General features: G+C 64.4%; 50 protein-coding genes and 1 pseudogene (1 of these 51 cut by a window edge). 34 read left to right on the top strand and 17 right to left on the bottom strand.

Features of this window, described 5'->3' with window-relative positions; all coding sequences use genetic code 11:
* Positions 1 to 667, top strand: partial view of a tRNA dihydrouridine synthase gene (locus EV669_RS12960; protein ID WP_132098908.1) — the 3' portion only. It extends 290 nt beyond the left edge of the window; 667 of the gene's 957 nt are visible here — the last part of the coding sequence; its start codon lies off the left edge, out of view; the stop codon is at positions 665 to 667.
* A 280-nt stretch (positions 668 to 947) separates the two neighbouring features.
* Here the strand turns inward: EV669_RS12960 and EV669_RS14085 are convergent, their stop codons facing one another.
* The 4 genes from EV669_RS14085 to EV669_RS12945 all read right to left on the bottom strand — a co-directional run bounded on the left by EV669_RS14085 (position 948) and on the right by EV669_RS12945 (position 5,015).
* Positions 948 to 1,091 carry a hypothetical protein gene (locus EV669_RS14085; protein WP_162838299.1) on the bottom strand — a complete coding sequence of 48 codons (144 nt, stop codon included), beginning with the start codon at positions 1,089 to 1,091 and terminating at the stop codon, positions 948 to 950.
* 12 nt (positions 1,092 to 1,103) lie between these two features.
* Positions 1,104 to 1,682, bottom strand: coding sequence for a LexA family protein (locus EV669_RS12955; protein WP_054285976.1), 579 nt, complete (start codon positions 1,680 to 1,682; stop codon positions 1,104 to 1,106).
* Positions 1,683 to 1,980: 298 nt separating this feature from the next.
* A complete protein-coding gene (locus tag EV669_RS12950) occupies positions 1,981 to 3,168 on the bottom strand; it encodes an acetyl-CoA C-acetyltransferase (RefSeq protein ID WP_055433651.1) in 1,188 nt (395 codons plus the stop codon).
* 74 nt (positions 3,169 to 3,242) lie between these two features.
* Positions 3,243 to 5,015 (bottom strand): PHA/PHB synthase family protein, encoded by a 1,773-nt coding sequence (locus EV669_RS12945; protein ID WP_132098907.1) that lies wholly within the window; start codon positions 5,013 to 5,015, stop codon positions 3,243 to 3,245.
* Positions 5,016 to 5,251: 236 nt separating this feature from the next.
* On the opposite strand from EV669_RS12945, the gene EV669_RS12940 reads away from it, so the two are divergent.
* From EV669_RS12940 to accD, 18 genes are all read left to right on the top strand, one after another.
* Positions 5,252 to 5,905: a fumarylacetoacetate hydrolase family protein gene (locus EV669_RS12940; protein WP_054285978.1), complete on the top strand. Its 654-nt coding sequence runs from the start codon at positions 5,252 to 5,254 to the stop codon at positions 5,903 to 5,905.
* Positions 5,902 to 6,315 (top strand): RNA-binding S4 domain-containing protein, encoded by a 414-nt coding sequence (locus EV669_RS12935; protein ID WP_132098906.1) that lies wholly within the window; start codon positions 5,902 to 5,904, stop codon positions 6,313 to 6,315. Before EV669_RS12940 ends, EV669_RS12935 begins: the two co-directional genes overlap by 4 nt.
* Positions 6,316 to 6,373: 58 nt before the next feature.
* The gene (locus EV669_RS12930) at positions 6,374 to 7,534 is read left to right on the top strand and encodes an MFS transporter (protein WP_055433652.1); all 1,161 of its coding nucleotides are present in this window, start codon (positions 6,374 to 6,376) and stop codon (positions 7,532 to 7,534) included.
* A 185-nt stretch (positions 7,535 to 7,719) separates the two neighbouring features.
* Complete coding sequence (gene leuC, locus EV669_RS12925) at positions 7,720 to 9,126, top strand: 3-isopropylmalate dehydratase large subunit (protein ID WP_054285981.1); 1,407 nt, start codon at positions 7,720 to 7,722, stop codon at positions 9,124 to 9,126.
* A 9-nt stretch (positions 9,127 to 9,135) separates the two neighbouring features.
* Positions 9,136 to 9,258, top strand: a complete 123-nt coding sequence (locus tag EV669_RS12920; RefSeq protein WP_132098905.1) for an entericidin A/B family lipoprotein — start codon at positions 9,136 to 9,138, stop codon at positions 9,256 to 9,258.
* Complete coding sequence (leuD, locus tag EV669_RS12915) at positions 9,255 to 9,893, top strand: 3-isopropylmalate dehydratase small subunit (protein ID WP_055433653.1); 639 nt, start codon at positions 9,255 to 9,257, stop codon at positions 9,891 to 9,893. The genes EV669_RS12920 and leuD overlap by 4 nt, the downstream gene beginning before the upstream one ends.
* A 55-nt stretch (positions 9,894 to 9,948) precedes the next feature.
* On the top strand, positions 9,949 to 11,034 hold the full coding sequence (leuB, locus tag EV669_RS12910; RefSeq protein WP_404810868.1) for a 3-isopropylmalate dehydrogenase: 1,086 nt from the start codon (positions 9,949 to 9,951) through the stop codon (positions 11,032 to 11,034).
* A 136-nt stretch (positions 11,035 to 11,170) separates the two neighbouring features.
* A complete protein-coding gene (gene asd / locus EV669_RS12905) occupies positions 11,171 to 12,283 on the top strand; it encodes an aspartate-semialdehyde dehydrogenase (RefSeq protein ID WP_055433790.1) in 1,113 nt (370 codons plus the stop codon).
* A gap of 126 nt (positions 12,284 to 12,409) precedes the next feature.
* Positions 12,410 to 13,414, top strand: a complete 1,005-nt coding sequence (locus EV669_RS12900; protein WP_132098903.1) for an aspartate-semialdehyde dehydrogenase — start codon at positions 12,410 to 12,412, stop codon at positions 13,412 to 13,414.
* 183 nt (positions 13,415 to 13,597) lie between these two features.
* Complete coding sequence (locus tag EV669_RS12895; RefSeq protein WP_132098902.1) at positions 13,598 to 15,964, top strand: FimV/HubP family polar landmark protein; 2,367 nt, start codon at positions 13,598 to 13,600, stop codon at positions 15,962 to 15,964.
* A gap of 82 nt (positions 15,965 to 16,046) precedes the next feature.
* The gene (locus EV669_RS12890; RefSeq protein ID WP_132098901.1) at positions 16,047 to 16,373 is read left to right on the top strand and encodes a hypothetical protein; all 327 of its coding nucleotides are present in this window, start codon (positions 16,047 to 16,049) and stop codon (positions 16,371 to 16,373) included.
* 44 nt (positions 16,374 to 16,417) lie between these two features.
* Positions 16,418 to 18,907: a FimV/HubP-related protein gene (locus EV669_RS12885; RefSeq protein ID WP_132098900.1), complete on the top strand. Its 2,490-nt coding sequence runs from the start codon at positions 16,418 to 16,420 to the stop codon at positions 18,905 to 18,907.
* 28 nt (positions 18,908 to 18,935) lie between these two features.
* Positions 18,936 to 19,526: a hypothetical protein gene (locus EV669_RS12880; RefSeq protein WP_132098899.1), complete on the top strand. Its 591-nt coding sequence runs from the start codon at positions 18,936 to 18,938 to the stop codon at positions 19,524 to 19,526.
* Positions 19,523 to 20,311 carry a tRNA pseudouridine(38-40) synthase TruA gene (truA, locus tag EV669_RS12875; RefSeq protein WP_132098898.1) on the top strand — a complete coding sequence of 263 codons (789 nt, stop codon included), beginning with the start codon at positions 19,523 to 19,525 and terminating at the stop codon, positions 20,309 to 20,311. Before EV669_RS12880 ends, truA begins: the two co-directional genes overlap by 4 nt.
* 2 nt (positions 20,312 to 20,313) lie before the next feature.
* Complete coding sequence (locus tag EV669_RS12870) at positions 20,314 to 20,937, top strand: phosphoribosylanthranilate isomerase (protein WP_054286054.1); 624 nt, start codon at positions 20,314 to 20,316, stop codon at positions 20,935 to 20,937.
* On the top strand, positions 20,924 to 22,123 hold the full coding sequence (trpB, locus tag EV669_RS12865; RefSeq protein WP_054285988.1) for a tryptophan synthase subunit beta: 1,200 nt from the start codon (positions 20,924 to 20,926) through the stop codon (positions 22,121 to 22,123). The genes EV669_RS12870 and trpB overlap by 14 nt, the downstream gene beginning before the upstream one ends.
* A 166-nt stretch (positions 22,124 to 22,289) precedes the next feature.
* Entirely contained in the window at positions 22,290 to 23,084 is a 795-nt protein-coding gene (gene trpA, locus EV669_RS12860) for a tryptophan synthase subunit alpha (RefSeq protein WP_054285989.1), read from the top strand.
* A gap of 83 nt (positions 23,085 to 23,167) precedes the next feature.
* Positions 23,168 to 24,037, top strand: a complete 870-nt coding sequence (gene accD, locus EV669_RS12855; RefSeq protein WP_132098897.1) for an acetyl-CoA carboxylase, carboxyltransferase subunit beta — start codon at positions 23,168 to 23,170, stop codon at positions 24,035 to 24,037.
* A gap of 62 nt (positions 24,038 to 24,099) precedes the next feature.
* On the opposite strand, the gene serA is transcribed toward accD, so the two are convergent.
* A complete protein-coding gene (serA, locus tag EV669_RS12850) occupies positions 24,100 to 25,329 on the bottom strand; it encodes a phosphoglycerate dehydrogenase (RefSeq protein ID WP_055433660.1) in 1,230 nt (409 codons plus the stop codon).
* Positions 25,330 to 25,406: 77 nt separating this feature from the next.
* Between serA and EV669_RS12845 the strand changes: the two genes are divergently transcribed.
* The gene (locus tag EV669_RS12845) at positions 25,407 to 26,798 is read left to right on the top strand and encodes an FAD-binding oxidoreductase (protein ID WP_132098896.1); all 1,392 of its coding nucleotides are present in this window, start codon (positions 25,407 to 25,409) and stop codon (positions 26,796 to 26,798) included.
* Positions 26,799 to 27,121: 323 nt separating this feature from the next.
* Here the strand turns inward: EV669_RS12845 and EV669_RS12840 are convergent, their stop codons facing one another.
* From EV669_RS12840 to EV669_RS12830, 3 genes are read right to left on the bottom strand one after another with little or no spacing between them, the layout of a single operon-like run.
* Positions 27,122 to 27,688 carry a YceI family protein gene (locus EV669_RS12840; RefSeq protein ID WP_132098895.1) on the bottom strand — a complete coding sequence of 189 codons (567 nt, stop codon included), beginning with the start codon at positions 27,686 to 27,688 and terminating at the stop codon, positions 27,122 to 27,124.
* A gap of 33 nt (positions 27,689 to 27,721) precedes the next feature.
* Positions 27,722 to 28,267 (bottom strand): YceI family protein, encoded by a 546-nt coding sequence (locus tag EV669_RS12835; RefSeq protein ID WP_132098894.1) that lies wholly within the window; start codon positions 28,265 to 28,267, stop codon positions 27,722 to 27,724.
* Between the two features lie 20 nt (positions 28,268 to 28,287).
* A complete protein-coding gene (locus EV669_RS12830) occupies positions 28,288 to 28,836 on the bottom strand; it encodes a cytochrome b (protein ID WP_132098893.1) in 549 nt (182 codons plus the stop codon).
* A 229-nt stretch (positions 28,837 to 29,065) separates the two neighbouring features.
* Here EV669_RS12830 and EV669_RS12825 point away from each other — a divergent pair, with 229 nt between their 5' ends.
* The 10 genes from EV669_RS12825 to EV669_RS12780 all read left to right on the top strand — a co-directional run bounded on the left by EV669_RS12825 (position 29,066) and on the right by EV669_RS12780 (position 46,461).
* Complete coding sequence (locus EV669_RS12825; RefSeq protein WP_132098892.1) at positions 29,066 to 31,087, top strand: histidine kinase dimerization/phospho-acceptor domain-containing protein; 2,022 nt, start codon at positions 29,066 to 29,068, stop codon at positions 31,085 to 31,087.
* Complete coding sequence (locus tag EV669_RS12820) at positions 31,084 to 32,730, top strand: EAL domain-containing protein (RefSeq protein ID WP_132098891.1); 1,647 nt, start codon at positions 31,084 to 31,086, stop codon at positions 32,728 to 32,730. The genes EV669_RS12825 and EV669_RS12820 overlap by 4 nt, the downstream gene beginning before the upstream one ends.
* Positions 32,727 to 34,553, top strand: a complete 1,827-nt coding sequence (locus EV669_RS12815) for a sensor histidine kinase (RefSeq protein WP_132098890.1) — start codon at positions 32,727 to 32,729, stop codon at positions 34,551 to 34,553. The genes EV669_RS12820 and EV669_RS12815 overlap by 4 nt, the downstream gene beginning before the upstream one ends.
* Before the next feature lie 134 nt (positions 34,554 to 34,687).
* Entirely contained in the window at positions 34,688 to 35,944 is a 1,257-nt protein-coding gene (locus EV669_RS12810) for an MFS transporter (RefSeq protein WP_132098889.1), read from the top strand.
* Positions 35,945 to 35,992: 48 nt separating this feature from the next.
* Positions 35,993 to 37,372, top strand: a complete 1,380-nt coding sequence (locus tag EV669_RS12805; protein WP_132098888.1) for a NarK family nitrate/nitrite MFS transporter — start codon at positions 35,993 to 35,995, stop codon at positions 37,370 to 37,372.
* Between the two features lie 242 nt (positions 37,373 to 37,614).
* The gene (locus EV669_RS12800; protein ID WP_132098887.1) at positions 37,615 to 41,298 is read left to right on the top strand and encodes a nitrate reductase subunit alpha; all 3,684 of its coding nucleotides are present in this window, start codon (positions 37,615 to 37,617) and stop codon (positions 41,296 to 41,298) included.
* Between the two features lie 64 nt (positions 41,299 to 41,362).
* Positions 41,363 to 42,913 carry a nitrate reductase subunit beta gene (gene narH / locus EV669_RS12795; protein ID WP_132098886.1) on the top strand — a complete coding sequence of 517 codons (1,551 nt, stop codon included), beginning with the start codon at positions 41,363 to 41,365 and terminating at the stop codon, positions 42,911 to 42,913.
* A 1-nt stretch (position 42,914) separates the two neighbouring features.
* Entirely contained in the window at positions 42,915 to 43,562 is a 648-nt protein-coding gene (gene narJ, locus EV669_RS12790) for a nitrate reductase molybdenum cofactor assembly chaperone (RefSeq protein WP_054286056.1), read from the top strand.
* Positions 43,563 to 43,645: 83 nt separating this feature from the next.
* A complete protein-coding gene (gene narI, locus EV669_RS12785; RefSeq protein ID WP_132098885.1) occupies positions 43,646 to 44,332 on the top strand; it encodes a respiratory nitrate reductase subunit gamma in 687 nt (228 codons plus the stop codon).
* A gap of 143 nt (positions 44,333 to 44,475) precedes the next feature.
* Positions 44,476 to 46,461 (top strand): methyl-accepting chemotaxis protein, encoded by a 1,986-nt coding sequence (locus tag EV669_RS12780; protein ID WP_132098884.1) that lies wholly within the window; start codon positions 44,476 to 44,478, stop codon positions 46,459 to 46,461.
* A 4-nt stretch (positions 46,462 to 46,465) separates the two neighbouring features.
* On the opposite strand, the gene EV669_RS12775 is transcribed toward EV669_RS12780, so the two are convergent.
* Genes EV669_RS12775 through EV669_RS12760 form a run of 4 tightly spaced genes read right to left on the bottom strand, consistent with a single transcriptional unit; the run spans position 46,466 to position 49,563 of the window.
* Positions 46,466 to 47,335, bottom strand: coding sequence for an ATP-binding cassette domain-containing protein (locus EV669_RS12775; protein WP_132098883.1), 870 nt, complete (start codon positions 47,333 to 47,335; stop codon positions 46,466 to 46,468).
* A complete protein-coding gene (modB, locus tag EV669_RS12770) occupies positions 47,332 to 48,003 on the bottom strand; it encodes a molybdate ABC transporter permease subunit (protein WP_132098882.1) in 672 nt (223 codons plus the stop codon). The genes EV669_RS12775 and modB overlap by 4 nt, the downstream gene beginning before the upstream one ends.
* A 1-nt stretch (position 48,004) precedes the next feature.
* Positions 48,005 to 48,751 (bottom strand): molybdate ABC transporter substrate-binding protein, encoded by a 747-nt coding sequence (gene modA, locus EV669_RS12765; protein WP_132098881.1) that lies wholly within the window; start codon positions 48,749 to 48,751, stop codon positions 48,005 to 48,007.
* Complete coding sequence (locus EV669_RS12760; RefSeq protein ID WP_132098880.1) at positions 48,748 to 49,563, bottom strand: TOBE domain-containing protein; 816 nt, start codon at positions 49,561 to 49,563, stop codon at positions 48,748 to 48,750. Before EV669_RS12760 ends, modA begins: the two co-directional genes overlap by 4 nt.
* A 166-nt stretch (positions 49,564 to 49,729) precedes the next feature.
* On the opposite strand from EV669_RS12760, the gene EV669_RS12755 reads away from it, so the two are divergent.
* A complete protein-coding gene (locus tag EV669_RS12755; protein WP_054286007.1) occupies positions 49,730 to 50,497 on the top strand; it encodes a HesA/MoeB/ThiF family protein in 768 nt (255 codons plus the stop codon).
* A 7-nt stretch (positions 50,498 to 50,504) separates the two neighbouring features.
* Here the strand turns inward: EV669_RS12755 and EV669_RS12750 are convergent, their stop codons facing one another.
* Genes EV669_RS12750 through moaC form a run of 3 tightly spaced genes read right to left on the bottom strand, consistent with a single transcriptional unit; the run spans position 50,505 to position 53,589 of the window.
* Positions 50,505 to 51,161: a response regulator gene (locus EV669_RS12750; protein WP_054286008.1), complete on the bottom strand. Its 657-nt coding sequence runs from the start codon at positions 51,159 to 51,161 to the stop codon at positions 50,505 to 50,507.
* Positions 51,158 to 53,092: a type IV pili methyl-accepting chemotaxis transducer N-terminal domain-containing protein gene (locus tag EV669_RS12745; protein ID WP_132098879.1), complete on the bottom strand. Its 1,935-nt coding sequence runs from the start codon at positions 53,090 to 53,092 to the stop codon at positions 51,158 to 51,160. Before EV669_RS12745 ends, EV669_RS12750 begins: the two co-directional genes overlap by 4 nt.
* Positions 53,089 to 53,589 (bottom strand): cyclic pyranopterin monophosphate synthase MoaC, encoded by a 501-nt coding sequence (gene moaC, locus EV669_RS12740; protein WP_082446395.1) that lies wholly within the window; start codon positions 53,587 to 53,589, stop codon positions 53,089 to 53,091. Before moaC ends, EV669_RS12745 begins: the two co-directional genes overlap by 4 nt.
* A 60-nt stretch (positions 53,590 to 53,649) precedes the next feature.
* Between moaC and mobB the strand changes: the two are divergent.
* The 3 genes and pseudogenes from mobB to EV669_RS12725 all read left to right on the top strand — a co-directional run.
* Positions 53,650 to 54,165 (top strand): annotated as a pseudogene (gene mobB, locus EV669_RS12735) (molybdopterin-guanine dinucleotide biosynthesis protein B); the annotation flags it as partial.
* Entirely contained in the window at positions 54,162 to 54,410 is a 249-nt protein-coding gene (locus EV669_RS12730) for a MoaD/ThiS family protein (RefSeq protein ID WP_132098878.1), read from the top strand. The pseudogene mobB and the gene EV669_RS12730, both read left to right, overlap by 4 nt.
* A 4-nt stretch (positions 54,411 to 54,414) precedes the next feature.
* Positions 54,415 to 54,876, top strand: a complete 462-nt coding sequence (locus tag EV669_RS12725; protein WP_055433678.1) for a molybdenum cofactor biosynthesis protein MoaE — start codon at positions 54,415 to 54,417, stop codon at positions 54,874 to 54,876.
* Positions 54,877 to 54,941: 65 nt separating this feature from the next.
* Here EV669_RS12725 and EV669_RS12720 read toward each other — a convergent pair whose 3' ends face one another.
* Both EV669_RS12720 and moaA read right to left on the bottom strand, forming a co-directional pair.
* Positions 54,942 to 55,607: a carbonic anhydrase gene (locus tag EV669_RS12720; protein ID WP_055433679.1), complete on the bottom strand. Its 666-nt coding sequence runs from the start codon at positions 55,605 to 55,607 to the stop codon at positions 54,942 to 54,944.
* A 1-nt stretch (position 55,608) separates the two neighbouring features.
* The gene (gene moaA, locus EV669_RS12715) at positions 55,609 to 56,583 is read right to left on the bottom strand and encodes a GTP 3',8-cyclase MoaA (RefSeq protein WP_132098877.1); all 975 of its coding nucleotides are present in this window, start codon (positions 56,581 to 56,583) and stop codon (positions 55,609 to 55,611) included.
* Positions 56,584 to 56,830: the final 247 nt, after the last annotated feature.

Below are 56,830 nucleotides of genomic sequence, written 5' to 3'. Positions count from 1 at the left end.
TCCTGCCCCCACCGTCAACCGCCATCGGGGCGGAGCGGTCCTGCTCAAGGAGCCGGCGCTGATGCATGACATCGTAGCCGCGATGCGTAGCGCCGTCCCGGCCCATGTCCCGGTGACGGCGAAGATGCGTCTGGGCTATGAGGACACCGCGCACACGCTGGAATGTGCCGCCGCGGTGGCGGACGCGGGGGCCAGCGAGCTGGTGGTGCATGCGCGGACCAAGGTGGAGGGCTACCGCCCACCCGCTCACTGGGAGTGGCTGGCCCGCATCCGCGAGCACGTCAGCTTGCCGGTAGTGGCCAACGGCGAGGTCTGGACCATCGAGGACTACCGCACCATCCGGTCCGTCAGCGGTTGCGAGCGGGTGATGATCGGTCGTGGTCTGGTGGCTGCCCCCGACCTGGCGCAGCGCATTGCGGCCGGGACAGAGGGTGACCCGATGCCGTGGGCGCAGCTGCTGCCGTGGGTGGAGGATTTTTACACCCAGTGCCGGGCCAAGGGGGAAGGCTCGCGCTATCCGGTGGCGCGCCTGAAGCAATGGCTGGGCCAGTTGCGCCGTACCTATCCCGAGGCCGGCCAGCTGTTCGAGTTGCTGCGCCGGGAAACGGACGAGGCCGTGGTAGGCCTGCGTTTGGCGGGGGCCGTCAGCGCTGCAGCTTCAGGCTGATCTATGCCCGGCCTTGCCTCTGCCGTCCGGTAGTGGGGGCAACATGGAGCATACATGGCACGCGGGTGCCGGCAAGGACAGCTTGGCCGAAAGGGCGGAACGGGCTTGACCAGCCTACAGGGCGACGCGGAAGGGGGCACAGCTACCGGTTAGGCCAGCCGCAGGGAAAGGTGGGGGAGGGTCGGGCCGCCGGAGGTGGCAGCCCGATCCGGGTCACAACGGTCATCCACTGTGGAGGCGGATGCCAGGGCAAGCGGGCAGAAAAACTGGGTGGGCATTTTCAGACGAATTCCACCGGTACGAAGTAACTGCCACGCGAACGGGTGACCAGCACTTGCGGCTGGCCTTCCACCACGGCGCGGAATGCCTTGGGCAGGCGGCGCCAGTCCAAAAACTTCATCTTGATCTGTTCACTGGTTTTCATGATTCCTGGTCCTCATTCAACTTTGTGAATCACACTGGTGACAACGCCCCAGATGAGGAAGTTTGCCGTTTCGGGCACTTCGATTGGGGCGTAGGCAGGGTTTTCCGGCAAAAGCCGTACCCGCCCGTTTTCGCGCTCCAGACGCTTCACCGTCAATTCGCCGTCCAGCACGGCCACGACTACCTTGCCGGCGCGCGCCTCCAGGGAGCGGTCGACCACCAGCATGTCGCCATCGTGAATGCCCGCGTCGATCATCGAGTCCCCCTTGACCTTGACGAGAAAGGTGGTGGCAGGGCGGTTGACGAGGTGCGTGTTGAGGTCGATGTCGGCCTCGCGCAGGTCGTCGGCGGGAGCGGGAGCACCAGCCGGTACGCGACTGGCAAACAACGGGAGCGACAGCTGGGACAGCCTTTCGGCCAAGGTGTGGATGGCTTCGGCCTCACTGCCGTGCACCGTGCGCAACTGGCGATACTCAGCCAGCCAGCTGTCCAGTACCGGCTTGAGCGGCTCGGGGACCCGCATCGGGACCGTCTTGTCGCCGCCGAAGGCGGACTTGCGCCCTGCGCCCTCCCGCTTTCCACCCTGAGCCATGGTTTTGCCTTGCGTATTGATGCTGTGTTTTGATTCTGTACAAAATCATCCGCCTTGGCAAGGAAAATGTCGGGCCTGGTCGCTCACTGGTGGAGAGAATCCAATAAATGTCCTGCAAGCTCCTGTTGGATAAGGGGTTTGCAAAAAAGGGACAGTGGACGCGGGAAAAGCAAAGAGGGATGGCGCGTCGCCTCAGCGGGGATCGCTCCGGTCTAGACGCAAAACCGGGCGCAAGGCCCGGTTCAGGGAAGAGCAGGCGGTCAGCTCCGCCTGGGCGGAGCTGACCGGCGCATACAGCTTAGGTCCGTTCGACGGCCAAGGCCACGCCCATGCCTCCGCCGATGCACAGCGTGGCCATGCCTTTGCGGGCATTGCGACGACGCATCTCGTGCAGCAGCGTCACCAGCACGCGGCAGCCCGAGGCGCCGATGGGGTGGCCCAGCGCGATCGCCCCGCCGTTGACGTTGACCTTCTCTTGCGGCCACTTCAGCTCGCACGCCACGCCGAGGGCCTGGGCGGCAAAAGCCTCGTTGGCTTCGACGAGATCCAGATCGTCCACCGTCCAGCCAGTCTTCTCCAGTACCTTGCGAACCGCCGGCACCGGGCCGATCCCCATGATGGAGGGGTCTACCCCGGCCAGGGCATAGCCCTTGATCGTGGCCAAAGGCTCAAGGCCCAGCTCACGAGCCTTGGCCGCCGACATCACCATGACCGCGGCTGCGCCATCATTGATGCCAGAGGCGTTGCCCGCAGTGACCGTGCCTTCCTTCTTGAAGGCTGCACGCAGCTTGCCCAGGCTTTCGGCGGTCACGCCTTCCTTGATGAACTCGTCGGTGTCAAAGGCAACCGGATCGCCCTTTCGCTGCGGCACCATCACCGGAACGATCTCATCCTTGAAGCGGCCCTCGCGGCGGGCAGCTTCGGCGCGGTTCTGCGAGCTGGCCGCAAGCTTGTCCTGCTCCTCGCGGCTGATGCCGTACTTCTCGGCCACGTTCTCGGCGGTGATGCCCATGTGGTACTGGTTGTACACGTCGGTCAGACCGTCGTGCACCATGCTGTCCACCAGCTGCGCGTTCCCCATGCGGAAACCGTCGCGTGAACCCATCAGCAGGTGCGGGCTCATCGACATGTTTTCCTGCCCGCCGGCAATGACGATTTCGGCGTCGCCGCAGGCCACAGCTTGGGCAGCCAGGTGGACAGCACGCAGGCCGGAGCCGCAGACCACGTTCAGCGTCGAAGCGGGCGTGCCGATCGGCAGCCCCGCCTTGATCAGTGCCTGGCGCGCCGGGTTCTGCCCGACGCCTGCGGTCAGCACTTGGCCCAGGATGACCTCGGATACTGCCTCGGGCGCCACGCCGGTCTTCTCCAGCAGGGCCTTGATGACAGTAGCACCCAGATCGGGGGCCGACACCTTGGCCAGCGCGCCGCCGAAGTTGCCGATTGCCGTGCGGCAGGCGGCCACGATGACTACATCTTGTTGTTGCATCTTGCTTTCTCCACGGAAACGCCCGGCTGTGGGCTTGCGTGCGCCGGGCGAGGAACAGGGTTGGCCGAAGCGGCTCAGCTCAGTTGGGCCACCGGAGTGGGCAGCGAACGCGCCAGAACGTAGGTGCCGGGTGCCGCAGCCAGCGGGGGAAATTCCTTGCTGCCCAGGGTCTTGGGTGCGGCCACCTTCTTGCCGGATTTGGGTGCCAGCCAGCCGTCCCAGTCCTTCCACCAGCTGCCCGGATGGCTCTGGGCGCCCTCGAACCATGCCTCGGCCCCGTCCGGCAGGCTCTCGTTGGTCCAGTAGTTACGCTTGTCCTTGGTGACCGGGTTGATCGACCCGGCGATGTGGCCGGACGCCCCCAGCACGAAGCGCTTCTCGGCAGCACCACGGAAGTACTTCACGCCCGAATAGGCCGACTTCCACGGCACGATATGATCCTCGCGCGCAGCAAACACGTACACCGGCAGCTCGATCGTGCCGATGTCGATCGGCACGTTGCACAGCGTGATGCTGCCTGGCTTGGTGAGTGCGTTGTTCATGTAGAACTCTTTGAGGAAGAAGGTGTGCATCGGCAGCGGCAGGTCCACCGAGTCGTTGTTCCAGAACAGCAGGTCGAACGGTGCCGGCGTTTTACCCAGCAGATAGTTGTTGACCACGTAGTTCCACACCAGGTCGTTGGCGCGCAGCGAGGCGAAGGTACGACCGATCTCGCGCCCGCTGACGATTCCGCCTGCCTCCATCTTCGCCTCGCGGCTGCGGATCAGGTTGTCGTCGATAAACACACGGATCTCGCCCGGATCACTGTGGTCGATGAGCGAGGTCATGAAGGTGGCCGAATCGATGCTGGTGTCGCCACGGGCCTTCATCACTGCCAAAGCGGTGACCAGGATGACGCCGCCGATGCAGAAGCCCAGGGCATTCATGCTGGGCTGGCGGGTGATCTTCTTCACTACATCGGTGGCGGCAAACACACCTTTTTCAAGGTAGGTTTCCCAAGTGAAGTGCTTCATCTCGGGGACCGCGGAGCGCCAGCTGATCATGAACACCCGGTAACCCTGGCCGACGAAGTGGCGCACCATGGAGTTTTCCGGCTGCAGGTCCATCAGGTAGTACTTATTGATGCAGGGAGGGATAATGAGCAGCGGCTTCTCGTAGACCTCACCGGTGGTGGGGGTGTACTGGATGAGTTCGATCAGGTCGTTGCGGAAGACCACTTCGCCTGGGGTGACGGCGATGTTCTTGCCGATCTCGAACTTGCTCTCGTCCGACATCGAGATGTGGCCCTTCTGCATGTCGTCCAGCATGTTCTTCATGCCTTCGACCAAGCTCTCGCCCTTGGTCTCCATCACCCGCTTCATCACTTCCGGGTTGGTCAGCATGAAGTTGGTGGGCGACATCGCGTCGATGTACTGGCGGGCGACGAAGTTGAGGCGCTCTTTGGATACCCCCTCCAGCTGTGCCTTGTCCACCAAGTCCAGCATCCAGCGGGAGCTGAGCAGGTAGCTCTGCTTCAGGAAGTTGTAGAACGGGTGTTCGTTCCATTCGGGCGCGGCAAAGCGCTTGTCCTGCGACGCGGCGGCAGCGGCAGCGGCACCTTCGGCCGGCTTCTGGCCGAGGAAGGACATCCACAGGTTCATCTGCTGCTGGTAGAGGTTGTTCTGCAGTGCCATGAACTGGTTGGCGTTGGCCATCATCTGGCCCCAGGCTGCGGCCATCGGATTGAGTGCGGCGTCCTTGGGCAATCCCGCGCTCAGCGAGTTGACGAACTGCTGCATCCATTTCTGGTTGGCTTCGGAAATGCTTTCGAAGAACTTGTCCAGAGAAGTGGTCGTATCCTGATTCAAGGTGGTCTCCCGAACTGGCATAGAAGTGGGCTTTCAGCCCGGCGGGCGCTGCAGTGCCGGGCGCAGGTCTTGCACTACGCTAACTGCACTGTATGACAAATTCACTATGCGCGGTATGGTCAATTGTCCGACGAGGGGGCATGTGTTGCGGCGATGCACAATGCATGCCCGCGCCGCCGCCTCGCCGCCTCCGGCGGGTTCTGGGATAATGGGCCGCAACTGTAGGAGACCTGAACATGTCACGTGTACTGCTGGAATCAGCCCCGGTGACGGTGGGCAACATTTTCTGCATCGGCCGCAACTATGCAGCGCATGCGGCCGAGCTTGGCAATGCGGTGGAGCCCGAGCCGCTGGTGTTTCTGAAGCCTACCTCGGCCATTGCCTTGGAAAACCAGCCGGTGACGCTGCCTGCCTTCTCGCACGAGGTACATCATGAGGGTGAACTGGTGGTGCTGATCGGCAAGGGCGGGACGGACATTTCCGAGGCCGAGGCGCTGGCGCATGTGGCCGGCTACGGCGTGGGGCTGGACCTGACTGCGCGCGACGTGCAGGCCGACGCCAAGGCGCGAGGCCTGCCTTGGACCAAGGCCAAGGGCTTTCGCGGCGCCGCCTGCGTCTCTGCCTTTGTGTCGGCAATGCAGGTGCGCAGCCCCCAGGCGCTGCACTTCTCGCTGTCGGTCAACGGCCAAGTGCGACAGCAGGGCGATACCTCGCTGATGCTTTTTCCCGTGGCGCGCATCATCAGCACGCTCTCCAGCGTGTATGGCCTCAGCGAGGGAGACCTGATCTTCACCGGGACGCCGGAAGGCGTGGCGGCCTTGGCGCCCGGCGATACTGTCGAGATGGTGCTGGAGCAGTGGGTGACCGCGCGCTGGCAGGTCGCTGCATGAGCCGGGACGCCGTGCAGGCGGAAGAGGGCAGTGACCGCGTCCGTCTGGATAAATGGCTGTGGGCGGCGCGATTCTACAAGACCCGCCAGCTGGCGCACGAGGCCTTGGAGCTGGGGCGTGTCAGCGTCAACGGCGACAAGGTGAAGGCGTCCCGGATGGTACGGATAGGTGATGTGCTGGATCTGCGCATCAACCAGCTGGACTACCGGCTTACCGTGGATGCTCTGGCCACCCAGCGACGTCCGGCCAAGGAGGCGCAGGCCCTCTACACCGAGGACGAAACGGTGCGGGTCGCACGTGAGGAGCGGGTAGCGCTCCTGAAGGCCGAGCGTTCTAGTTTCCCCTTTGGTGAAGGCCGCCCCACCAAGAAAGCCCGCCGGGACATCATGCGCTTCAAGGGGCAGGACTGAACGCCCGCCCAACCGTTCGGCCTGCCTTCAGGGTTGGCCGAACCCTTCTTTTCCGAACATGACCGCTTCTTCCCCTGCTTCTTCCACGCCCCTCTTGCCCTTTGCGGGCTTTTATTTCTGGTACTTCGCCTTCGTCGGCCTCTTCAGCCCCTTCTGGGGCCTGTACCTTGAGGCTCTGCACTTCACGCCCTGGCAGATTTCTGTACTGATCGCACTGTCCACCGTGGCCCGCATCCTGGCCCCCGGTCTCTGGGGCTGGTTGGCCGACCGCACAGGGAGGCGGCGGCCGATCGTCCTGCTGACATCCGTCCTGTCCGCTGTCGCTTTTGCGGTGCTTGCGCCCGGTCAGTCGTTCTGGTGGATCTTCGTGACCCTGGCAGTGGCCCAGTTTTTCTGGGCGGCCGCCCTGCCGCTGGTCGAGGCCAGTACTGCCCATCTGACACGCGACACGCCCGGGCGTTACAGCCGGGTGCGAGTGTGGGGCTCGGTGGGGTTCGTTGCCTTTTCGGTGGCCGGTGGCTATCTGCTCGACCTGCTATCGCTGGCGGCGCTGCCCTGGATGATCGTGGCTGTGCTGGCTGCTCTGGCCGTGGCGGCCAGTCGGGTGCCTGAGGTGAGCGTGCCGCGCCGGCAGGCGGCCGGTTCGGTCTGGGACACGTTGCGCCAGCCTAAGGTGATGGCGCTTTTTGCCTGCTGTTTCCTTATGGCGTTTGCACACGGCCCGTACTACACCTTTTATTCCATCGGCCTGAAAGCGGTGGGCTATGGCAAGGAGCTCACAGGCTGGCTCTGGTCGGTGGGAGTGCTCAGCGAGATTGGCATCTTCCTGCTGATGCCGCGCATCATGGCGCGCTGCAGCCTGGAGCGCTTGATGGTGGTATCGCTGGTGGCTGCCGTGCTGCGCTTCGGTCTGATCGCTTTCTGCCTGTCGGTGCCGTGGCTGGCTGTTACTGCCCAGGCACTGCACGCCTTTACCTTCGGATTGCACCATGCAGTCTCGGTGGGCTTGATCCACCGCTTCTTTGCCGAACCGCACCATGCCCGGGCCCAAGGGCTGTACATTGTGGCGTCTTTCGGGCTGGGCGGTACCAGCGGTGGGCTTCTCGGCGGAGTGTTGTGGCCGGAAGGCGGTCTCGTGGCCACTTTCACGCTTGCCGCCGGGGCCGCACTAATCGGCGTGGCCGTGGGATGGCTAGGGTTAGTGAAGAGCAAACATTAATTTTACTTTTTGTCCAATATTTCGGACGTCATGTCCAATGATGTCCTGTATGTCAGAGACCCCTCCCGAATGAAGCGGGCCCAGTCTTTTGCATTGCGCCAAAGACTGCTTGTAAAGCGCGTAAACCCTATGCCAGAATGGTTTTTCAAGTATTTGAAAACGGCTTACGAACCGGCAGAGAGACCATGAGCGCGCAGACCCTTTACGACAAACTCTGGGCAAGTCATGTGGTGCGCGAGGAGGACGACGGGACCGTCCTGCTCTACATCGACCGACATCTTGTCCACGAAGTGACTAGCCCGCAGGCATTTGAAGGCCTGAAAATGGCGCAGCGCCCGCTGTGGCGAGTGAGTTCCATCGTTGCCACAGCAGACCACAATACGCCCACGGACCATTGGGAGGACGGCATCAAGGATCCGGTGTCCCGGCAGCAGGTGGAAACGCTGGACGCCAACATCAAAGCCTTCGGGGCGCTGGCTTATTTCCCCTTCCGGGACCGCGGGCAAGGCATCGTGCACGTCATGGGGCCGGAGCAGGGCGCTACGCTGCCTGGCATGACGGTTGTGTGCGGAGACAGCCACACCTCTACCCATGGGGCTTTCGGCGCGCTGGCCCACGGCATCGGTACCTCTGAAGTGGAGCACGTGATGGCCACGCAGTGCTTGGTGGCCAAGAAGTCCAGGAACATGCTGGTGCGCGTGGAAGGTGACCTGGGTACGGGCGTCACCGCCAAGGATGTGGCGCTGGCCATCATCGGCCGCATCGGTACCGCCGGCGGCACCGGGTATGCCATCGAGTTTGGCGGCAGCGCCATCCGCAGCCTTTCGATCGAAGGCCGGATGACGCTTTGCAACATGGCCATTGAGGCCGGTGCGCGCTCCGGGCTGGTGGGCGTGGACGAAAAAACCATTGCTTACGTAAAGGATCGGCCGTTCGCTCCGAAGGGCGAGCTGTGGGACAAGGCGGTGGCCTACTGGCAGACACTGCATTCTGACGAGGGCGCTCGCTTCGATACGGTGGTCGAGATGCGGGCCGAGGACATCCGGCCGCAAGTGACCTGGGGCACCTCGCCGGAAATGGTGACCGACATTGGCGGGCGGGTACCCGATCCGGCCCGCGAGTCCGATCCGGTAAGGAAAGCCAGCATTGAGCGCGCCTTGACCTACATGGGGCTGGTGCCTGACACCCCGATCAGCGAGATCCCCGTGGACATCGTCTTCATCGGTTCCTGTACCAATTCCCGCATCGAGGACCTGCGGGCAGCCGCGGAGGTGGCACGCGGGCGTCGCAAGGCCGAGTCGGTCGAGCGGGTGCTGGTGGTGCCGGGTTCAGGCCTGGTCAAGGCACAGGCCGAGGCAGAAGGGCTCGACAAGGTGTTCATCGAGGCGGGGTTCGAATGGCGCGAGCCGGGCTGTTCCATGTGCCTGGCCATGAATGCCGACCGTCTGCAGCCGGGGCAGCGCTGCGCCTCCACCTCCAACCGCAATTTTGAAGGCCGTCAAGGGCAGGGGGGGCGCACCCATCTGGTCAGTCCTGCCATGGCCGCGGCTGCGGCCGTGACAGGCCGGTTCGTAGACGTGCGGGCGCTGTAAGGGGCTGACATGCTGTTGCGAATCACCCTGCTCCTGGCAGCCAGCCTACTTCTGGCCGGCTGTCACACCATTGCCGGCTTCGGCAAAGACGTCCGCAGCGCCGGACAGGCAATCGAAAGGGCCGCTCAATGAAGGCATTCACCACACTCGACGGGCTGGTCTGCCCGCTAGACCGTGCCAACGTCGACACTGACGCGATCATTCCCAAGCAGTTCCTCAAGTCGATCAAGCGCTCCGGCTTCGGCCCCAACCTGTTCGACGAATGGCGCTACCTGGACCATGGCGAGCCCGGCATGGACAACAGCCGCCGCCCGGTCAATCCACAGTTCGTGCTGAACTTCCCTCGCTACCACGGCGCGCAGGTGCTGCTGGCGCGTGAGAACTTCGGCTGCGGCTCCAGCCGCGAGCATGCGCCATGGGCACTGGAGGATTATGGCTTCCGCGCGGTCATCGCACCGAGCTTCGCCGACATCTTCTTCAACAACTGCTACAAGAACGGACTGTTGCCGATCGTGCTGCCTGCAGATGTGGTCGACCGGCTGTTTGCCGAATGTGAGGCCAGCGAGGGCTACCGCCTGACGGTGGACCTTGCGGCGCAGACGGTGACCACCCCAGCGGGCGAGGTCTTCGGCTTCGAGATTACTGCACACCGCAAGCACTGCCTGCTCAACGGGCTGGATGAGATCGGGCTGACGCTGCAGCATGCCGACGAGATCCGCGCCTACGAAGCGCGCCGCCGCGCCGAACAGCCCTGGCTGTTTGCCTGAGCGACCCGAGGGGTTGGCCGAAGCCTTCGGCCAACCGCCCCACCGACCCGACGGAATGAACACCATGAAAATCGCAGTTTTGCCCGGAGACGGCATCGGCCCCGAAATCATCGCCCAGGCGCAGCGCGTGCTGGACGTGCTGCGTCAGGATGGCCTGGCCATCGAAACCGAGGAAGCCCCGCTGGGGGGCGCCGGTTACGATGCCTACGGTCAGCCCTATCCGGACGTCACCCAGAAGCTCTGCCGTGAGGCGGACGCCGTGCTGCTTGGCGCTGTCGGCGGCCCGCAGTACGACACGCTGGATCGCCCGCTGCGGCCTGAGCGCGGGCTTCTGGCCATCCGCAAGGACCTCAACCTGTTTGCCAACCTGCGCCCCGCAATCCTGTATCCGGAATTGGCCAATGCTTCCACGCTGAAACCGGAAGTGGTGTCGGGCCTGGACATCATGATCGTGCGCGAGCTCACCGGCGACATCTACTTCGGCCAGCCGCGGGGCATCGCCGTCAACGAGCTGGGCGAGCGCGAGGCCTACAACACCATGCGCTACAGCGAGAGCGAGATCCGCCGCATCGCCCATGTAGCGTTCGGCATTGCGATGAAGCGCAACAAAAAGCTGTGTTCGGTGGACAAGGCCAACGTGCTGGAAACCACCGAGTTCTGGAAAGAGATCATGATCGACGTGGCGCGGGCCTACCCCGAGGTGGAGCTCAGCCACATGTACGTCGACAATGCCGCGATGCAGCTGGTGCGCAATCCCAAGCAGTTCGACGTGATGGTCACCGGAAACATCTTCGGCGACATCCTTTCCGACGAGGCCTCCATGCTCACCGGCTCCATCGGCATGCTGCCCTCGGCCTCGCTGGACCAGAACAACAAAGGGTTGTACGAACCCAGCCATGGCTCGGCGCCAGACATTGCGGGCAAGGACCTGGCCAACCCGCTGGCTACCATCCTGTCCGCAGCCATGATGCTGCGTTACACCTTCAGCCAGGAAGCGGCTGCGCAGCGGGTGGAGGGCGCCGTCAAGACTGTGCTGGCACAAGGTTACCGCACCGCAGACATCCATGAGGCCGGCTGCCAGAAAGTCAGCTGCTCGGGCATGGGTGACGCAGTGGTGAGGGCCTTGGCGGCACAGCACTGAAGAAAGGGAAAACCCTGTTGTGCTGGATGCTGTTGCCCTGCACAATGAAGGAAACCAACAAGACAACAAAGGGCGCCCACGGGCGCCCTTCTGCAACAGTTTTCCCATCTTGAAGACAGAGAATCAGGAGAAACCAGTGAGAGTAGGGTTTGTAGGCTGGCGCGGCATGGTCGGCTCGGTGCTGATGCAGCGCATGCGCGAGGAAAACGATTTCGCGGTCATCGACGAGCCGGTGTTCTTCACCACCTCCAACGTGGGCGGCAGCGCGCCGGATATCGGTTGCGACGTGCCCGCCCTCAAGGATGCACGCAGTGTCGACGCCCTGAAGGCCATGGACGTGATCGTCACCTGTCAGGGTGGCGATTACACCAACGAGGTGTACCCCAGGTTGCGTGCCGCCGGCTGGAAGGGCTACTGGATCGACGCCGCTTCCGCGTTGCGCATGGAGGACGACGCCATCATCATCCTCGACCCTGTCAACCGTAACGTGATCGACCAGGGCCTGGCCCAGGGCGTACGTGACTACATCGGTGGCAACTGCACCGTTTCGCTGATGCTGATGGCGCTGGGCGGCCTGTTCCAGAACGATGCGGTGGAGTGGGTAACGTCGATGACGTACCAGGCCGCTTCCGGTGCCGGGGCGCAGAACATGCGCGAGCTGCTCACCGGCATGGGGGCCATCCACGGTAAGGTATCCGGCCTTCTGGCCGACCCGGCCTCGGCCATCCTTGACATCGATCGCCAAGTCTCCGACTTCCTGCGGGATGATGGCTTTCCCAGCCAGCACTTCGGTGCGCCGCTGGCCGGCAGCCTGATCCCCTGGATCGACAAGGACCTCGGCAACGGTCAGTCCAAGGAAGAGTGGAAAGGTAGTGTCGAGACCAACAAGATCCTCGGCCGTTCCGCCAGCCCCGTGCCGGTGGACGGTCTGTGCGTGCGCATCGGTGCCATGCGCTGCCATAGCCAGGCCCTCACCATCAAGCTCAAGCGTGATATTCCGCTGGACGAGGTGGAATCCATGCTCGCTTCGGCCAACCCCTGGGCCAAGGTCGTGCCCAACACCCGCGAGGCCAGCATGCGCGAACTGACGCCTGCGGCTGTGACCGGCACGCTGACCACCCCGGTGGGACGCTTGCGCAAGATGGCCATGGGCGGCGAGTACCTCTCTGCCTTCACGGTGGGCGACCAGCTGCTCTGGGGCGCGGCAGAACCCCTCCGCCGGATGTTGCGGATCCTGATTGAACGGTAAACTACCGTCCATCCCAGCAGTGCCGGCCTAGCGACCGGCGCCGACGGGGTTGGCCGAAAGGCCAGCCCCGTTGTCATTGCCGCCGCGCGCGGCCAAACCCGAACACTCCCAAGCAGGAATTTTGCCATGCAAGTTGCAGTCGTCGGTGCCACCAGTCTGGTCGGCCAGTCCATTCTCGAACTTCTCGCCGTACGCGGCTTTCCGGCTGAGCGCGTCGTCGCTGTGGACGTCCCTGAGCGCGAGGGGGAAACCGTTGCCTACGGCAACCGCGAACTGGAGGTAAGGGCTGTGGACAGCTTCGGCTTTGACGAGATCGCCCTAGCCCTGTTCGCTGCCGGCAGCGACATTGCTCGGGCCCATGTGCCCCAGGCGCGGGCAGCCGGCGCGGCAGTGGTGGACTTCAGTGCCGCCTTTCGTCATGACCCTGAAGTGCCGCTGGTGGCTCCGTCCGTCAATGCTGCTGAGCTCGAAGGGTTGGCCGAAGCGGCGCTGGTGGCCGTTCCCAACTGCACGGTCATCCCGCTGGCACAGGCTCTGCAGGCCTTGCGCCCCCTGGGCCTGCAGCGCGTAACCGTCTCCACCTACCAGTCGGTATCCGGCAGTGGCCAAGCCGCCATGGAAGAGCTGGCCAACCAGACCACGGCGCTTTTCTCGCAGCGTGATGCCGAAGTGACCGTCTTCCCCAAGCGTATCGCCTACAACGTCCTGCCTTTGATCGGCGACCGCAATGCCGAGGGCATCAGCGATGAGGAACAGTCCGTCATTGATGAAACCCGTCGTCTGCTGGGCCAGCCCGAACTGCCTGTATTCGCCACCTGCGTGCGAGTGCCCACCTTCTTCGGCCACGGCTGGTCGGTGACAGTGGACCTGGAGAAAGGGGTGGATGCGGGCAGGGCCGCCTTGTTGCTGCAGGCGGCCGGTATCAAGGTACGGGACGAGAAAACCGCAGACGGATTCGTCACGCCGATGGAGGCCACCGGCAATGATGTCGTCTGGGCCAGCCGCATCCGGCGTCAGGGCAACACGCTCGCCTTCTGGCTGACCGCAGACAACGTGCGCACCGGTGCTGCGCTGCCCGTTGTGGCGATCGCTGAAACCCTTCTCAAAAACGGGTATTTCGCCGTTCGCTGAAAAGGCGGTAGTATTGCCTCCAACGGGAAGCGCGTATGATGCTGGACTAAAAGGCCGGCGCATGCCGGCCGCCACGGTGCGTGCCGTGGCGGGGCGCAATGTCGCCCTTCCAAAAATAAGTAAAACTCCATTGCCGGAAGGTGGATAGTGACAAATCGGGCAAAACTGAAAGTGGTGACCGCCATGGTCGCCATGGTTCTTTCGGCCAACGTGTGGGCAGGGCTCGGAAAGATCAACGTCCGTTCCAGCCTGGGCGAGCCGTTCCGCGCAGACATCGAGCTGACCGGCACGCGTCCGGGTGAACTCGACGCCACCCGGGTCAGCCTGGCCCCGCCGGACACCTTCCGCGACCTCAATGTCGACTACACCCCGATACTGAACGGGCTGCGCTTCTCTGTGGCCCCCGGCCGTGGCGGCAACCCCACGATTCGCGTCAGTTCCACCGCGCCGATCAGCGAGCCGTACCTGCGCTTCGTGGTGGAGGCGCGCACTGCCGGCAACCGCTCGGTGCGTGAATACACCGTGCTGCTGGATCCAGCGGGTTACGGTGCGGCACCGGCGCCTATCGTGCAGGACGCACCGGCCTATGCCGATACCCGTCTTTCGTCACGTTATCTTCCGTCGCGCGGTGCCGCCCGTGCCAGCCTGCCCGAGGGGCCGCTCTACGTGGCGCCGGGCACCACACTGCGGGAACTGGCCCTGCGCATCAAGCCAGCCAATGCCACTGTCAACCAGGCCATGGCCGCTCTGTTTTCGGCCAACCCGCAGGCCTTCATCGCCGGCAACCCGCATCGGCTGAAGGCCGGCGTGACGCTCAAGGCCCCTGCGCCCGCACGGATGCGACAGCTGTCCGATGCCGAAGCCCGTGCCCTGCTGGCGGGCACGCCGGTTGGCGCCGAAAAACCTGCAGCCCGCCCTGTCGACCCGTCCAGCCCGCAGGCCGCTGCCACGGTCGCGCCGACGACTCCGGCTGCGGGTGCACTGAAGCTGGTACCGGCCGAGCCGGCCAGTGCCGACAAGCTGACCGAACTCCAACAGCAAATCACTGCACGTGAACAGGCCCTGCGCGATGCCGAGGCCCGCATCTCGGCGCTCGAACAGCAGATCCGCGCCCTGCAGCCGGGCTTGCCCCCGGTGCCGCCGGCAGCCTCCGCGCCCGTCGCTGAAGCCGTTGCTGCTTCCGAGCCTGTTGCCGCCCCGGCGCCTGCGCCGGTGGCGCCTCCGGCTGTGCAGCCGTCTCCGGCGCCAGCCGCTTCGCAGCCCACTCCCGCGCCGGTCGAGGCCGGGCCATCAATGCTGGACAGCATGATCGACAACCTGCCGGTGGTCGGAGGCGGTGTGGCCGCTACCGTATTGCTCGGCCTGCTGGGGCTGATGATGGCGCGCCGCCGCAAGGCATCGGCCGCCGGTGCCTCGCTGCGCCTGGGCAAGAACGTAGCCGCACCCACCGGGCTGGCGGCCGGAGCTGCCGCCACCGCAGGCAGCGGCATGGGCCATTCCTTCATGACCAACTTCACCCAGGCTGCCGGCGCGATCGACACCGGCGAGGTGGACCCTGTGGCCGAGGCCGAGGTATATATCGCCTACGGACGCGATGCCCAGGCCGAGGAAATCCTGCGTGACGCCCTGGCCAAAGACCCCACCCGCCATGAGGTGCGTCTCAAGCTGATGGAGATCTACGCCAGCCGCCCGGATCCAGTGGCGTTCGAGCCCTTGGCGCGCGAGTTGCATGCAGCGTTCGACGGCAAGGGCGCCTTGTGGGCCAAAGCCGCTGCGATGGGCCTGGCCATCGATCCGACCAATCCCCTGTATCAGGGCACGCCTTCGGCCAGCGACGACAGTGCAACCCTTGCACCGGCTGCCGCCGCGCCGATCGATCTGGATCAGGAACTCTTTGGCACTGCCGAAGAGCCCGTGCAGGCTCCGGTGGCTGCCGTCGAACCCATCCCCGTGCAGCCCGAACCCGTAGAGCCCGTGCCTGACGAGGCCGACGACCCCTTGCGCGCCGCGCTGTTCGCTGATGACCGTACCCCCGAGACGCCCGAGCCGGTGGCCGAACCCGAGGCCGAAAGCGGCAACATGCTGGACTTCGACCTGGACACCGCACTGGGCGAGACGCTCGATCAGGCGCCGGAGCGTCCCGCTGCCCCGGCCCCCGCCGAAGACAATCTGCTGGACTTCGATTTCAATCTCGACAGCTTGACGAGCGACAAGCCTGCGCCACCGGTAGCTGCCGATAATGGCCCGGTCCTGGAAATTGCCGAGGACGAGCAGCAGGCCGCCGGCGCGAGCGGTTTCGATGCGCTATTCGAAGACATGGCGCCGGCCCCGTCCGGCGGTACCGTGCCACCGGCCGCGACCGCTGCCCTTGGCCCTGAGGGGCTTGCCCTCGACGACAACCCGCACACTACCCAACTGGATCTGGCCCGGGTCTACATCGACATGGGCGATCAGGAGGGGGCCCGCGAAGTGCTGAACGACTTGGTCCGCGAGGCGGATGGGTCCGTCCGCGAGGAGGCCGAGCGGCTGCTAGCCCAGCTGAAGGGTTGAGTCGCACTCCCTACCGGGCGTCCAGGCGCCCGGTTTTGATGAACAGACAAGATTGCCTGAATCGGCAAAAACGAGGAAAACGATGAAGAAGTTTAGTCACATTGCACTTGTATTATTGACTATTTTTACCCTTTCCGGGTGTTCCACAGCGAAGTTCCCACAAAATGCGAACAATGTAGCTGTTGTCAACCGAGATGCCTCATACACCGCTAACTGCAAGCCACTCGGCACTGTGAGTTCTGAAATTAATCCTTGGGAGTGGTTTGGTTTAGTTACTGAAGCACAATCCCAAGTCATTTTTGACATGAGGGCAGATGCCTATGAAAGATTCGGGGCCGATACCATTATCCTAAATCACATGGGTCAGTTTAATGGCTCTGCAACCGCCTTGAAATGTTTCAATAAATAATATACTGGATTTTTTATGAAACATAAGATTTTTGCTTTTATTTGATGATGCTGTTGCCCCCTGTCCGCAAGATCAGTCTGATTGCCGCCCTGGTTGCCGGCTTGGGAGTCAGCGGTTGGGCGCATGCCGGACTGGGGCGCTTGCGTCAGGTGTCCGCACCTGGGCAGCCATTCGAAGCAGTCATTCCGGTGGAGGACGAGGCGGTTGGTCCTTCCATGGCGCTGGCGCTGGCCGACCGCAACCGTTATCCCATTCTGTCACCTTACACCGCCTCGGCAGCCCAGCTGCGGTTCAACCCGGTCTATTCTCCAGAAGGTGTGCTCACCGAAATTCGGGTGCGCGGGCCCGCGCGGTTCGACGAAGGCGCCGTACGCTTTGCCGTCGAGCTGAGCTGGCCTTCGGGGCGCGTCGTTCGGGAATATGAAGTCGACCCGCGGGCAGGTGGACAAGGCCCAGCCCCATCCCCTTCGGGCAAGTCGGACCCCGCGAAACATGGGGCAGCGCCCGACCCCATGGCCCGCATTTCCAGTCTCGGACTCGGGGAACTACGCATCAAGTCGCGTATTGGCGAGCCGCTGGAGGCCGAACTCGAACTCTTTGGGCTGGCCGTGCAGGAAGACGCCAGCGTCCAGGCCACCTTATTCCCCAATCCTGAACTTGTGCCGCCCGGCAGTGAGGCTGAAGCCCTGATCGCCTCGATGTCCACCCAGCTGAAGCGCAGCGGTGGCAAGCAATGGCTGATGGTGCGCTCCAGTCGGCCGGTGAACGAGCCGGTAATCGGGTTCGGCGTGGAGGTGCGGGCTGCTTCCTTGCGGGCTCTCAAGCAGTTCACGCTGCTGGTGGACCCATTGGGTTATCAGGTGCAGGAGCGTACGCTGACGCCGGCACCGCATCCGTTTACCGAACCGGTACGGGCCACACGGCGGGCGGTGGAAAAACACCATGTCCATGCCGCCGGTGCCAAAGTCTATCGTGTGGTTGCCGGGGATACCCTGTCGGCCATTGCCGCCCGGACCGAGGGGGGCGGCTCGCTCACCGATACCATGCGCAGACTGTACCAGTCCAACCCCGAGGCTTTCATCGCTGGAGACATGCATCGTCTCAAGACCGGAGCAGCCCTGCATTATCCGGCCCACTGGTCGATTGCGGATGGAGGGCGTTTGCCAGAGCTTGCGTCGAGCGTCACCCCCAAGTCGGCGCCTGCCGTCGAAAAGATCGCTCCGGCCAAGTCTGCGCCCTCCGCGGCGGTAGCTCCCGAGGCCAAGCCTGCCACTGCCGCCCCGGAACCGGTACCGCCGAAGAAGGTGGATGCCGCCCAAGCCGAGCGTCTGCAGAAAATCCTTGCCGAACAGGATCAGCGCCTGTCGCGCGCTGCCCAGCAGGCCGAAGCCTTGGAGGCGCGGTTGCGTGCCTTGAAGGCTGCCAGCACACCGATGTCCGAGGCACGGTCTGCCGCCAGCTCCGAGCCCGTGGCAGCCCAGGCCTTTGCCGGCCCTGCCCAGCCAGCCTCCGTACCGGCAGCCACGCCCGCAAAGCCCGTTGCGCCTGTGGTCGTGCCTCCCGCCCCTGTGGAATCACCCGAGCCGACCATTGAGGAAGCCACCGACTACACGCGCTACCTGGCAGCCGGGGCCACAGGCACGGCTGCGCTGTTGCTGGCCGGTGGCGCGCTCTGGGGTCTGTCGCGCCGCCGTCGCGAAACCGAACAGGCGGTGCCGCCCGAAGGTCCGGCCTCCAACCTTCACTCCCGGCTGACCACCCATCTAGGGCTCGGAGAGGGGTTTGACATCGGGCCGGCCGATGTGCTGGCGGAAGCCGATGTCTATCTAGCCTACGGACGCACCGATCAGGCGCTGGACATTTTGCGCGAGGCCCTGGCCAAGGATCCGATGCGGCAGGACGTTCGTTACCGCATCCTGGAAATCCTGGCTGGCGAGCCGGACAAGACGGCTTTCATCGACGAAGCCCGGGCCGTTGTGGAGGCCTATGGCTCCGACAGTACCTTCGGCCAACGTGTGCGAGTCCTGGGCGCGCAGGTGGCGCCGGGACTGGCACTCTTTGCCGGCCCAGCAGCTGAAGAGGCCAGCGCGGCTCCGGTGCCTGGTTCTGATATTCCAGGCTCGGCCCAAGTCGCGGCCGAGCGTCTGAGCGAAGTCATCAGTTCGCGTCCGGTTGCATCCGAGGTGCCCTCGCTCGCCGAGGCACTGGGCGTGGCGCCTGCCGCCCAAACTGATCTGTCCGTTCAGTTGCCCAACGAAGCGGTTCAGTCTGCGACCACGGGTGAGGCCCCCACTGATGAAGCGCTGGCCTGGCCTGGCGCTCTGCTACCGGGAGCCGACACTTCGGTGGCGCCAGCATCCGATGCCGATCCCCTTGCGGACCTGCCGCCCCTGGCGCCCGCTGCCGTTAACGCGCCTCGCGCCGCGGTCCTCTCCCCGGAGGATGAGGAAAAGCGGGCTTTGGCCAAGCTGTACATGGAGATGGGCGACACCGACACCGCAGAAGCGCTGCTGCGCGAGGTGAGCCATTCCTGATTTCCTACTGCGCCGGGCGCCTTCCGCCTTGATTGTGGCTTGGGCGCTGGGCGCCCTGGCAGTACAACGGCTATCCCTGTGGCCACTGCTGGGCTTGGCCGTCATGACGGTGTTCCTCTTTGGGCGCTCACCGCAGACGCTTTGGCCTGCCTTTACGAGGATGCGCTGGCTGTTTGTTGCCCTGCTGGCCACGCATGGCTGGACCCTTCCCGGCGTTGCGGTGATGGATGCCGTCTGGGCCCCGACCTGGCAGGGCTTGGCCGAAGGGCTGGCCCAGAGCCTGCGGCTTCTGATCCTGGTGTGGTGGCTGCGCCGCATCTGGCTGGTGAGCGGCCGTGATGGCTTCCTCGGTGCGCTCTATCTTCTGTTCCGTCCCTTCCGCCGTCTGGGGCTGCCGGCTGCCACCTTGGCCTGCCGGCTGGGTCTGACCCTCCACTATGCCGACCGGCTGCTGTCCCTGCCGCGCCCCGTCCACTGGCGTCAATGGCCGACTTGGCTTGCCGAAAGCATGGCCCAAACCGGGCCGGATGAGGTAGAGTTGACGCTTTGTCGCTGGCGCGTGCCCGACTGGGTGCTGGTTGGGCTGGCGGTGGCAATCGCAACAGGAATGTGGGCATGAGAATCGCGCTGGGAATCGAATATGACGGCCGGGCCTTTGCCGGCTGGCAGACCCAGCCGCATGGCAATACCGTGCAGGACACGCTGGAAAAGGCACTGGCGGCGATTGCCGGTCATCCGGTGCAGACGGTGGCGGCCGGACGTACCGATGCCGGTGTGCATGCTGCCATGCAGGTGGTGCACTTTGACACCACGGCTGCACGGTCGGCAAATGCCTGGGTACGCGGCGTGAATGCGCATTTGCCGGCCGATGTGGCCGTGCTGTGGGCGCACGAGGTCACTGACGACTTCCATGCCCGCTTCTCTGCCTTTTCACGGTCCTACAGCTACTTCCTTCTTACCCACCCGGTGCGTCCGAGCCTGGGAGCAGGGCGGGTGGGCTGGTTCCATCAGGCCTTGGATGTGGGAGCGATGCGTGAAGCGGCGGGCTGCCTGCTCGGGCAGCACGATTTTTCCAGTTTCCGCGCGGCGCAATGCCAGGCAAAGTCTCCGGTGAAGACGATAGCTCGGCTTGATCTGACCGAAACGGATGGACTGATCCGCTTCGACCTGACGGCCGATGCCTTCCTGCATCACATGGTGCGCAATATCGTCGGTGCGCTGGTCTACGTGGGCAAGGGCGCCTTGGACGTTGCAGGTTTTGCCAGACTGCTGGCGGCACGCGACCGCACCACGGCCCCGCCCACCTTCATGCCGGATGGGCTGTACCTGACCGGCGTGGGCTATCCGGAAAGCCACGGGCTGCCGGCTTCGGCCAACCCTGCGCGTCTGGCATTCTGGAGATGAGCATGTCGGTTCGCATCAAAATCTGCGGAATCACCACGCCGCAGGACGCACAGGAAGCAGCGAGGCTGGGGGCCGACGCGGTGGGGCTGGTGTTTTACCCGCCCAGTCCGCGCAACGTGAACCCGGACCAGGCCCGCGCCATCGTGCGTGCACTGCCGCCATTCGTCAGTGTCGTGGCCCTCTTTGTCAATCCAAGCCGCGAAGCGGTGGAAGCGGTGCTGGCCGCCTGTCCGGTGGACATCCTGCAGTTTCATGGCGAAGAATCCCCTGACTTCTGTCGCAGCTTTCACCGTCCCTATCTTAAGGCGGTGCGGGTGCGACCGGGTACCGACTTCTCCGCCCTGGCCGCGGCCTATGCCGATGCGCGCGGCCTTCTCACCGACGCCTTCGTCGAAGGGGTGCACGGCGGCACAGGCACCACCTTCGACTGGAGTCTGCTGCCAGAAGAGCGCCCCCTGCCGCTCATCCTCTCGGGAGGGCTGGACGAGCGCAACGTGGCCGAGGCCGTGCGCCGTGTGCGTCCCGATGCGGTGGACGTCTCCAGTGGCGTGGAAAAAAGCAAAGGCATCAAAGATGTCGCCCGGATGGCGGCATTCATTTCAGGAGCTAGGCATGGGTCAGTATGATCTTCCGGACGCCCGGGGCCATTTCGGTCCTTATGGAGGCGTCTACGTCGCAGAAACGCTGATGGCCGCCCTTGACGAACTCAAGGCCGAGTACGCGCGGGCGAAAGCCGATCCGGCATTCTGGCAGGAATACCACTACGAGCTGAAGCACTTCGTCGGCCGTCCCAGCCCGATCTACCACGCCAAACGCTGGTCGGAAAAACTGGGCGGTGCCCAGATCTATCTCAAGCGCGAAGACCTGAACCATACCGGCGCGCACAAGGTGAACAACACCATCGGCCAGGCACTGCTGGCACGTCGCATGGGCAAGAAGCGGGTGATTGCCGAAACCGGTGCGGGTCAGCATGGCGTGGCCTCGGCCACCGTGGCCGCCCGCTACGGCATGGAGTGCGTGGTCTACATGGGGGCGGAGGATGTGAAGCGCCAGGCGCCCAACGTGTTCCGCATGAAATTGCTGGGCGCTACGGTGGTGCCAGTGGAAAGCGGTTCCAAGACGCTCAAGGACGCGTTGAACGAGGCGATGCGCGACTGGGTAACCAACGTGGACTCCACCTTCTACATCCTGGGGACCGCGGCAGGCCCGCATCCGTATCCGATGCTAGTGCGCGACTTCCAGCGCATCATCGGTCTGGAAGCCATTGAACAGATGCAGGAAATGGCCGGCCGCCAGCCGGACATGGTCGTAGCGTGCGTGGGCGGAGGCTCCAACGCCATCGGGATTTTCCATCCCTATGTGGACGTGGACGGCGTGCGTCTTGTGGGTGTGGAGGCCGGTGGCGATGGTGTGGAAACGGGGCGGCACGCCGCACCGCTGTCCGCCGGCAAACCGGGTGTGCTGCACGGCTTCCGCAGCTACCTGATGCAGGACGAGGACGGGCAGATCATCGAAACGCATTCCGTGTCTGCCGGGCTCGACTACCCGGGCGTCGGTCCAGAGCACAGCCTGCTCAAGGACATCGGGCGCGCCGAATACGTGGCCATCAATGACGACGAGGCGCTCAAGGCCTTCGAGGATTGCTGCCGGCTGGAAGGCATCATCCCGGCACTGGAGTCCAGCCATGCGTTGGCCCAGGCCGCCAAGATCGCCCCCACGATGAGCAAAGACCAGATCATCCTTGTCAACCTGTCTGGTCGCGGCGACAAGGACATCAACACCGTGGCCGGCCTGATGGGCATCACGCTGTGAGTACCCTCCGGACGGGGGCAGCCGCCGGTCCGTGTCAGACGGGCCGTTGCACGGCGTCGCCCGCTCCAAGGTTGGCCGAAGCCCTGGTGCCTCGTTCCTATCAATTGCTCGGCGCGGTCGCCTTCTCTACGACCGTGCCGACCCTTCCTGGCAAGGACATTACTGCATGAGTCGCGTAGCAGAAACATTTGCCCGCCTGCAGGCTGAAGGCGCAAAAGCTCTCATCCCCTTCATCACCGCTGGCGACCCGCAGCCGGGCCTGACGGTGGAGCTAATGCAGGGCCTGGTGGAGGGCGGCGCCGACATCATCGAGCTGGGTGTGCCGTTTTCCGACCCGATGGCAGACGGTCCGGTCATCCAGCGGGCCTCCGAGCGCGCGCTCGCCCACAAGGTGGGCCTGCGCCAGGTACTGGACATGGTGGCCGAATTTCGCCGCACCAACACTACTACACCGGTAGTGCTGATGGGCTACCTCAATCCGCTTTGCGCCATGGGCTACGAAGCCTTTGCCCGTCGGGCACGTGAAGCGGGCGTGGATGGTGTGTTGACGGTGGACTGCCCCCCCGAGGAAGCCGCAGAACTGTCGCAAGCACTGATGGACCAAGACCTGGATCCGGTCTTCCTGATTGCGCCCACCACACCGGCCGAGCGCATCCGCGAGATCGGCCATCACGCACGCGGATATGTCTACTATGTCTCGCTTAAGGGCGTGACCGGCGCTGGCAATCTGGACATTGACGACGTAGCGCGTAAAATTGCCGCCCTCAGGGAAGAAATCCGGGTGCCTATCGGCGTCGGGTTCGGCATCCGCGATGCCGAAACGGCGCGGGCGCTGTCCGTCACCGCCGATGCGATCGTGGTGGGCAGCCGTCTGGTACAGGAAATCGAGGCGGCGACATCCGAAACTGCCAAAGAGCGGTTGACCCGTCTGGTAGCCAGTCTCAAGGCTGCCATTAACTAGATAATGTACGGCGGGGCCTGAGGGCCCCGCCGGCTTGCCGCCGTACCGGCTCCGGGCCGGGTGCGGCGCATAAAGGAGTCTGCATGAGCTGGTTGAACAAGCTCCTGCCGCCGAAGATCAAGCGCGAGAACCGCGCCGACAAGCCTTCGGCTGTACCGGAAGGCCTGTGGAGCAAGTGCTCCGCATGCGAAGCCGTACTGTATTACACCGATCTGGAGAGCAACCTGGGCGTCTGCCCGAAGTGCAACCATCACCATGCGCTGTCCGCACGCGAGCGTCTTGATGCCCTGCTGGATCCGGAAGGACGTCGCGAAATCGGCGCCGAAGTCCGGCCGGTGGACATCCTGAAGTTCAAGGACAGCAAGCGTTATCCCGACCGGCTGGCAGCGGCCCGCACTGAAACCGGCGAAGACGATGCCATAGTGGTGATGCAGGGCAGCATCCTGTCGCAACCGGCAGTAGTAGCCGCCTTCGAGTTCAAGTTCATCGGCGGTTCGATGGGCTCGGTGGTGGGCGAGCGCTTCGTGCGCGGGGTGCAGGCGGCGGTCGAGGCTCGTGCTCCGTTCATTTGCGTGGCGGCCTCTGGTGGCGCGCGGATGCAGGAGGGCCTCAACTCGCTGATGCAGATGGCCAAGACGAGTGCGGCCCTTCAACTGCTGACCGACGCACGTCTGCCGTTCATCTCCATCCTCACCGACCCGACCATGGGTGGTGTGTCGGCTTCGTTTGCCTTTCTGGGCGATGTGGTGATTGCCGAACCGGGCGCGCTCATCGGTTTTGCCGGGCCGCGCGTGATCGAGCAGACGGTGCGCGAGACCCTGCCTGAGGGTTTTCAGCGCTCCGAGTTCCTGCTGGAAAAGGGCGCAATCGACATGATCGTCGATCGGCGCGAACTGAAGCGGCGCGTGGCGGAGCTGACCACGTTGCTGATGGACGAGCCGGCACTGCAGTAAGTACGGCCTGCCCGGTCACAAAAAAGCCCCGCCTCTGCGGGGCTTTTGCATGGAGCTGTGCGTCAGAACAGCAGCCGACAGCGGATGGTGCCGTCGATCCGTTGCAGCGTCTCCAGGGCGGCCTGGCTGGCTGCGGTGTCGGTTTCGATGACTACGTAACCGATTGTGTCGTTGGTTTGCAGGTACTGTGCCACGATGTTGATGCCGGCACGCGAGAACTGCTCGTTGATCTGGGCGAGGATACCCGGCTTGTTGGCGTGAATGTGCAGCAGCCGGCACTTGCCGCGCTGCTCCGGCAGCGAGACTTCCGGAAAGTTGACCGCGGTGAGCGTGGAGCCGTTGTTGCTGTACTTGATCAGCTTGGAGGCCACCTCACCGCCGATGTTGGCCTGTGCCTCCAGGGTGCTGCCACCGACGTGCGGGGTGAGAATCACATTGGGGAAGGCCTGCAGAGGCGAAACGAAGGCCTCGCCATTGCCTTCCGGCTCTACCGGAAATACATCGATGGCGGCCCCCGCCAGATGTTTCTGCGCCAGCGCTTCGGCCAACGCCTCGATGACCACCACCGTCCCGCGCGAAGCATTGATCAGGTGGCTGCCGGGCTTCATGCGGGCCAGCTGGGGGGCGTCGATCATGTCGCGGGTCTCTGGGGTTTCGGGCACGTGCAGCGTTACTACGTCCGCTTCGGACAGAAGGGCATCCAGCGAGGCTACCTGCCGGGTGTTGCCCAAGGTGAGCTTGTTCTCGATGTCGTAGAAGATCACGCGCATGCCCATCGATTCGGCCAGGACGCCCACCTGGGTGCCGATGTGGCCGTAGCCGACGATGCCGAGTGTCTTGCCCCGCACCTCGTAGCTGCCTTCGGCCGACTTCAGCCAACCGCCCTGATGGGCAAGAGCGTTCTTTTCCGGCACACCACGCATCAGCATGATGGTTTCGGCAATCACCAGCTCTGCCACGGAACGGGTGTTGGAAAAGGGCGCATTGAACACCGGAATCCCCCGTACCGCGGCGGCTTTCAGGTCCACTTGGTTGGTGCCGATGCAGAAGCAGCCCACGGCCATCAACCTTTTGGCTGCGGAGAACGCCTCTTCGGTCAACTGGGTGCGGGAGCGGATGCCGATGATGTGGGCATCGGCGATGCGTTCGATCAGCTCTGCCGGCGGCAGGGCCTTCTTGTGAAACTCGATGTTGGTATAGCCGTCGGCCTGGAAGGCATCCACTGCGCTCTGGTGCACCCCCTCGAGCAGCAGTACCTTGATGCGGTCCTTGGCAAGCGAAACGTTCTGCATCCTGCTTCCTCTTATCCCAGTAAAGAACTCGGGTATTATGAGGGTCTTGTTGCTTTGTTGACCAGAGAGGCCGCCGGATGCTCGAACCCCGACAGATTCAACAGCTACATTCCCTGCTGGAGACCCAGCGGGTGGCCACCGACGTCGCCACCCTTCAAAGCCACGGACTGGACTGGACACGCTACTACACGCCTGCACCCGCTGCGGTCGTGTTCCCCAAGACCACCGAGGAGGTGGCCGCTTTGGTGCGCTGGGCAACACAGGAAAAGGTAGCCTTGGTGCCCTCGGGGGGGCGCACCGGCCTCTCCGGTGGAGCGGTGGCCACCCAAGGTGAAGTGGTGGTTTCGTTCGACCGCATGAACGCCATCCTCGACTTTAATCCGGTGGATCGGACGGTGCGCTGCCAGGCCGGTGTAGTGACCGCGCAGCTGCAGGATTTTGCCGCCGACCAGGGGCTCTACTATCCGGTGGACTTTGCCTCCAGCGGCAGCAGCCAGATCGGCGGCAACATTGCCACCAACGCCGGCGGTATCAAAGTAGTACGTTACGGGATGACCCGCGAATGGGTGGCCGGCCTGAAGGTGGTGACCGGCACCGGCGAGGTGCTGGAGCTCAACCAAGGGTTGGCCAAGAACAATACCGGTTACGATTTCCGCCATCTGTTCATCGGTTCCGAGGGCACCTTGGGGTTCATCGTCGAGGCCACGATGCAGCTGACCCGACCGCCCGCTCCCCTGTCGGTGATGGTGCTGGCGGTGCCGGCGCTGGCCGGCATCATGGAGGTCTTCAATGCTTTCCGGCAGCGGTTGGACCTGACGGCGTTCGAATTTTTCTCCGAAAAGGCCCTGCGGCATGTGCTGGCCCGCGGTCAGGTGCAGCGCCCGTTCGAGGGAGAGAGCGATTACTACGTGCTGCTGGAGTTCGAGTGCGTCAATTCAACCACCGAAGAGACGGCGCTTTCGCTGTTCGAAGAGTGCATGGAAGCAGGCTGGCTGGTGGATGGCGTATTGTCCCAGTCCGAAGAACAGGCGCGGGCATTGTGGCGCTTACGCGAGGACATCAGCGAGTCGATTACCCCTTACCGGCCGTACAAGAACGACATCGCCGTGCGGGTGAGCGCGGTGCCACCTTTCGTCGAGGCGCTGGATGCGGTACTGGCACGCGAGTACCCGGATTTCGAGGTGGTATGGTTCGGCCACATCGGTGATGGCAACCTGCACATCAATGTGCTCAAGCCGGACGCGCTGGCGCTAGACGGCTTTCGTGAGGCATGCGAGCGGGTCAATGCTGAGGTATTTGCCCTGGTGCGACGCTTCGGTGGCAGCATGTCGGCCGAGCACGGCGTTGGTCTCCTCAAACGGGACTATCTGGACGTTACCCGCTCTCCGGAAGACATTGCATTGATGCGCGGGGTAAAGGCGGTGTTCGACCCTCTGGGCATCATGAACCCCGGCAAGCTGCTGGCCTGAGTCCGCTTCGGCCAACCTTGCATGCCTCCCACCCCGGTGCCCGGGGGGTGCCACTTGTTTCTGGCAGGCCGCTCATGCCCCGGCGGCCTTGAACGCCGCGGTGCGGGCTCGGTCAGCCCTCCAGAGCGCCTTCACGCCCTGGGCCCATCCTTTGGCCACGGGCGTGGGCGCAGTCTCTCCGGCAGTCTTCGTTGAGCCCACCGGTTTACCGCGGCGGGCGGTCTGTGCCGTCACTCTTTGGCCCTGGGCCGAGTACCCTTCGCCTGCGCAGGCAAGAAAAAGCCCGGCCGTTCGGGCCGGGCAGGGGGACTTAAATCCGCTGCTTACTGCGCCACGGCCTCCAGGGCGATACCCAGGTCCACCTCGTCGCTGATGGCGGGCAGGAAGGCCTTCATGCCGAACTCGCTACGCTTGATACGCGTGGTGGCATTGGCGCCCCAGGTTTCTTTGCCGCTCATCGGGTTCTTGGCCTTGTTGACATTCACCAGCTTGAGGGTGACCGGACGGGTCACACCCAGCAACGTCAGCTTGCCCTGCACCTCGGCCGGTTTGCTGCCGTGGAATACCACCTTGTCGGACTGGAAGGTAAGGGTGGGGAATTTCTCCACGTTGAAAAATTCCGGGCCCTTCAGGTGGGCGTCGCGGTCGGCCAGGAAAGTTTGCAGTGAAGCGGCGTCGATCGTGACATCCACCTTGCCCGATTTGGCGGACTCATCCACCACTACCGTGCCGCCCACCTTGGTGAACAGGCCACTCTGCTTGGAAAGGCCCAGGTGGTTCACGCTGTACCCCGCGTAAGTGTGGGCGGGGTCGATGGTGTAGCTGACGGGGGCGGCCATGGCAGCGCCAGCGAATGCGAAGAGGGCAGAGGCAAGAAGGGTACGGGTCATCGTAGGCTCCGTTAGAGTGAACAGGATCGGGGGTTACTGGCCCTTCAGGGCCATGCGGAAACTGAGCTGTACGTCGTCGGCCACGGTGCCGGTATCGCTCCAGCTGCCTTCGCCGATGCGGAAGGCCAAGCGCGAGATCGGCAGGCTGCCTTCCACCAGGGTGACGCCATTCTCGGCACGCGCCGTGAAGGGCGCTGTGACATCACGGGTGACCCCTTTGAGTGTCAGACGGCCGTTGACCTGATAGCGGTTCCCGCCCAGTGCCTTCATCGCGGTAGAGGTGAAACGCGCCTGCGGGAACTGGGCAGTATTGAACCAGTCCTTCTTGCGCGCCTCGGCCTCGGCCTCGCGCGTGGGTAGTGCGATGCTGGCTGTGTCGATCACGATGTCGGCGCGACCGGCTTCGGGCTTCTGGGGGTTGAAGTCAACGTTGGCCGAAAACTTGCGAAAGCTTCCGGACACCGGAACGTTCATCTGTTTCATGGTGAAGGTCAGCTGACTGCGCGCCAGGTCCACTGGTTGTGCGCCGGCAAGCGGGGCCAGCATCAGAAGGCTTGCAGCGAGGGCAGGAAATTTCATTGTTTCTTCCTTGGAAAGGGTCAGTGGTGGCCGGAGCGCAGGCGCATGCGGCTCATCAGGCCGTCACGATCGATCAGCTGGTGCTTGAGCGCGGCGAGCACATGGCCCACCACCAGCAGGGCCAGCAGCCAGACCAGGGTCTCGTGCAACGACTTCAGTCGTTCGCCCAGCGCCGGGTCGGCCGAAACCAGGTCGGGCAGGGGCAGTAGGCCCAGCCAGACCACCGGGATGCCGTAAGCCGAGCTCATCGTCCAGCCGGACAGCGGAACGGCAAGCATCAAGAGGTAGAGCAAAACGTGGCCTGCATGGGCGGCCCGCACTGCCAGCGGCGACATGCTGGCGGGCAACGCCGGGGGGCGCCGGTAAAAGCGCACTGTCAGGCGCCAGATCCCCAGCGCGAGAGCGAGAATGCCTGCCCACTTGTGCCATGCAATCCAGCGGAATTTTTCCGGCGACAGCGGCAGGGTGCTCAGGTACCAGCCAAACGCGAAAGTGCCTACGAGGAGGAGCGCCATCAGCCAGTGCAGGATGACCTGCAAGGCGGTGTAGCGTTCGGAGTGAGGGTTCATCGGGAAGAGTTCCGTTTTCGTTGGCAAGAGGGCTTGCAGAGTCCGTTTCCGCCTTGCATGTGGGCTTGGAGCGACAGACAGGAATTTAGTTCACATTAGAACCATTCATCAAGCCGCCAAAACGGAACAGACTGTCTCGAAAAGTGCTTTGGCCGGGGTGTAGGACAGCATTATCATGCAGTGACACGACAACGTCCCGACGGGACGGCAGCACACCTAGGCTTTTAACATGAATGAAACCGGGCAAACCCGCAGTGTTCCGTTGGAGCGCTGGCTGTGGCGCAGCTTTCTGCGGGCGGCCATCGTCCCCCTGCTGGTGATCGAACTTGGCTTCCTGATGGTGTACTGGATCAGCGGCGAGATGACCCTGGCGCAGAACCGTGCCTCTGTCACCGGGCTGACCCGCAATTTCTTCGAGCGTGCAGCCCGCCAGGAAGGTACAGCCATCAGCCAACAGCTGATGTCGGTGGAAACTCTCACCCGCCTGTTCGCCCGTCAGACCGGCAGTGCGCTGGCCACGCCGGCGCAGCCCGATCCGACGGAAGTGGCACGGTATACCACCAGCCCGGAAGGCGCCTTCTACACCACCCGCGACAATGGCGGGGCGGCAGCGTTTTTCAGCGGCCACGTCCCGGTGGGGCCGGCCGAGAAGGATAAGGTCTGGCGCACCGTAAGGCTGGACCCGCTGATGAAGGACATCGTGTCAGCCAATCCGCTGGTGACGCAGGTCTACTTCAACACCCGGGACTCGTACAACCGGATTTATCCTTATTTTGAAGTGCTGTCGCAGTACCCGGTGAAAATGGACATCCCCTCGTACAACTTTTACTACGAGGCCGATGGCAAGCATAATCCCCTACGCCGCGCGGTCTGGACTGACGCCTATCTGGACCCTGCCGGAAGTGGCTGGATGGTCTCGTCGATCGCACCGGTCTGGCTGGGTGACCGTCTGGAGGCGGTGGTCGGCATCGACATCACCCTCAAGACCGTGGTGGACCAAGTGCTCAAGCTGGACCTGCCAGGCAGCGCCTACGCCATGCTGCTCAGCCGCGACGGCACCATCCTTGCCCTGCCATCCAAAGGGGAGGGAGACTGGCGTCTGCGGGAGCTGACACGCTTTCACTACACCGAAGCCATCACCAGCAACACCTTCAAGCCCGAAAGCTTCCGCATCAACCGCCTGCCTGCCGGCAAGAGGTTGGCCGACGCCATGCGCCGCGCACCTGCAGGCACGCTGGCGCTAACCCTGGATCAGCCGGTACTGGCGTCCTGGGCGCGTGTGGCGGGCCCAGGTTGGACACTGGTGCTGGTGGCCCCCGAAAACGAGGTGCTGGCCGAGGTGAACAGCTTGCACGGCCGCCTGGCCAAGATCGGCTACGGCATGGTGCTGACGCTTCTGGCGTTCTATGTGGTGTTTTTCGCCGTGCTCTACCGGCACGCACGCCGCACCAGCCGGCGCATGGCTGGCCCGATGGCCCAGTTCGAATCGATGGTGGGCGGCATTGGCAAGGGCCGCTATCCCGAAGCCGCTCCCGACAGCGACATCGAGGAAATGAACCGCCTGGGCACGCACATTGTCGGTCTCGGACAGACGCTGGAGGAGGCTGCGCGCCAGCTTGAGACACGGCGTGAGCAGGATCTGGCGCTTCTGGAGCGGGAGCGGGCGCTCAACCGCGAGCATCAGCGCTTCATCGAAACCATGTCGCATGAAGTGCGCACGCCGCTGACGCTGATCGATAGCACTGCCCAGTCGCTGGAGCGGCGGGCAGACCAGATGCCGCCGCAGACCGTGGTGGAGCGTGCTGTGCGCATCCGGGCGGCTACACAGCGTCTGGCAGCAATGCTGGATGAAACCCTAGCCGAGTTTCCGGTGGACAGCGGCCCACAACCGGTGGTGCGCATGGTGCGCAGCGCGCTGGCACGCTTGCCCGACGGGCTGATCACCGACGCTGTGCACGATGCCGCCGAGGAAGGCCGGGTGGCCGAGGCAGCGTGGCGGTGCATCATTGACGAGGTTGCCAGCCGTATCGCCCACTGGCAGGGAACGTGGCACAGCCGCCTGAACGAGGAGGCCGGCACCTGCTGCTGGCTGCTGCAGCAGGTGCGTCCGGGTAGCATCGGGCCCGTGCAGCTGGACATGCTCACGGCAGAGGCTGAGGCTGCCGGCGGTGGACTGGATTACGAGGAAGAGGCAGACGGGCGACGGCAGCTGGTGTTGCGGATCCCGCTTGTCCAGAAGGAGGCACCATGAGTCAGGCCACGATCCTGTGTGTAGAGGACGAAGTGGAAATCCGCGAGATGATCGTGGAAGAACTCGGGTTTGCCGGATATACAGTGCTGCAGGCCGGGGACGGCGTGGAGGCACTGGCGCTCTTTGACGCGCACCACCCCGATCTGGTGATCACCGACGTGGGAATGCCGCGCATGAATGGCTTTGAGCTCTTGGCCGCAGTGACGGGGCGCAAGGACGGTCTGGAGGACACGCCGTTCGTGATGCTGACCGCTCTGGCCGACCGGCAGAACCAGATTCAGGGGCGCACGCTCGGGGCCGACGACTACCTGACCAAACCGGTGGACTTCGACCTGCTGCTGGCGACGGTGGCAGCCCGCCTTGCCAAGCGGGCCCGTCAGGCTGGGGCGGTGCAGCCCATCGCCGGGCCTACGCCGTCCGGCATCCTCGACCGTCTGGCGGCGTGTGCCCGGCAGCAGCAGCCGACCCGGCTCACGCTGGTCAAGATCGACAGTTACCTTGTGCTGTCGCTGCGCATGGATGCCGCGGCACGGTCCGCACTCCAGCGGCAAGTGGAGCGACACCTGCAGGGCTTGGCCGAAGAGGGCAGCGTATCGCTGTACGGTGAGGGGTTGTGGGCACTGATCGAGCGGGCAGATGTGCCCGGCGATGCCTACCGCTGCTACCGCGAGCGCCAGCCTGTGGAAGGGGCCGCGCTCGCAATGTCCTTCACCGCCAGCGTGCTCAGCATCGATCTGGACTGGCGCAATCCGGTGCTGACCCGGCTGGCGCCGCCGGCACTGATGGAGTCGCTGGCGCTCAATCTCACCTTCGAAAGCCTGCAGCAGCCACGACGCCGACTGAGCCTGGGGCCGGAGGCTTATCAGCTTTTGGAGTCGGTGCGCTTTGCCGAGCACAACCTGCCAGAGGCTATCCGCAGCGGCGCGCTGCAGCTGGTGTTCCAGCCTCGGGTTCGTCTGGCCGACCGTCGGATAGTGGGAGCAGAGGCGCTGCTGCGCTGGCCAGGTGCCAGCATCGGCGCATTGTCTCCCGGATGCTTCGTGCCCGCCGCCGAACGGGCCGGCTATGCGGCCCTGTTGGACCGCTGGGTGATCGACAGCCTGCTGCGAGCGATGCAGCAACTGTTCGCGAGCGCACCCGACTGCGTGGTGTCATTCAACCTGTCGGCCGCCAGCCTGGACAGCGATGTGCCGCGCTACCTTCTCACACAGCTGGACGCGCTGGGCCCGGAACGGGCACGCCGGCTGGAAATGGAGATCACCGAGACTTCGATGGCCCGCCTGGACGATGACATCCTCGATGCGATCGACCGGTTGCGCCGGCAGGGGATGCGCCTGGCAGTGGATGACTTCGGCGTGGGCTATGCCTCGCTCACCTACCTGAAGCAGTTCCGTACCGAGGTCATCAAGATCGACCGCAGTTTCGTGACGGGGTTGGCCGAAGAGGGCATCGACCGCCACATCGTGGAAGGCTTGGTGGGTCTGGCGCGCGGTCTGGGCTGCGAGGTGGTGGCCGAGGGTGTGGAAACCGCCGACCAAGCACGTATCCTGGCACAGCTGGGATGCCACCAGGCGCAGGGTTATTACTTTTACCAGCCGATGCCGCTGGCTGACTTCCGACAGCTACTCGAGAGCCAACCATGACCCGGCTGCCCGTGGCCTGGCAGGGTGCCCTTCCCGTGCTCGACACACTGGACACCCCGCTATGGGTCTTCGACCTCGTGCGTCATGCCATGGTGTGGGCCAACCGGGCCGCGCTGGCGCTGTGGGATGTGGAAACGCTGGAAGCCTTGCAGGGGCGGGACTTCACTCCACAGACTCAAGCGACACGTCAGCGGCTGGAGCGCTACCGGCAGCTGCTGGGGGCGGGGCGCAGCATCGTGGAAGCCTGGACCTTCTACCCCGAGGGCCGTCCCACCGCTTGGGAGTGCTGCTGTGCTGCGCTGGACCCGGAGACGCCGCACCTGATGCGGGTGGAGGCACGGTGCACTGTCCTTGCCGCCGAGACGCTGCGCACGCTGGAGGCTTTTCGCCATGTCACCGAACCGGTATCGCTCTATGATGCGGCAGGTCGGGTGCTGCTGCGTAACCCTGCCGCACATGCGCTGTTGCCACCGGCAGACACGGCGGAGGATGCTTTTGCCGCCTTGTTCGCTGATGCCAGTGAGGCACAGGCATGCCGGGGCCTGCTGCAGGGACAACAACAGGCCACCGTCGCCGCCGATCTCTTACTGCCCGAAGGTCCTGTCCGCCATCAGTTGCTGCTGACCGCGCTGGCCGACCCGGTGACCGGCACCGCAGCCATGCTGGTGTGTCACCACGATCTGGGGCCACAGCAGCGTCTGCTGCAGCTGGAGGCCAAGAAGACCGAGGAGTTGCAGCGTCTCATCGACACCCTGCCGCTGGCGATGGTGATCAGCGAGGCCGGCAGTGGCCAGATGGTGTATGCCAACCGTCTGGCGCTCACCCAGTACGGACTGGACGAATCGGCCTTGCAGCGGGGCCGGCTCAACGGGGCCGCGTTCTATGCTGACCCGGCAGTGCGTCAGGGCTATATGGCCCGCGTGGTGAGGGAAGGCGTTGTACACGGGCTGGAGACGGTGATGCGCGACGGACACGGCAACGTCTATCCCGTCCTGATCAATGGCTATCGGCTGGAGTACCAGGGGATGCCATGCGTATTGTCCAGCGTGGTAAGCCTTGCCGAGATCAAGGCCCGTGAGGATGCGCTGGAGGAGGCGCTGGCCACCGAACGCACCCTGCGCGATATGCAGCAGCGCTTCATTTCCATGGTATCGCACGAGTACCGCACTCCGCTGTCGCTGATCGACGGCATTGCGCAGAAGCTCTGTCGCCATCCGCAGCAGTTTCAGGGCGAGGCGCTGGTGGCGCGCGCCGGGCGCATCCGCGAGGTGGTGCGGGACATGCTGCGTCTGGGGGAGCGCGTGCTCACCCTGTCGCGCGTGGAGGCCGGGGGTATCGTTCCCCACTGGCAGGCGGTGCGATTGCTGCCGCTGCTCACCGACATCGTCGAGGCGCAGGAGGAAATTCATGGCGACTGCCACATCCAGCTAACGATGAGCGAGGGGCTGCCGGCCGACATCGAGGGCGATCCCGAACTGCTGCATCTGGTGTTCGCCAACCTGGTTTCCAATGCCGTGAAATACTCCCCCGATTGGAAGAAGGTGGATATCGCCTGTTACCCCGCGCCCGGCGGGGTCAGCGTTACCGTGCGCGACTGGGGGGTGGGCATCCCGAAGGCAGAGTTGCCCAACCTCTTCGCGCGCTTTTTCCGCGCCAGCAGCGGTCGCGGGCTGCCCGGTACAGGGCTGGGCCTGCACCTTGCGCGCGAGCTGATACTGCTGCATGGCGGCCGCATCAGCGTGGAGAGCGAGGAAGGGAAGGGTACGGTCTTCATCGTGTTCCTGCCCCGCCGCCAGCCCGGCAGTACCGCGGCTAAGTCTTAAGGACTAGTCCGTCTCCTCCCTTGGGGCGAACGCCCCTGTCCGTATGCCGTGTCCGGCCCCCTCCACCGGTGAATGGGAGCCACGCAGAGCACGGCGTACTGTGGCAGCCGTGTCTTTCCCTATAGGTGGCTGTCATGGCTTCCTCTGCCTTCAAGCAGTATGCGGTGCTGGCGTCGAGCACCGTCTCGTTCACCGTCTGTTTCATGATCTGGATGATGTTTGCGGTGCTGGGCATTCCGATCAAGGCCCACTTGGGGCTGTCGGAAACCGAGTTCGGCATTCTCGCCGCTACGCCTGTGCTCTCCGGTTCGCTGATCCGCGTGCCGCTGGGTATCTGGACCGACCGGTTCGGCGGGCGAGTGGTGCTGTTCACGCTGATGCTTGCCTGCGTGCTTCCCATCTACATGATGCAGTTTGCCACCGCTTACTGGCACTTCCTTGTCATCGGCCTGTTCGTGGGGCTGGCGGGGGGGGCTTTCTCCGTGGGCACCCCCTACGTGGCCCGCTGGTTTCCCAAGTCGAAGCAGGGCATGGCCATGGGTATCTTCGGGGCGGGCAACGCCGGCTCGTCGCTAACCAAGCTGATTGCGCCAACGATCATCGCCGCCTGGGGCTGGCAGATGGTGCCGACGGTTTACGCCGCCATCATGCTGGGCACGGCACTGCTGTTCTGGGTGTTCAGCTACAGTGATCCGGCCCACCGGGTATCGTCCAGCGTCACGCTGGGCCAGCAACTGGCCCTGATGAAGAATCCGGCAGTACTCCGCTACTGCCAGTATTACTCCGTCGTGTTCGGCGGCTACGTCGCGCTGGCCTTGTGGATGACCAAGTATTACGTGGCCGAGTACGGTTTCGACATCAAGCATGCCGCCTTTCTGGCTGCCTGCTTCTCGCTTCCGGGCGGCGTGTTGCGCGCGGTGGGAGGGTGGCTGTCCGACCGCTTCGGCGCCTACAAGGTGACGTGGGCGGTGATGTGGGTGTGCTGGGTGGCTTTCTTCATCCTGTCCTATCCGCAGACGCAGATGGTCATCAGTACCACGCAGGGGCCGCTGAGCGTACATGTCGGATTGGGCGCTACGCTGTTCACCGTGGTGCTGTTCGTGGTCGGCGTGGCCATGGCGGTGGGCAAGGCCTCGGTCTTCAAGTTCATCGCCGACGAATTTCCGGACAACATCGGCGCCGTCTCCGGAGTGGTGGGGCTGGCCGGCGGGCTGGGCGGCTTCCTGCTGCCGATCCTCTTCGGCCTGCTGGTGGACCTCACCGGCGTGCGCTCCAGCTCGTTCATGCTGCTGTACGGCACGGTGTGCGTCAGCCTGGTGTGGATGCATTTCTCGTTCAAACCGGTGGCGCGTGCAGAGGACGCCCGCCGCCTTGCGGCCCCCGAGGCCTGATCCCGCAACCGGCGGGTTGGCCGAAGCCCCCGCCCAAGGAGACCTACCATGTCCTATGTACTCAATCGCTGGGAGCCCGAGAACGCGGCTTTCTGGCAGCAGGAAGGCCGGCGGGTGGCGCGGCGCAACCTGTGGATCTCCATTCCCGCGCTGCTCCTGGCCTTCGCCATATGGCAGGTCTGGAGCGTGGTGGTGGTGAATATGCCCAACATCGGCTTCAACTACACCCCCAATCAGCTGTTCTGGCTGGCGGCGCTGCCCGCACTGTCGGGGGCGACGCTGCGGATCTTCTATTCCTTCATGGTGCCAATCTTTGGGGGCCGCAAGTGGACCACGCTTTCCACCGCCAGCCTGCTGATTCCGGCGCTGGGGATCGGTTTTGCAGTGCAGGACACCAGCACCAGCTATGTGACCATGATGATCCTGGCGCTGCTGTGCGGGCTGGGCGGTGGCAACTTCAGCTCGAGCATGGCCAACATCAGCTTTTTCTTCCCCAAGGCGGAGAAGGGCACAGCGCTGGGTCTGAATGCCGGGCTGGGCAACCTCGGGGTGTCGGTGGTGCAGTTTCTGGTGCCGCTGGTCATCACCGCTGGGGTATTCGGCGCGCTGGGCGGTGAGCCGCAGACTTGGGTGAAGGAGGGCGTCAGCAAGCCGATGTGGCTGCAGAACGCCGGCTTCATCTGGGTGCCGTTCATCGTGCTCTCCACCCTCTGTGCCTGGTTCGGCATGAACGACATCGCTTCGGCCAAGGCGTCCTTTGCCGATCAGGCGGTGATCTTCAAGCGCAAGCACAACTGGCTGATGTGCTGGCTGTACATCGGCACCTTTGGCTCCTTCATCGGGTTTGCTGCAGGCTTTCCGCTCTTGATCAAGAGCCAGTTCCCCGGCATTGACCCCACCCGCTATGCCTTCCTCGGCCCGCTGGTGGGGGCGCTGGCCCGTCCCTTTGGCGGCTGGTTGTCCGATCGCATCGGCGGGGCACGCGTCACGCAGGCCGTCTTTGCCATGATGATCGTGGCGGTATTCGGTGTCCTGGCCTTTCTGCCGGAACAGGGTGTCGGGGGCAGCTTCTGGGGCTTCTTTGCCTGCTTCCTGGCGCTTTTCCTGCTGACGGGCATCGGCAACGGCTCCACCTTCATGCAGGTGCCGGTCATCTTCCTCACGCTGCATCAGCGGTGGGCGGGCAAAGGCGAGACTGCCCAGCGCCAAGCCACGGCCGAGGCCACCAAGGAAGCTGCCGCAGTGCTCGGCTTCTCCGCAGCCATCGGCGCCTACGGCGGCTTCTTCATTCCCAAGAGCTACGGCACCTCGATCGCGCTGACAGGCGGGGTGGAGGCGGCGCTGTACGCCTTTATCGTCTTCTATGTCAGCTGCCTGGCCATCAACTGGTGGTTTTACGCGCGGCGCGGCGCGGAGGTGCCGTGCTGAACAATGTGTTCTCCAGGGCGGGCAGTGCTTCTGCCCAACCTTTCGGGCGCCCTGTGGGGCGCCCGTTTTTTTGCCACACGGAGGAGGCGCACTACGCCTTAGTAGCTAGGCGGGGCTAGGCCTTCCGCGCCGCGTTTTCCCTTCAACCGGCCAATGGGGGCGGCCGTCGGTTTTCCCTACCATCCAACCATGACAAAAGTCTGCCGCGGCGGTTTCCCGGCGCGGCCAACGTTGGAGGCATGATGAGCCATTTTCTCGACCGCCTGAACTTCCTCGGCAAGGTCAAAAGCACCTTCTCGGACGGCCATGGCGCCGTGGTGAACGAAGACCGCAAGTGGGAAGACGCCTACCGTCAGCGCTGGCAGCACGACAAGATCGTACGCTCCACCCATGGCGTGAACTGTACCGGTTCGTGTAGCTGGAAGGTGTATGTGAAGAACGGTCTGATCACCTGGGAAACCCAGCAGACCGACTATCCTCGCACCCGTCCCGACCTGCCCAACCACGAGCCGCGCGGCTGTCCGCGCGGGGCTTCGTACAGCTGGTATGTCTACTCCGCGCAGCGCGTGAAATACCCGATGGTACGGGGCCGGCTGATGCGCCTGTGGCGCGAGGCGCGCCGGACGATGGGGCCGATCGAGGCATGGGAGCACATCAGCCAGAACCCCGAGACGGCGCAGCAGTACAAGAGCAAGCGCGGCCAGGGGGGCTTTGTGCGTGCCAGTTGGGATGAGGTGAACGAGATCGTGGCAGCCGCCAACGCCTTCACCATCAAGCGCTACGGTCCGGACCGCGTGATCGGCTTCTCGCCGATCCCCGCCATGTCGATGGTGAGCTACGCCGCCGGCAGTCGCTACCTCAGCCTGATCGGCGGGGTACCGCTGTCGTTCTACGACTGGTACTGCGACCTGCCACCTTCCAGCCCGCAGACCTGGGGCGAGCAGACCGACGTGGCTGAATCGGCCGACTGGTACAACTCCACCTACCTGATGGTATGGGGTTCCAACGTGCCCATGACGCGCACCCCGGACGCCCACTTCTACACCGAAGTGCGCTACAAGGGCACCAAGACGGTAGCGGTGTCGTCCGACTTCGGCGAGATGGCCAAATTCGGCGACATCTGGCTGGCGCCCAAGCAAGGCACCGACGCCGCGCTCGCCATGGCGATGGGCCATGTGATCTTCAAGGAATTCCACCTCGACAAGCCGTCGGCCTACTTCACCGACTACATCCGCCAGTACACCGACATGCCGATGCTGGTGACGCTCAAGCCGCATGGCGACGGCTACGTGCCCGACTACTTCCTGCGGGCCAGCCACCTTTCGGCCAACCTTGGCGAGGACAACAATCCCGAGTGGAAGACGCTGGTGCTGGACGAGATCAGTGGTGACATCGTGGCGCCCAATGGCTCGATCGGCTTCCGCTGGGGCCAGCAGGGCAAGTGGAACCTGGAGGAGCGCGAGGGTGGCAGCGGGCGCGAGATCCGCGGTCGGCTGTCGCTGATCGACACCCGGGACGACGTGGCCAGCGTGCACTTCCCGTACTTTGGCGCCGAGCACGACGAACTTTTGCCGCGCAACGTGCCGGTACGCCATATCACCCTGGCCGACGGCCAGCGTGTGCCGGTGGCCACGGTATTCGACCTGATGGCCGCCAACTACGGCATCGATCGTGGCCTGGGGGGCGGCAATGTCGCCAGCAGCTACATGGACGACGTGCCATATACCCCCGCCTGGCAGCAGAAACACACCGGCGTGAAGCCGGAAATGGTCATTCAGGTGGCGCGCGAGTTTGCCCAGAACGCCGACAAGACACATGGCAAGTCCATGGTCATCGTCGGGGCGGCGCTCAACCACTGGTACCACATGGACATGACTTACCGCGGCATCATCAACATGCTGATGCTCTGTGGCTGCATCGGCCAGAGCGGTGGTGGCTGGTGCCACTACGTGGGTCAGGAAAAGCTACGTCCGCAAACCGGCTGGGCACCGCTGGCGTTTGCCGCCGACTGGAACCGTCCGGCCCGGCAGATGAACGGCACCAGCTTCTTCTACGCCCATACCAGCCAGTGGCGTCATGAAAAGCTGGGTGTGAATGAGATCCTCTGCCCCACCGCCGACGGCAGAATGGCCAGCATGGCGCTGATCGACTACAACGCCAAAGCCGAGCGCATGGGCTGGCTGCCGTCCGCTCCGCAGCTTTCGGCCAACCCGCTGGATGTAACCCGAGATGCCGAGGCGGCCGGTGAGGACCCGGTGGCCTATACCGTGTCCCGACTCAAGGACGGCACGCTCGACATGGCGTGCAACGACCCGGACAACCCGCAGAACTTCCCGCGCAACCTGTTCGTCTGGCGCTCCAACATCCTGGGCAGCTCCGGCAAGGGCCACGAATACTTCCTGAAGTACCTGCTGGGCACCCAGAACGCGGTGATGAACTCTGAAGAGGACTGCATCCGTCCGAGCGAGATCACCGTTCGCCCCGCTGCCGAAGGCAAGCTGGACCTTCTGGTAGTGCTGGATTTCCGCATGTCCACCACCTGCCTCTACGCCGATATCGTCCTGCCGACGGCGACCTGGTACGAGAAGGACGACCTCAACACCTCGGACATGCACCCGTTCATCCACCCGCTCTCCGAAGCCGTGCAACCGCTGTGGCAGGCCAAGACCGACTGGGAGATCTACAAGGGCTTTGCCAAGGCGCTGTCCGAAGTCGGTGGCGAGTATCTCGGCGTGCGCAAGGATCTGGTGCTCACCCCGCTGATGCATGACACCCCACAGGAGCTGGGCCAGCCTTTCGATCCGCGCGACTGGAAGAAGGGCGAGTGCGAGCCGGTGCCGGGCAAGACCATGCCGGCCATGACGGTGGTGGAGCGCGACTACCGCGCCATCCACCAGAAGTTCACCTCCATTGGCCCCTTGCTGGAGAAGGTGGGCAACGGCGGCAAGGGCATTGGCTGGCAGACCGGGCATGAAGTGGACGTGCTGCGCGGCCTGAACCGCACCGTTGCCGAGGGCGCTGGAAAAGGACAGCCGCGGCTGGACACTGCAATCGACGCCGCGGAAATGATCCTGACACTGGCGCCGGAAACCAACGGCCACGTCGCGGTGAAGGCTTGGGCCGCACTCTCCAAGGTGACCGGGCGCGACCACACGCACCTGGCACTGCCGCGCGAGCACGACAGCATCCGCTTCCGCGACATACAGGCTCAGCCGCGCAAGATCATCAGCTCGCCCACCTGGTCCGGTCTGGAAAGCGAGGAGGTGAGTTACAACGCTGGCTACACCAATGTGCACGAGCTGATCCCTTGGCGCACGTTGACCGGCCGCCAGCAGTTCTATCAGGACCATCAGTGGATGCGTGCCTTCGGCGAGGGCCTGTGCGTGTACAAGCCGCACGTAGACCTCAAAACCACCGCTGCGCTGTTGGGCAAGAAGCCCAACGGCCATGACGAGATTGTCCTTAACTTCATCACGCCGCATCAGAAGTGGGGCATTCACAGCACCTACTCGGACAACCTGCGCATGCTGACGCTGAGTCGGGGCGGGCCTCACGTGTGGGTATCGGAAGTGGATGCCAGGAAAGCGGGCATCGTCGACAACGACTGGATCGAGGTGTTCAACGCCAACGGGACCCTGACCGCCCGTGCGGTGGTGTCGCAGCGGGTGCCCGAAGGCATGACCCTGATGTACCACGCCCAGGAAAAGATCGTGAATGTGCCGGGGGCGGAGACCAGCGGCAAGCGCGGCGGCATCCACAACTCGGTGACCCGTGCCGTCACCAAGCCCACACACATGATCGGCGGCTATGCCCAGCTGTCGTGGGGGTTCAACTACTACGGCACCGTGGGCGCCAACCGCGACGAGTTCGTGATCGTGCGCAAGATGAAGAACGTGGACTGGATGGAAAGGCCGCTGGCCGAGTGAAGGGACGGGGAGGGCGCCTTCGGCCAACCCTCCGCCCCTTCTCCCTTCACTTAAGGAGAACAGTATGAAAATCCGAGCCCAAATCGGCATGGTGCTCAATCTGGACAAGTGCATCGGCTGCCATACCTGCTCGATCACCTGCAAGAACGTCTGGACGAGCCGCGACGGTATCGAATACGCCTGGTTCAACAACGTCGAAACCAAGCCTGGTGTCGGCTACCCCAAGGAATGGGAAAACCAGGAAAAATGGCAGGGCGGCTGGGTGCGCCGGCCCGACGGCAAGCTCGAACCGCGCCAAGGTAGTCGCCTGAAGATTCTGGCCAACATCTTCGGCAACCCCAATCTGCCGGCGATCGACGACTACTACGAGCCGTTCACCTACGACTACGAGCGCCTGCAGAACGCCCCCGAGGTCGAAACACCTCCCACTGCACGCCCGGTGTCGGTGCTTACCGGCAAGAAGATGGACAAGATCGAGTGGGGCCCCAACTGGGAGGACGACCTGGGCGGCGAGTTCAGCAAGCGCAGCAAGGACGCGCTGTTCGAGGGTATCCAGAAGGAGATGTACTCGGCCTTCGAGAACACTTTCATGATGTACCTGCCGCGCCTGTGCGAGCACTGCCTGAACCCGGCGTGCGTGGCCAGCTGTCCGTCCGGCTCGATCTACAAGCGCGAGGACGATGGCATCGTACTGATCGATCAGGACAAATGCCGCGGCTGGCGCATGTGTGTTTCGGGCTGCCCGTACAAGAAGATTTACTACAACTGGACTACCGGCAAGGCCGAGAAGTGCATCTTCTGCTATCCGCGCATCGAGGCCGGCCAGCCGACGGTGTGTTCGGAAACCTGCGTAGGTCGCATCCGCTATCTGGGTGTGCTGCTGTACGACGCCGACAAGATCGAGGCCGCTGCCAGTGTGGAAGACCCCAAGAGCCTGTACGAAGCGCAGCTGGGCGTGTTCCTTGACCCCCACGCGCCGGAGATCGTGGCCGAAGCCCAGCGCCAAGGCATCCCGCAGAGCTGGATCGACGCCGCCCAGAAGTCGCCGGTGTACAAGATGGCCATGGAGTGGAAGGTTGCTTTCCCGTTGCACCCCGAATACCGCACGCTGCCGATGGTGTGGTACATCCCGCCGTTGTCTCCCATCCAGTCCGCGCTGGAGAACGGCCTGATCGGCGAGAACGGCATCATCCCGGACGTGAAGGATTTGCGCATCCCCATCCGCTACCTGGCCAACCTGCTCACCGCAGGCAAGGAGGAGCCGGTGGTGCGGGCCCTGGAAACCATGGTGGCCATGCGTCGTTACATGCGCAGGAAGAGCGTGGACAAGGTTTCGGACCCTTCCACCCTGAAGGGCACCCATCTTTCGGGTGCGCAAGTGGAAGAGATGTACCAGATCATGGCCATCGCCAATTACGAAGATCGCTTCGTGATCCCCAGCAGCCACAAGGAGATGGTGGAAAGCACCTTCGACGACAAGGCCAGCTGCGGCTTCTCCTTCGGCAACGGCTGCTCGTCGGGCGTGTCGGAAGGGTCGCTCTTCGGCAAGAAAAAGGCCACTCCGATCGTATTCCACGACATGCGGCGTGATCGCAAGCTCAATGCCGGAGGCTGACATGGACCGCAGGATCTACCGGGCGCTCTCGGCGCTTCTGTGCTACCCCGAGGGGGAGCTCCTCGACAGTCTGGACGCGGTGCGCATGGTGCTGGAGGGTACCCCCACCGTGGCCGCAATGATGGAGCCGCTACTGGTCCACCTGTCGGGCGGAGACCTTATCCGCCTGCAGGAAGGTTACGTGCAGACTTTCGACCGCACGCCGGGCCACGCCCTGCATCTTTTCGAGCACATCCATGGTGAGGACCGCGCGCGCGGTCAGGCGATGGTGGACCTGATCGAGGAATACCGTGCCCACGGTTTCGAGCCCGTTACCAGCGAACTGCCGGATTACTTGCCGCTGTTCCTGGAGTTCCTCTCCACCTGCGAAGCGGCCGAGGCGGCCCGCCTGCTGGGCGATGCAGTACACGTGGTGGCCCATGTGGCGGGCCGGCTTCGCGAGAACGCCAGCCCCTACGCCTGTGCGCTGGAGGCGCTGGTATGGCTGTCGCCGGTGGCACCCGAGCCGCTGACAGTACCGCCTGTGCGCGACATGGACGAGGCGCTGGAAACCTTCGGCCCCGGCGTGGACGGGGTAGAACCCCTGCTCAAGCCCGGCCTGCCGGCGGTGGCGCCGATCAACTTCTACGCAAAGCGGCCTTCGGCCTGAAGCCCTACGGCAGGCTGCCCTGCCGGGCAGTCTGGCCTTGACGAACCCGGTACGGCTGCGGCCGTGCCGGGCAGGAGACGAAAATGAATACCTGGCATCAATTCCTGTTCGGCATCTATCCATACATTGCCCTGACGGTGTTCCTTTTGGGCAGTCTGGTGCGGTTCGAACGCGAACAGTACAGCTGGAAGAGCGACTCCAGCCAGCTGCTGGTCAAAAGCCAGCTGCGCCTGGGGAGCATGCTGTTCCATATTGGCATCCTGGGCCTCTTCTTCGGCCACTTGGTCGGCCTGCTCACGCCGGTGTCGGTGTGGGACACGGTGGGCGTCACTCACAGCCTTAAACAGATTGTTGCGATGACTGCCGGCGGCGTGATGGGCTTTGTCTGCCTCACCGGGCTGGTGATCCTGCTTTACCGTCGCCTGACCAGCGACCGGCTTTCGGCCAACACCACCTGGCGCGACAAGCTGGTACTCCTGTGGCTGCTGGTGACGGTGGTGCTCGGGCTGGCCACGATCTACGTCTCGTCGTCGCATATGGATGGCGAGGAAATGCTCAAGCTGATGCAGTGGGCGCAGCATGTGGTGACCTTCCGTGGCGGGGCCGCGGCGATCATTGCCGACGTCTCGTGGGTATTCAAGGCCCACCTGTTCATGGGCATGAGCCTGTTCGTGATCTTTCCCTTCACCCGGCTGGTGCATGTGTGGAGCGGCTTCGGGGCCGTGGGTTATCTCGGGCGTGCCTGGCAGCTGGTACGGCCGCGGGTTTGAAAATACCGCCACAGCTTTAAGTGTTTGTGTAAAAAACCGCACGTACAGTGCGGTTTTTTGCTTTAATGATTTGCTGCGCTTTCTTGTAGCCAGACCGGACACGCGCTAGAACATCTTAGAACGCCCCCCTGTGGAGCCTGCTCATGCTGTCCCGCCTCAATCTCGGTACCAAGCTCTTGCTGCTGGTATTGCCTTTCGCCCTGCTGACCTTCGTACTGGCCGGCTGGGAATCGGCCCGCCATCTGGGCCTCTTGCGCCAGATGGAGGCATCGCGCCAGCTGGTGTCGGCCTCGACCGCTGCCTCCGGCCTGGTGGACGCACTGCAGACGGAGCGGGGGCTGACCAACGGATTTCTCAGCGGCAGCAGCAGTCTGCCGGCGCCGTTGGCCGAAGCACGTGGCAAGACCGACGATGCCCTGAAGGTCTTCCGGACGCTGGAGGCGCAGACCTCGCACCCCGAGCTGGCGCAGCGCATGACGGCAGCGGCCGGCATGGTCGAGGGCTTGCAGCAGGCCCGGTCCTCGGTCGACCGGCGCACCGCTGCCGCGACCGAGGCCTTCGGCGCCTACACCCGGGCGGTGGAAGCCTTGGTCAACCTGGTGTCCGACGTGCAGACCGTCAGCGACGAGCCAGGGCTGATCCGAGCCGGCTCCGCCCTCACTCACCTGATGTGCGTGAAAGAGTATGCCGGCCGTGAGCGAGGTTTCGTTAATGGCGCCCTGGCCACCGGCAGCATCAGTCCGGCCGCTCTGCGCCAGGCGGTCACCCTGCAGGCGCAGCAAACTGCCTGTCTGGAGCAGTTCGTGTTGCAGGCTCCGGAGGTACTGCAGGTACGGGTACGGTCCGAACTTGACGCGCCGGAAATGGGCGCGGTGCTGCCACTGCGCAACGCCATCCTGGGCGCTGAGCCGGGGGCCACTCTCACCGTCACCCCGGCCGATTGGTTTCGGGTCAGTTCGGCTCGCATCGCCCGTCTGAAGGCCGCGCAGGATCTGTTGCTGGCCGACCTGGCCGATCAGGTGGCCACCGAGGTCCAGGCGGCCCGAACCCGTTTGATGGTCATTGCCGGTGGCACGCTGCTGCTGCTGGTTGGGCTCGGGCTGGCCGGCGTAGCGGTTTACCGCAGCATTCGCCGCCCGGTGGTGGCACTGGAGAATATGATGAGCCAGATGGCCGCCTCCCTCGACCTGGGGCCGCGCGCCCGGCTCGCGGGCACGGACGAAGTGGCGCGTATGGGAGCCGCCTTCGACCATCTGGTGGATGCCTTTGCCGATACGCTGCAGGTGGTCAAGCGCAACGCCCACCAGCTGATGGATGCGGTGGCCGACCTGCAGGGGGTGTCCGGACGCGCAGCCACCACTGCCGAGGCCCAGAGCACCTCGTCCACCGGCATTGCCGCAGCGATCGAACAGATGTCGGTGGGCATGAACGTGGTCAGCGACAACACTCGGGAGAGCCTGGACGTGGCGCAGCAGATGCAGCGCGGTGTCACCAGCGGGCGAACACGGATGCATGAGACCACTCGGGCGCTGGAGGAAACCTCGCACAGCGTGGCAGGCGCGGGCGACCTCATCGGCAGTCTGGCGCAGAAGTCGCAGAATATCCGTCAGATCATCACCGCCATCCGCGAGATCGCCGATCAGACCAACCTTCTGGCCCTCAATGCCGCGATCGAAGCCGCGCGCGCCGGCGAACTGGGCCGTGGGTTTGCTGTGGTGGCGGACGAGGTGCGCAAGCTGGCTGAGCGCACGGGCAAGGAAACAGTGGAGATCGCCCAGCTGATCGAAGCGATCACCGGAGAAACCCAGAACGCCGCCAGCCGCATGAGCACGGCGCGCACACAGATGGAATCGGGTATGACGCTGGTGACGGCCACCCTGGGCGAGCTGGATGCCCTGTACGAAGAAGCCCGTCAGACCGCAGAGAAGAGCCAGGCCACGGCCCTGGCGATGCAGGAACAGACCGCAGCCAGCAACGAGGTAGCCGTCAACATCAGCCGCATCGCCTCGCTGGCCGAGGACAACTCCGCCATCGTGCAGGAGGCGGCCCGTCTGGCCTCGGCGCTGAATGCCACCGCCCATTCGCTGGTGGACCAGGTGGACCGCTTCCACCACACCTCCGGCAGCTAGCAGGTCAGGGCAGGGGTTGGCCGAAAGGTTCGGCCGGGCGCAGCGCGCCGGCCTCCAGCGTGATCGGGCTACCCGGCGGGTAGGCCCGGGCGAGCCGGGAGGCCATCGGCAGACGGACGATGTCGCCACCGGCGAGCACCGTCAGCCAGGTGAGCCCCGCGCTTTCCTCGTGCGCGAGAACCTGCCCACTGATCAGGCAGCGTCCGTCGCCGCCCTGCTTGTCGAGAAAAACCTGGGCCGGCGTGCCGCAGGCTGTCTCGCGGCCGTGTTCCAGACGGATCACCCGGTCCGCCAGACGAAACACTTCCGGCAGATCGTGGCTGACCAGCAACGTGGTCAGGCCGTAGCGGCGGTGTAGTGCGGCCAGTTCGTCCTGCAGTTGATGACGCAGGGCTGGGTCCAGTGCAGAGAGGGGCTCATCCAGAAGCAGTAGCCGTGGCCGGCGCGCTAACGCCCGGGCCAGCGCCACGCGCTGCTTCTGTCCACCGGAGAGCTGTGCCGGCCGCCGGTCGGCCAGTGCCGTCAGCGCCGTGAGTTCGAGCAGGGCGTCCACCCGGGCACGTTCCCCGCCCGGGACGGCGTAGGCGATATTGCCGCGCACCGTCAGGTGCGGGAACAGCGCATAATCCTGAAACACCATGCCCACACTGCGCCGTTGCGGCGGTATCTGGCGGCGACCGTCGATCCAGCGCTCGCCGTCCACTTCCAAGTAACCATCGTCGGCCGTTTCCAACCCCGCCAGCAGGCGCAGCAGCGTGGTCTTGCCCGCTCCGGAGCCGCCAGTGAGCGCGGTGAAGCTGCCGGGCGCAAGGTTGGCCGAATGGTCTAGCACGAAATGCGGCGAGAGCCGCTTCGTCAGGTGCCAGTGGATCATGCGCCCCCCTCCGTGCGCCGGCGCAGCAGGTGCACCGCCAGCACCACCGCGAAGGAGAAGCTGCAGAGGATGGCGGCATAAAGATGCGCTGCGCCGTAGTTGAGCGCTTCTACTTCGTTATAAATAGCGATCGATGCGACCCGTGTCACGCCGGGAATGTTGCCCCCCAGCATCAATACCAGGCCGAACTCCCCCACGGTATGCGCAAAGGCCATCACCGTGCCGGCCACCAGGGCGGGACGCACGCACGGCAGCTCCACCTGCCAGAAGGCGGCCGGCCGGCTCTTGCCCAGCGTATAGGCGGCTTCGCGCAAGCTGTCCGGTAGGTTGGTCAGTGCGGCCTGCAGGGGCTGTACCATGAAGGGCAGGCTGAAAAGCACCGAGCCTGCCACCAGCCCGGGAAAGGAAAATACCAGGTCCACTCCCAGGCGCGCATGCAGCCAAGCCCCCAGCGAGCGTGCGGGGCTCAGTGCCATCAGCAGGTAGAAGCCCAGTACCGACGGCGGCAGCACCAGCGGCATGGCGATCAGGGTTTCGAACACTGGCTTGAACCGCGAGCGGCTATGGGCGATCCATCCGGCCAGGGGCACGCCTACGGCGAGCAGGATCAGCGTGGTGACCGTGGCGAGCCGTGCCGTCAGCCATAGAGGGGCGAGGTCCACGGTCATGTCAGGGCTTCAGGTAGCCGAAGCGGGCGAACACCGCCTGGGCTGCCGGGGTGAAGAGGTAGTCCACGAACTTGCGCGCCTGCGTGGGCGCGTGGGTGGCGCCGTAGCGGGTGATTATCACCGCCTGGGCAATCGGGCGGTAACTGCCGGCAGGCAGCTCCACCCAGCGGCCTTTGCCCTGCAAGGTAGGGCCAAGAACCAGCGATTTGGCAGTGAAGCCTGCCTCGGCCGCCCGGCTTTCGATGAACTGCGTGGTCTGGCCGATGCTTTCGCCATACACCAGACGCGGCTTCACCCGCTCCAGCAGACGGTAGTGCGTGAGGAGGTTCACTGCTTCTCGCCCGTAGGGTGCTGTGTCCGGATTGGCGATCGCCACCTTGCCCGTGCCCTCCCGCAGCAGCTTTGGCCAGTCGCTCAGGTCGGCGTCGCCGGCCGTCCATAGCACCAGCACGCCGCGGGCATAGACACGAGGGGCACCGGCTGCCTGACCGGAGGCGGCCAGCCTGTCCGGAAACTCCCGGTCGGCCGAAAGGAAGACGTCGAACGGCGCACCATTCTGGATCTGCGCGGCAAACTTGCCCGACGAGTTGTAGCTTGGCTCTACGGTCAGGCCGGTGCGTTGGGTGAAGTCGCGTGCCAAGGCTTCAAAGGCGTATTGCAGGTTGGCGGCCACGGCCACCGTCAGGTCGGCGGCCGCCGCCTGCTGCATGGCGAACAGAGCCGCCAGTGCGGTCAATCGGAAGTTCATGGCCGAGGGGGCTCCGTGTGCAGTCGGGGCAAAGCCCCGAGGATGATCTGGTTGGCCGAAAAGAGCGCGGTGGCGCACAGGCCCGGCACCAGTCCCAACGCCTCGGCGCTGCTGCGGTCCACCGTGGCCGCCACGCATTGCCCCGAAGGCAGGTCGATGACCACGTCGCAGTTGACCGCGCCGGCGGTGAGGCGGCTGATGGTACCGGTCAGGCGGTTGGGCACCGCCAAGTGGTCGGTGTCGCCAGTGGCCAGCAGCACCGATCCGGCCTTCACCAGCGCCACCACCTCGCTGCCCGGGCATAGCCCCAGCAGTTCGCAGCTTTCGCGGGTGATGAGCGCGGTCAGGCGGTCCCCTCCGGGCAGCTCCACCTCCACCATATCGTTCACCGCGCCGGGGCGCAGGGTATGCACGCGGCCGTACCACTGGTTGCGGGCAGAAGTCTTCATCGTCAGCCTCTGGAGCAGGGCAAGATCATCGGTGGTCCGGATCACGCCTTCCACCGCTAAGAGGAAGCGCGCCTGGGCCTGGGCGACTGCCTGCCAGGTGCGAAGCAGAGTGGCGCCGCGTTCTGTCAGCCGAGTGCCACCGCCTTCGCGGCCGCCGGCGCTGCGGGCCACCAATGGGGTGTCGCTCAGGTTGTTCATGGCTTCTACCGCCTGCCACGCCCCCTTGTAGCTCAGCCCGACAGCGCGCGCAGCCGCGCTGATGGAGCCGGTGCGCGCCACGGCTTCGAGCAGGGCCAGGCGCGCAGGGCTGAGGCCGGGACCGAAGGGCAGATCGGCTGCCAGCCTGGAGGAAATGTCGGCCATGGGTATCGCTATTACGTGAGGTACATAACGGTAGCCGGTTCCGGACGCGACGCCAACCCCTTCCTTGGAAGGGGAGGCGGACTACGCCGGAAGGCGTAGCCGGAACAGGGCATTGCCAGCGGTGCGGGGCGCATGGTTAGATCGGCCGCCAGAACGAGGAACAGCCATGAACGACGAAATCCTGCTGCGCTACAGCCGCCATCTGCTCCTGAAGGAAGTGGGCATCGAAGGCCAGACCAGGTTGGCCGAAGGCCGGGTGCTGGTGCTCGGCTGCGGCGGGCTGGGCGCCACGGTGGTGCCCTTCCTCGCAGCGGCCGGCGTGGGCCGACTGCTGTTGGCCGACCACGATGTGGTGGAGCTCTCCAATCTGCAGCGGCAGATCGCCTATCGCGAAACCGATCTTGGCCGTCCAAAGGTGGAGGCTGCCACTGATGCGGTGCGGGCGCTCAACCCGGCGGTGCAGGTCCAGGCCCTGCGGGAGCGTCTGGACGAGCCTACCCTGACGGCGCTGGCGCGCACCGTGGACGTGCTGGTGGACTGTAGTGACAATTATGCCACCCGGCGGGCGCTCAACCGGGCCGCGCTCGCCGCCCGGGTGCCGCTGGTGTCGGGCGCGGCGGTGCGCTTCGAAGGCCAGCTTTCGGTATACCTGCCGCACGATCCTGCGAGCCCGTGTTATGAATGCCTGTTTCCCGGCGAGGAGGCGGGCGACGGCCCCTGTGCCACCTTCGGGGTGTTCGCACCGCTGGTCGGGGTGGTGGGAGCGCACCAGGCTGCCGAAACGCTGAAACTGCTGATGGGCGTCGGTCGGCCACCGGTCGGGCGCCTGCTGAGCTACGACGCGCTGGAGGCGTGCTGGCGGGAAATGGGCTTTGAGCGTGATCCAGCGTGTCCGGCCTGCGGGCAGCCGGGCGCAGCCGCCCCTTCTGCCTGAAGAATCCTCAGTCTTGCGCGCGGTCCAGCCCGTGCTCTACCGCGTACACCGCGGCCTGCACCCGGCTGTGCAAGTTCAGCTTGCGCAGGATGTTTTGCACATGCACCTTGACCGTACTCTCCGCCAGATCCAGCTTGCGCGCGATTTCCTTGTTGCTGGCCCCGCGTGCCAGGAACCCCAGCGTCTCGCGTTCCCGGGGCGTTAGGCTGTCCAGCTCGGTTGGCTTGGCCTGCACCGGCTGGCGCAACCGTGCCACCAGCTTGGCGGTCATCTCCGGCGACAGCACGCTGTCTCCCTCCACCGCGCGGCGAATGCTCGACAGCAGGAAGTCGGTGTTGATCTTCTTGAGCAGATAGCCCCGCGCGCCCAGACGCATGCATTCGGTCAGGTCCTCGCCGTCTTCCGACACCGTCAGCATCAGCACTGCGGTGTCAGGGCAGGCATCAACGATCTGCGCCAGCGCTTCGCGTCCGTGCATCACCGGCATGTCCAGGTCCAGCAGCACCACGTCCGGGCGTAGCTGTTCGGCCAGCTTCACGCCTTCGAGGCCGTCTGCGGCCTCGGCCACTACTTCGAAATCGGCCTGGCGCTGCAGCAGGGCCTTCAGGCCGCTGCGAAACAGGGTATGGTCGTCGACCAGCAGGATTCGGACAGTTTCACTCATGCGGCGATTCGCTCCTCTTTGGGCAGTACGAGTTCCAATCGAGTGCCGTGTTCGGGCACCGAGGAAATATGGATAGTTGCGTGGATGCGGCTGGCGCGCTCGTGCATGATCGACAGGCCGACATGACGCGCCTGCTTGCCGGTGACGGTCTCGGGGTCGAAGCCGCAACCGTCGTCGTCGATCGTCATCATGAAGTCGCCGGCATTGCGGATTGCCACTTTCACGCGGTTGGCGCCGGCGTGCTTGCGCACGTTGGAGAGTGCCTCTTGCAGGATGAAGATCACCTGAAGCTGCTCCTGGGGATTGAGCGGCAGCCCGTCGCCTTCCATTTCCAGGCTGGTGCTGACCTGGGCCTGCTTCTCGAAGCGGCCCAGCACGCTGCGCACAGCGGCCGGGAATTCCTCGCGGCTGATGCGGGTGCGGAAGTTGAGCAGCAGTTCACGCACATCTTCATAGCATTCCTGGATGCCTTCGCGGATGAAAGCGAGGTTTTCGTCCGCACCGGGCTGATCGCCTTGCGCCAGCGCATCTTCCAGCATCTGCACCTGCAGGTTCAGGAAGGAGAGCGACTGGGCGATGCTGTCGTGCAGGCCCTGCGCCATCAGGTTGCGCTCTTCCGCGACGGCGAACTGGCGATCACGTGCGGCAAGACGTTGGTTCTCGATCGCCACACCCAGATGCTGGCCTAGGGCCTCGATGAGGAACTGGTCGGCTGCCGAGAGGGTGTGACTGCCGCGGAAGTAGAGCGTGAAGATACCGATGTCCTGATGGTTGTGCCGGATGTGGAACACCGAGATCGCCGCGAAGCCCAGCCGGCTGCAGGTCTTCTGCACGTCTTCCGGCTGGTGGTCGAAGCGGTGCAGCACCGCAAAGGGCTGGCTGACTGCGTCGCCACAGTAGCAGCCGGCGATCGGCATGCATTCCTCCTCGCGCACCAGCTCTGGTGGCAGGCCGCGATGGGCGATCTGGTCCAGGCGATTGCGCTCCATGTCGACCAGCCGCACACTGCCGGCATCGGCATTGAACAGCGCCATCAGCCGCTCGATGAAGCCCTCGCACATCGATGTCTGGCTGTGTGACTCGTGCAGAAAGGCCGTGATCTCGTACAGCGTGGACAGCTGACGGTTGCGGTTCTCCAGCGCCTGCGTCTTGTCGCGGACCTTCTGCTCCAGGGTGATGTACAGGTCCTGCAGGCGGTCGGCCATCTGGTTGAATCCTGCCGAGAGCAGGCCAAATTCATCGTCGGTTTCCACCGGTACCCGTACGTTCAGGTCACCGTCGCGCAGGCGGCTAATGGCGCCGCCCAGCGCGTTGAGCGGGCGGATGATGAGCAGGAACATCAGGTAGGTCATCGTCACCGTGCCGGCGATCGCCAGGGCGATCAGTACGGTCTGGAACAGCCGCAACAAGGTGGTGTTGCGGGCATTGTCACGCTCCACCAGTCCCACCAGTCGGTCAATTTCGCCGACGAATCCGTCCACCGCCTCGGCCGAGAGCCGCAGCCCGGCCGCGGGTGTGTCCACACTATGATCCACACGCGGACGGATATCATCCTGCCAGCGGCGGGCGATCAGTGCGGCCTGCTCGCGTACATCGGCATTGTCGGGAAGGAAGAGCGGGCGTGCCGGATCGCCACGCTGCAGCCGCTCTAGAGTGTCCTCGAAAATGCCGGCCTCATTGCGAACCGCCTGGGCGGGAGCGCCTTGGGCCAAGAGGTAGGCCAGATGATAAGATCGCATCCGCAGACTGCCGGCGTCATTGATGGCTGCCGCCCCGCCTTCCAGCTTCCACGACAGCACGAGGGTGTAACCGATGGCGATCATGGCCACGAACAGCGACAGGGCGGTCAGCCCCAGCAGCTTGGTCGACAACCGTTTCATGCGGGCGGGCACCGGGATCACAGTGGGCTCCTCCTTCCGGTGGATGGTCATGAAGCCGCCGGCAGGTCAGAATCTGCCTGCCAGTGACCGCTCTTGCCACCCCGCTTTTCCAAAAGGCGCACGCCACCGATCTGCATGCCACGGTCCACGGCTTTGAGCATGTCGTAGACGGTGAGCAGCCCGGCTGTCACGCCGCTGAGCGCCTCCATTTCCACCCCGGTGCGCCCTACGGTCTCGGCGGTGACGGTGATGTGCAGCCGGCATGCCTCGGGCTCGGGCGTGAAATCTACCGCCACGCGCGTCAGGGCCAGCGGATGGCACAGCGGGATCAGGTCGGCTGTGCGCTTTGTGCCCTGTATGGCGGCGATCCGGGCGATGCCGATCACATCGCCCTTTTTGGCCGTGCCGGCCGTCAGCTGCTGGAAGGTATCGGGCTGCATGGTGATGTGGCCGGTCGCCACCGCTACACGGCGGGTTTCGGTCTTGTCGCCGACATCGACCATATGGGCTTGGCCTGCGGCGTCGAAATGGGTGAGGGTCTGGCTCATGGGTGTGTTCGTGTGAGGGGCTAGCGGCACCATAGCCGCAATGTCTGCGTTGTACAATCCGCCAAAAGGAGAAGCGGGATGCGCGTTTTGGGGGTGGCCGGCTGGTCCGGCAGCGGCAAGACCACGCTGATCGAGCGGCTGCTGCCAAGGTTGGCCGAAGCGGGCCTGCGCGTTTCGGTGATCAAGCACAGCCATCATGATATCGCCCTGGATGCCCCGGGCAAGGACAGTCATCGCCATCGCATGGCGGGTGCTGCCGAAGTAATGGTGGTGTCCCCTTATCGCTGGGGAGTGTTTGCCGAGGTGGGGGAGGGGGCGCCTCCCGCGCTGGAGGTGCAACTGGCCCGGCTGGCGCCGGTGGACCTGGTGCTGCTGGAAGGCCAGAAGGGGCTGGATGTTCCCAAGATCGAAGTGTTCCGTCCATCGCTGGGCAAGCCCCCACGGCATCCGGATGACCCGTGGGTGATCGCCGTGGCAAGCGATGCCGCGCTGAAGTCCGCCGTTCCCTGTCTTTCACTTGACCAACCCGATGCCGTGGCCGCCTTCATCCTGGCCTGGCTGGAGAAAGAACAATGATCACCGTGCTGTATTTCGGCTATCTGCGCGAGGCGCTGGGCCGCAACCAGGAAACGCTGGAATGGATGGGGGACGACAGCGAGGCCCTGTTGGACCTGTTGCGTGCGCGCGGACCGGACTGGGCCGAGGCCTTGGCACCTGGCAAGGTTTTCCGCGTGGTGGTGGACCGGCAGGTTACCCGAGGCGTGGTGAAGATCCCCGACGGCGCCGAAGTGGGCATCCTGCCCCCAGTGACCGGAGGCTGAATCCATGTGGCTGAAAGTGGATGTCCAGGCTGCACCCTTTGATTTGGCCTGCGAGGAGTCTGCCCTGCTGGCGCAGGCCGGCGATGCCGGGGCCGTGGTGGCCTTTGTCGGGCGGGTGCGTGCCCATGACGCAGCAGTGCCACTCTCTGCCCTGTGGCTGGAGCACTTCCCGGGAGTGACCGAGGCCGAGATCGCGCGCATCGCCGCCCTTGCCGCAGACCGCTGGCCGGTCACTGCCTGCCGCGTCATCCATCGGGTGGGGGCGCTTGCGCCGGGTGAGGGGATCGTGCTGGTGCTGATGGCGTCGCCGCACCGGGCCGCGGCGTTTGAGGCGGCCGCCTACCTCATGGACTATCTCAAGACCGAGGCGCCCTTCTGGAAGCGGGAAGATCTGGCCGATGGCAGCCATCGCTGGGTGGAGGCACGGCAGACCGACGAGGCCGCACGCGCGCGCTGGGAAAGCTGACCTGCGGCGCCATAGAAAGTCCATCCGCCCGGCCTGTGCGCCGGGCGTCTTTGCTTCACGGAGGCTCAGGTGGGCAGAGAGACGGCAGACCGGACAGGGAGCGGGCACACCAGCGGCAGGAAGCGCCGTGCTTCGCCGTCGTATCCCCACAGTGCCCCTTCCTGCAGATCGAAGTACCAGCCATCCAGTGCCAAAGTCCGCGCCTCTACCCGCTCGCGCACCCAAGGGTAGGACAGCAGGTTCTCCAACGAAACCAGGATCCCGCCTTTTTCGCACAGGTTCAGCCGCACGCTTTCGGTTTCGTGCGCATGGTGCCGCTCGACAAACTGGCGTGCTGGGATAGCGATGTCCAGCCAGCGTGTCAGCGCGCTACCCGGTGCGGTGCAGCGCGTCAGCAGCGCACGGATGCCGCCGCAGCCTGAATGGCCCAGCACAATGATGCGCTCGATCCCCAGCGACAGGACGGCAAACTCCAGTGCCGCCGCCACACTGGCGTGTGCGTTGTCCGGATCGTGTGGAGGCACCAGGTTGGCCACGTTGCGCACTACGAAGAGTTCGCCGGGCTCGGCACCGGTCAGAAGAGCAGGGTGAACGCGGGAGTCGCAACAGCCGATCACCAGCGTGGCCGGCTTCTGCCCATGACGCAAGGCTTCGAAAATACTGTCACGACGTCCGAAGTAGCGGGCCTGGAAACGGCGGAATCCCTGCAGCAGGGGGTCGACGGAGCGCATGCTAGCCCCCGGTCATCGACATGAAGCGCATCACACGGGTGGGCGCTTCGTTGAAATGATGCCGTTCGGGCTTGTATTCGATGGCTTCCCGGATAGCGGCTTCGAGCTCGGCATCGCTTGCCCCTGCGCGCAGAAGCGGTCCGAGCGGATAGGCAGCCTCCTGACCCAGGCACAGATAAAGCGTGCCATCCACCGATAGTCGCACCCGGTTGCAGGTGGCACAGAAGTGCTGCGAGAGCGGGGTGATCAGCCCGAGGGTGAAGCCGCCATCCGGCGTTTGCCAATAGCGGGCCGGGCCGCCGCCCAGTGTTTCGGTAGCCTTTACCAGACCGAACCGCTTGGTAAGGTCCGCAAGCACCGTCTGCAGGTCCAGCCCGCGGCTGGCTTGGCCCGTGCTGCCCATCGGCATGGCCTCGATCAGGCGCAGGACGAAGCCCTGGGCAATACAGAACGCCACCATCGCCTCAATGTCACCATCGTTCACACCGGCAAGCGGCACCATGTTGATCTTGATGCGGGTGAAGCCCGCCATACGCGCGGCTTCCAGACCGGCGGTCACCTTATCCAGGCAGTCGCGCCCGGTGATAGTGGCCATGCAGTCCTGCCGCAGCGAGTCGAGGCTGACGTTCAGGCGCCCAAGCCCAGCCTGCCGCAAGGGTCCGGCCAGCCGGGTCAGTTGGGTGCCGTTGGTAGTCATCGAGAGATCGTCCAGGCCAGGCAGCGCCGACAGGGTGCGGACCAGTCCGGTGATATCGCGACGCAGCAGCGGCTCGCCCCCCGTAAGGCGGACACGCCGGGTGCCGAGCCGGGCGAAGGCGGCCACCACGCGAGTGATCTCCTCATGGGTGAGCCAGTGAGCGGGTTCTTCGAAATCCTTGAACCCTTTGGGCAGGCAGTAACTGCAGCGCAGGTCGCAGCGGTCGGTGACCGAAACGCGCAGATAATCGATTGAGCGGCCAAAGCGGTCGGCGAGCATGAGTGTTCCTTCCGGGACAGAAAAGGCCCAACGCCCGCGGTAAGCTGCGCCGGAGCGAAGCGGAGGGTACCAACAGGCGGAGCCTGTTGGCGTCAGCTTGACCAAACAGTTAGGCTGGGGAGCGGAGGCAGCTTGTTGCACTTGATATCCCCTATGTTTTTGCTGATAGCGGTTCATAACCTGCATCCAAAGGCGCAACCACTGTAATGAACCGATGTGGGCAAACGATGGTGCAAAGAACACCGTG

It is taken from the genome of Gulbenkiania mobilis, from assembly GCA_004346645.1.
GTDB classification, from domain to species: domain Bacteria; phylum Pseudomonadota; class Gammaproteobacteria; order Burkholderiales; family Chromobacteriaceae; genus Gulbenkiania; species Gulbenkiania mobilis.
This window is presented reverse-complemented; position numbering and strand designations above follow the sequence as displayed.

Bases quoted from the DNA above. Each gene is read 5' to 3' on its own strand.
- EV669_RS12780 (WP_132098884.1), top strand. From the start codon at position 44,476: ATGCTGTCCCGCCTCAATCTCGGTACCAAGCTCTTGCTGCTGGTATTG.
- moaC (WP_082446395.1), bottom strand. From the start codon at position 53,589: ATGAGCCAGACCCTCACCCATTTCGACGCCGCAGGCCAAGCCCATATG.
- accD (WP_132098897.1), top strand. From the start codon at position 23,168: ATGAGCTGGTTGAACAAGCTCCTGCCGCCGAAGATCAAGCGCGAGAAC.
- truA (WP_132098898.1), top strand. From the start codon at position 19,523: ATGAGAATCGCGCTGGGAATCGAATATGACGGCCGGGCCTTTGCCGGC.
- EV669_RS12820 (WP_132098891.1), top strand. From the start codon at position 31,084: ATGAGTCAGGCCACGATCCTGTGTGTAGAGGACGAAGTGGAAATCCGC.
- EV669_RS12835 (WP_132098894.1), bottom strand. From the start codon at position 28,267: ATGAAATTTCCTGCCCTCGCTGCAAGCCTTCTGATGCTGGCCCCGCTT.
- EV669_RS12935 (WP_132098906.1), top strand. From the start codon at position 5,902: ATGAGCCGGGACGCCGTGCAGGCGGAAGAGGGCAGTGACCGCGTCCGT.
- EV669_RS12750 (WP_054286008.1), bottom strand. From the start codon at position 51,161: ATGAGTGAAACTGTCCGAATCCTGCTGGTCGACGACCATACCCTGTTT.
- trpB (WP_054285988.1), top strand. From the start codon at position 20,924: ATGGGTCAGTATGATCTTCCGGACGCCCGGGGCCATTTCGGTCCTTAT.
- EV669_RS12815 (WP_132098890.1), top strand. From the start codon at position 32,727: ATGACCCGGCTGCCCGTGGCCTGGCAGGGTGCCCTTCCCGTGCTCGAC.
- narI (WP_132098885.1), top strand. From the start codon at position 43,646: ATGAATACCTGGCATCAATTCCTGTTCGGCATCTATCCATACATTGCC.
- leuC (WP_054285981.1), top strand. From the start codon at position 7,720: ATGAGCGCGCAGACCCTTTACGACAAACTCTGGGCAAGTCATGTGGTG.
- EV669_RS12805 (WP_132098888.1), top strand. From the start codon at position 35,993: ATGTCCTATGTACTCAATCGCTGGGAGCCCGAGAACGCGGCTTTCTGG.
- EV669_RS12730 (WP_132098878.1), top strand. From the start codon at position 54,162: ATGATCACCGTGCTGTATTTCGGCTATCTGCGCGAGGCGCTGGGCCGC.
- EV669_RS12895 (WP_132098902.1), top strand. From the start codon at position 13,598: ATGGTCGCCATGGTTCTTTCGGCCAACGTGTGGGCAGGGCTCGGAAAG.
- narH (WP_132098886.1), top strand. From the start codon at position 41,363: ATGAAAATCCGAGCCCAAATCGGCATGGTGCTCAATCTGGACAAGTGC.
- EV669_RS12950 (WP_055433651.1), bottom strand. From the start codon at position 3,168: ATGCAACAACAAGATGTAGTCATCGTGGCCGCCTGCCGCACGGCAATC.
- serA (WP_055433660.1), bottom strand. From the start codon at position 25,329: ATGCAGAACGTTTCGCTTGCCAAGGACCGCATCAAGGTACTGCTGCTC.
- EV669_RS12755 (WP_054286007.1), top strand. From the start codon at position 49,730: ATGAACGACGAAATCCTGCTGCGCTACAGCCGCCATCTGCTCCTGAAG.
- EV669_RS12845 (WP_132098896.1), top strand. From the start codon at position 25,407: ATGCTCGAACCCCGACAGATTCAACAGCTACATTCCCTGCTGGAGACC.
- EV669_RS12760 (WP_132098880.1), bottom strand. From the start codon at position 49,563: ATGGCCGACATTTCCTCCAGGCTGGCAGCCGATCTGCCCTTCGGTCCC.
- narJ (WP_054286056.1), top strand. From the start codon at position 42,915: ATGGACCGCAGGATCTACCGGGCGCTCTCGGCGCTTCTGTGCTACCCC.
- EV669_RS12900 (WP_132098903.1), top strand. From the start codon at position 12,410: ATGCAAGTTGCAGTCGTCGGTGCCACCAGTCTGGTCGGCCAGTCCATT.
- EV669_RS12725 (WP_055433678.1), top strand. From the start codon at position 54,415: ATGTGGCTGAAAGTGGATGTCCAGGCTGCACCCTTTGATTTGGCCTGC.
- EV669_RS12800 (WP_132098887.1), top strand. From the start codon at position 37,615: ATGAGCCATTTTCTCGACCGCCTGAACTTCCTCGGCAAGGTCAAAAGC.
- modB (WP_132098882.1), bottom strand. From the start codon at position 48,003: ATGACCGTGGACCTCGCCCCTCTATGGCTGACGGCACGGCTCGCCACG.
- EV669_RS12830 (WP_132098893.1), bottom strand. From the start codon at position 28,836: ATGAACCCTCACTCCGAACGCTACACCGCCTTGCAGGTCATCCTGCAC.
- EV669_RS14085 (WP_162838299.1), bottom strand. From the start codon at position 1,091: ATGAAAACCAGTGAACAGATCAAGATGAAGTTTTTGGACTGGCGCCGC.
- trpA (WP_054285989.1), top strand. From the start codon at position 22,290: ATGAGTCGCGTAGCAGAAACATTTGCCCGCCTGCAGGCTGAAGGCGCA.
- leuB (WP_404810868.1), top strand. From the start codon at position 9,949: ATGAACACCATGAAAATCGCAGTTTTGCCCGGAGACGGCATCGGCCCC.
- EV669_RS12720 (WP_055433679.1), bottom strand. From the start codon at position 55,607: ATGCGCTCCGTCGACCCCCTGCTGCAGGGATTCCGCCGTTTCCAGGCC.
- EV669_RS12745 (WP_132098879.1), bottom strand. From the start codon at position 53,092: ATGACCATCCACCGGAAGGAGGAGCCCACTGTGATCCCGGTGCCCGCC.
- EV669_RS12940 (WP_054285978.1), top strand. From the start codon at position 5,252: ATGTCACGTGTACTGCTGGAATCAGCCCCGGTGACGGTGGGCAACATT.
- EV669_RS12885 (WP_132098900.1), top strand. From the start codon at position 16,418: ATGATGCTGTTGCCCCCTGTCCGCAAGATCAGTCTGATTGCCGCCCTG.
- EV669_RS12890 (WP_132098901.1), top strand. From the start codon at position 16,047: ATGAAGAAGTTTAGTCACATTGCACTTGTATTATTGACTATTTTTACC.
- EV669_RS12810 (WP_132098889.1), top strand. From the start codon at position 34,688: ATGGCTTCCTCTGCCTTCAAGCAGTATGCGGTGCTGGCGTCGAGCACC.
- leuD (WP_055433653.1), top strand. From the start codon at position 9,255: ATGAAGGCATTCACCACACTCGACGGGCTGGTCTGCCCGCTAGACCGT.
- EV669_RS12825 (WP_132098892.1), top strand. From the start codon at position 29,066: ATGAATGAAACCGGGCAAACCCGCAGTGTTCCGTTGGAGCGCTGGCTG.
- EV669_RS12840 (WP_132098895.1), bottom strand. From the start codon at position 27,688: ATGACCCGTACCCTTCTTGCCTCTGCCCTCTTCGCATTCGCTGGCGCT.
- EV669_RS12775 (WP_132098883.1), bottom strand. From the start codon at position 47,335: ATGATCCACTGGCACCTGACGAAGCGGCTCTCGCCGCATTTCGTGCTA.
- EV669_RS12870 (WP_054286054.1), top strand. From the start codon at position 20,314: ATGTCGGTTCGCATCAAAATCTGCGGAATCACCACGCCGCAGGACGCA.
- EV669_RS12955 (WP_054285976.1), bottom strand. From the start codon at position 1,682: ATGGCTCAGGGTGGAAAGCGGGAGGGCGCAGGGCGCAAGTCCGCCTTC.
- modA (WP_132098881.1), bottom strand. From the start codon at position 48,751: ATGAACTTCCGATTGACCGCACTGGCGGCTCTGTTCGCCATGCAGCAG.
- EV669_RS12920 (WP_132098905.1), top strand. From the start codon at position 9,136: ATGCTGTTGCGAATCACCCTGCTCCTGGCAGCCAGCCTACTTCTGGCC.
- EV669_RS12930 (WP_055433652.1), top strand. From the start codon at position 6,374: ATGACCGCTTCTTCCCCTGCTTCTTCCACGCCCCTCTTGCCCTTTGCG.
- moaA (WP_132098877.1), bottom strand. From the start codon at position 56,583: ATGCTCGCCGACCGCTTTGGCCGCTCAATCGATTATCTGCGCGTTTCG.